This window comes from Clostridium sp. CM039, from assembly GCF_055081075.1.
Genome location: NZ_CM143649.1, coordinates 3774215 through 3831885, shown reverse-complemented (window position 1 = coordinate 3831885; position 57671 = coordinate 3774215). Strand labels below are relative to the sequence as shown.

Genomic DNA, 57671 nt, shown 5'->3' with positions numbered 1-57671 from the left:
TTTGAAACAACAAATTACAATTTAGTATTAATAGCTATCTGATTCGATTATAGAGTCCATAGAAAATAGTTTAGATTTATAATGCATATTCTCTTTTATTCCTCTATTGTAAACCTTTAACGATTTTTTTATCATGTATATCATGGTGTTAGATTTCTTAAATATTCTTAGTACTGAGTAATACTTAATAATATCTTTTCACCTATATTAATAAATATCACTGCATTTATCCCTATAATTTAATCATGTAACATGCCATGAAACCCACAGGGAGGATAAGAATTAATAATTTTTATCTAATCCAAAAACGAGGAGGTAATAAAATGTCTAAAAACAACAAATTTTCATCAAATCTTCAAAAACTTGGAAAAGCTATGATGACGCCAATTGCAGTTATGCCTGCAGCCGGATTACTATTAAGATTAGGGGCTCCAGATATATTTAATATTGCATGGATGTTCGCTGCCGGAAATGCTATTTTTGGCCATCTTCCTATGATTTTTGCAATTGGTATAGCTATAGGTCTTGCAGATGATAACAATGGAGTTGCAGGTCTTGCAGCTGCAGTTGGCTACTTTGTATTAACTGACGTTGCTGTCACTTTTAATTCTAAGATAGATATGGGTGTACTAGCAGGTATTATCGTTGGTATATTATCCGGTTACCTATACAACAAGTATAAGAGTATAAGGGTTCCAGATTTCTTAGGTTTCTTCGGTGGTAAACGTTTCGTTCCAATTATAACATCCTTTTACACTTTAATTATAGGTGTGGGCGCTGGTTATATCTGGCCTCATATTCAAGATATTATTAATAATGCAGGTAATTCTATTGCTCACTCTGGCTCTATAGGCGCCTTCTTATATGGAGTCCTAAATAGATTGCTTATTCCCTTTGGATTACACCATGTTATGAACACACTTATTTGGGTACAGTTTGGTACCTTTACGGATGCTGCTGGCAAGGTCGTTACAGGAGACCTTACTAGATTTTTTGCACAAGACCCAACTGCCGGGACATTTATGACAGGCTTTTTCCCAATTATGATGTTTGGTCTTCCTGCTGCATGTCTTGCAATGATAGCTACAGCTAAAAAAGAAAATAGAAAAGCTGTAACTGGAATGCTTCTTGGTATTGCTTTTACTGCTTTCCTAACTGGTATTACAGAACCAATTGAATTCTTATTCATGTTCATTGCACCAGCACTATATTTAATGCATGCTATATTAACGGGAGCAGCTTTTGCTTTAACTTCTGCTTTAGGCGTTAAATCTGGTTTCACTTTCTCTGCAGGTATACTTGACTATGTTCTAAGCTTTGGAATCGCGAGCAAGCCAATACTTTTAATAATAATAGGTTTAATATTCGGTGTTATTTATTTCTTTGTTTTCTACTTCTCTATTAAGAAGTTCGACTTAAAGACTCCAGGTAGAGGAGATGATGAAACCTCTCCTGCACTTGCTAAACTAAATACTTCTGAGTTAGGTCTTAGAGCTATTAGTATGTTAGAGGCTATTGGAGGCAAAGCAAATATAAAGACTATAGATGCTTGTATTACACGAGTAAGGTTATCTATTAAAGACAATGCTCTTATTGATGAACCTAGATTAAAGCAGCTTGGGGCTACTGCTGTTATGAAAATCGGAAACAATAACTACCAGATTATTGTTGGTACCATTGCTGATCCACTAGTAACTCAAATGAAAATTGCTATGACACGATAGTCCTTAATCACATAAAAAAGGTTAACAAGAACTTTTCGTTCTTGTTAACCTTTTACTATTTTTAGCTATTAACCTTCATTGCTCTCATTGAATTTAACACTGCAATTAAAGCGACTCCTACATCACCAAAAACAGCTTCCCACATAGTTGAAATTCCGAAAACTGCCAATGTTAAAATAACTGCTTTTACACTTAGTGCAAAGATAATATTTTGCATAACAATTGTTTTTGTTCTTTTAGCAATTTTTATAGCTTCAGCAATTTTTGATGGTTCATCTGTCATTATTACTATATCTGCCGCCTCTATTGCAGCATCAGAACCTACACCACCCATTGCAATCCCAATATCTGCTCTTGCGAGCACCGGCGCATCATTAATTCCATCTCCTACAAATACTATCTTCCCTTTAGGTGATTTTTCTTTTTGAAGCAATTCTAACTTTTCTACCTTCTCGTGTGGAAGAAGTTCTGAGTAAACTTCATCTACACCAAGTATTTTTCCAATACTCGTCGCTATATCTTTATTGTCACCAGTAAGCATTACTATTTTTTTAACACCCATAGATTTCAAATCGACTATTGCTTGAATAGAGTCTTCTTTTATCTCATCTGAAATTATAATACTACCTGCATATTTCTTGTCTATAGCTACATATATTATTGTGCCTACATTTCCAGCTTTATTATAGGAAATTTTCTCACTATCCATTAACTTTGAATTACCAGCTAACACATGTTTCCCTTTAACTTTAGCCCTAATACCTTTTCCAGCTATTTCTTCGACGCCTTCAATATCTTCACTACGTATATCTTTGCCATAAGCTTTTATTATAGATGTAGCAATAGGATGATTAGAATTGCTTTCTGCATGAGCTGCATACTCTAATAATTCATCCCTACTTATCTCACCTTCTGTATGCATCTGCGTAACCACAAATACTCCTTTAGTTAGTGTTCCTGTCTTATCAAAAATTACTACTTCAACGCTATTTAATGCCTCCAAGTAATTTCCACCTTTAACCAAAATACCATTTTTAGATGCACCACCTATTCCTCCAAAAAATCCAAGTGGAATAGATATTACGAGTGCACAAGGGCAAGATACTACTAAAAATACCAATGCTTTATATATCCATTGTGAGAAAGTAGCACCAGGTATTAAAAGGGGTGGAAGTATTGCTAGTGCTGTTGCACTTATAACTACAATCGGTGTGTAATATCTTGCAAATTTAGTTATAAAATTTTCAGTTGGTGCTTTTTTGCTGCTAGCATTTTGCACTAAATCCAAAATTTTTGCAAGGGTTGATTCTCCAAATTCTTTCGCAACCTCTATAGTTAATAATCCATTTTTATTTATGCACCCTGCCAAAATTTCATCGCCGCTTTTAACTTCTCTTGGAACTGATTCACCAGTTAATGCCGCTGTATCTACTAATGATTTTCCTTCTATAACAATACCATCTAATGGCACTTTTTCTCCGGGCTTTACTATTATAATATCCCCAATGTGTACTTCCTCTGGATCTACCTTTACAATTTCATCTTTAATTTTTTTATTTGCATAATCTGGCCTTATATCCATAAGCGCAGATATAGATTTTCTTGATTTATTTACAGCGATATCTTGGAAAAATTCTCCTACTTGATAAAAAAGCATAACCCCAACGCCTTCTGAAAATTGTCCAATAGAAAATGCTCCTACTGTAGCGAGTGCCATTAAGAAATTCTCATCAAATAATTGTCCTCTTAATATATTTTTCACTGCAACTATTAGGACGTCTCCACCAATTAATAAATAACTTATGAGGAATAACGCAAATTCAATTAAATAATCTAATTTAAACAAAACTGCTACGATGAAAATTACTACACCTACAGAGAACCGTATAATTTTATTTTTATTAGTTCCTTCTTCCCCGTGATCATGGTTATGATCATGGTTATGGCTATGACCCTTTTCCTCATGCTTAAATGTTTTTACTTGTTTTACTATAAATTTAACACCAGGTTCTATTCTTTTAACTATTTTTTTTGCATCATCTATAACACTTATTATTTTTTCTTCACTTTGAAATTGAATTACTAAGCTTTTAGTGACAAAATTTATATTTGCATCTAATACTCCATCTATCTTTTTACATTGAGCTTCAATTTTGTTTGCACAATTAGCACAACCTAGACCTTCTAAAATGAATTCTCTTTTTATTATAGTACTCATTTTCTCCCCCACTTTCAAAGTTTTTATTTGCTTTTATATTATAAATTTTTCTTTATGTAATAGAGTATTATCTAAGTTCCTTTATGTGTATAAGTCCTTGGTCAAAAATTTGTTTAACATGCTGATCATCTAAAGAATAGTAGACAACCTTTCCCTCACGTCTATACTTAACAAGTCTAGCATTTTTAAGCACACGAAGTTGATGAGAAATAGCTGATTGAGTCATATTAAGAAGAGCAGCTATATCACAAACACACATTTCAGTTTCAAATAACACACAAAGAATTTTAATTCTCGTACCATCTCCAAAAACTTTGAAAAGCTCTGCTAAGTCATATAACGTTTCCTCACGTGGTATTGATTTTCTTACTTTTTCTACTACATCTTCATGCATATTAGAACATGTACAAACCTCTATGTTTTTTCCCATTTATTCCACCCCTTTCATATGAACACATGAATCATTGTTCATATGTTTATTATATGTTACCAATTAATACTTGTCAACATTCCTGGGAAATAATAGTTCATTAGTTTTATAAAATTTGTAATCAAAAAATTAAAACCCTAATCATGTATTTATTCATGATTGGAGTTTTAATTTATTAATTATTAATAGTGCTTATATTCTTAATAATATCAGTAATAATATCAATTCTTTTAAACGGTGTAATAAGATAATATCCATCTACATAAGGGTAGATTTCTTCCGCTATTTCAGTAGATATTTTAATTGCAAGAACCCTAGCTTCTTCTTTTGAAATGTCCTTATATAGTTCTATAATTTCCTCAGAAACGCTTATTCCAGAAATTTCATTGTTCATAAAGCAAGCATTCTTATAGCTTACAATCGGAATAATTCCACCTAATATCTTAGCAGGTAATTCACTACGTGCCCGTTTTAAATTTTCTACTGCCTGCTTTGTTAAAATTGGCTGTGTTAAAAACATAGTTACTCCACTTTCAATTTTCTTTTTTGCGTGTAATAGTTGGCTACTAAAATTAATAGCATTTACGTTTAAAGCACCACAAATATTAAAAGGTGATGAAAATGTTATATCATTTAGATTGGTTATATAGTTAGCAAGTATTGCAGAATTAAAACTAAACATCCCCTTAACCTCGTCACGCTGGGCTGAGGGTATAGGGTCACCTGTTACCACTAAAACGTTATTTACCCCCTCAATATTTAAGCCTAGAAGTAATGCCTTTGTAGCATTAATATTTCTATCGCGACATGTCATATGTGGAATTGTTGTGATGTCGAGTTCTCTTTTCAACTTACAAGCGAGTAGACTACTATCTACCCTTACTCTTGCAATAGGACAATCTGCAATGGTTATTGCATCAACTCCATTCTCTTTAAGACTCTTAGCACTATTCATAAAAAATTCAATTCCTGTATCAAGTGGTGGGTCTAATTCTACCGCAATAATTTTTTTCCCAATTCTGATTTTTTCCAGGAGAAGGTTTTTAACAATTAATTTCTCAATTTTAACTTTTCCAGTTTTACTCGGAACAATTTCGCGTGTTGATAAACCTTTTATTTTTGCAACAGTTTCCCTTATAAATTCTGGAGTTGTACCGCAACAACCACCAATAATAGCCACACCTTGCTTTGCTATTTCTAGCATTTGCACAGCAAAATATTCTTTAGTATTATTAAAAAACGTACGATTATTTATTATTGTTGGATACCCTGAGTTTGGCATAACAGAAATAGTTTTATTTTCTATATTAAGAGTTTTAATATATTGAAGTAAGTGATATGGCCCAGAAAAGCAGTTGAATCCACAGGCATCAATAGTTGGTATTTGCGAAACTTTCTCTATAAATTTTTCACCATTTATTCCAAGTCTTGTAAACCCTTCTGGTGAAACCGCAAGTTCCATCAAAATATATGTATTTGGATTTTTCTCCTTAATATACCTTGAAATCTCAGCAAGATATTCATCACTGCTAAAAGTTTCAAATATAAAATATGTTGCACCGAGATCTAAAAACAAATCTACTATTTCTTTGTATGCCTCCCATAAATCCATCATTTCTAAAAATGGTATTGGCCCAATATCGGCAAAAACTAAAACCTCAGTACCCTTTGTGGCTTCCCTTGCTATCTCATAACCTTTTACAATAACCTCTTTAACCGTATCGAAATTACTTTCAAGGCTAATTTTATTTGCTCCAAATGTATTGGTTTTAATTGCCTTACAACCAGCATTTATATATTCCTTATGTATATTTAGTATGGTATTTTTATCATAAATATTTGCAAGTTCACATTTGGATAATGGATTTTCACAAACACTTGCGTAATATGTCCCCATTGCGCCATCAAAAATTAATGGTTTTTCTTTAATATTCATAAATTCCCCCACTGAAGTTTTCTCTTTGTTACAGTATAGAACTCTCACTTATATAAGTTGGAGACTTTCCTTCTGAAATGTCGTTAAAACCATTTGCGTGTTTCATCTAACATTTTAAAATTAGTTAAATCATAATGAAGTGGAGTTACAGTAACATACCCCTCTTTAAAATATATTGTGTCAGAATCATCCTCATGAATATCTATTACCTCACCCTTAATTTCATATTGAGTTTCATTATTTTCTCCAATAGTTTCTATATAACGGTTGTTATACAATCTACTTCCAATTTTACATACTTTAATTCCTTTTATTTCATTATCCCTTAGCATAGGAATATTCACATTTAATACAATATCATTCTTAATGTTATTCTCAATAGCCTTAAGCAATATCTTTCCAGCATATTTAGCTGCCATTTCATAATTTTCAATATTTCGCTTAATTTCCATAGAAACCGCCATAGCTGGTATTTTATAAATAGTTGCTTCTATAGCTGCAGAAACTGTACCGGAATATAAGACATCAGTACCTAAATTTAATCCTTTATTGATTCCGGATACTACCATATCTATTTTACAATCACTTTTACTATCAATGAGCTTATTAATTGCTATTTTTACACAATCTGCTGGTGTTCCATCTACGCTATAAGCTTTTGATTTTAACCCTTCAATTTTTGTTTCTCTAACAATAAGTGGCCTTGTAAGGGTTATGGAATGTCCGCAAGCGCTTTTTTCATTATATGGTGCTACAATAATTACTTCATGATTTTTTTCGAGTTCTTTAGCTAAAGCATATAACCCCTTTGCATTTATACCATCATCGTTTGTAAGCAATAATCTCATTTTCATCCCTCCCATTATTCACTATTTTAAAATTTCAAATAGTATATGTATATATATTATAGCAAAATATGGTTCAACAGGATACAAAACGTCCAAATATAATTCTAATTGCATAGCATTTAAATATTATTTGTAAGAAAGCTTTAAAATACAAAGATAGTCCAAGGGAGTAATTAAAATTACTCTCTTGAACTATCTTTATGTTTCTTCTATCTTTTTTTAGCAGGTACCATATGAATAGCTTCACCTTTTAACCCTAACACTGCTTCTTCAAAAGCTTCAGATAGTGTTGGATGAGCATGTATCATGCTAGCGATGTTTGAAACATTCATATTATTATTTATAGCCATAGCCCCTTCATGAATTAAATCCGATGCATGAGGTCCCATTATATGCACTCCAATGATTATATCCTCAAGCGTTGCTATAACCTTTACTAATCCTTCTCCTTCACCTAGTGCTAATGCCTTGCCATTAGCTCCAAATAAAAATTTACTTGTTTTATACTCCATTCCCTTTTTTTTGGCTTCGTTTTCTGTTATGCCTACGCAAGCTATCTCTGGAAATGCAAAAATACAACTTGGTATTATTTCACTAGAATAAGGAGCAATATAACCCATAATTCTCTCAACCACTTTTTTACCTTGATGCGTTGCTGCATGAGCAAGCATACTTATTCCATTCACATCACCAATAGCATAAATACCTGGAATGTTAGTTTCATAATTTTCATCTACCACAATAGCTCTTCTATTAAGCGATATACCCAAATTCTCAATATTAAGCCCTTCAGTCATAGGCGTTCTACCAACGGATACCAATACATTATCTGCCGTAAACACAATTTCTCCTTTTTTCCCATCGGCAGTTACAATTAGCTGTTCATTAGATTTTTCAATACTAATTACCTTTGTGTTGATACTCATATCTATACCTTTTCTTTTAAGTGAAACACTCAATCTCTTTGTTAAATCAGTATCCACTTGAGCAAGAATACTTGGCAAGAACTCTATAACAGTTACCTTTGATCCTAATGCATTAAATATACCTGCAAACTCCACACCTATAACACCGCCGCCTATAATTGCTAATTTATTAGGCACTTCTTTAAATTCTAATATATTTTCACTAGTAAATACTCCTGGTAGATCTATACCCGGTATATTAGGTATTAATGGAATAGACCCAGTTGCTATAATTATATTTTTCGTTATTATTTCTCTTAATTCTCCATTCTTAAGAGAGATAGAAACTGTATTTTTATCTTTCAAACAAGCTGTCCCTAAAATTACATCTATATTATTTGACTTTAATAATTGTTCTACCCCGTTCACTAGTTGATTAACTATTTTGTCTTTTCTATTTTGAATTTCTTCTACGCTAAAACTGTAACTATCTACCACGATTCCAAATTCATTAATATTCTTTAAAGTATTTAAAATTTCAGCATTTCTATATAGCGCCTTTGTAGGAATACATCCTCTATTTAAACATGTTCCACCAAGCTCACCTTTTTCTACAATACAAACCTTAGCACCCAGCTGAGCTGCACGAATAGCAGCAACATATCCCCCAGGGCCTCCCCCAATTATAACTATATCCTTCTCCATCACTGCTCCTCCTCCTATAAATCAGTATAACTTCGGAATATCTTAACGACATTTCAGAAGGAAAGTCTCCCACTTCTATAAGTGGGGTTACTTGCCCCAACAAATAGAAAACTTCAGCGGGAGTATAAATCTCCTTCTGAAGTCGTTAATACATCTTCTACGAAGATGTTACAGCTCCGCAGGAGATGATTTAACTATCCCGAAGTTATATTAATTAGTATATTTTAAAACTGGATATCTAGCAGCTCGAACTTCATCAAGCCTTCTAACAAGAGTATCATATGGAGCATCCTTTAGTAGCTGTGGATCTTCTATTGCTTCTTCTGAAATATTTATCATAGCTTCAATAAAATCATCCATAGTTTCAAGACTTTCCGTTTCCGTAGGTTCTATCATAATTGCATTTTCTACAATTGTTGGAAAATATATTGTAGGCGGATGATATCCATAATCTAGAAGTCTCTTGGCAATATCTAATGTAGTTACCTCACTTGGTCCCTGCTTTAAACCTCCTAAAACAAATTCATGCTTGCAAACTCTATCAATTGGTAAATAATAATAGTTCTTTAGTTTGCTTTTCATATAATTTGCATTAAGCACTGCCATTTCACTTGCCTTCTTTAGTCCCTCAGCGCCCATTGAAAGTATATAAGAATATGCTTTAACAAGTACTCCGAAGTTCCCATAGAAACTCTTTACCTTTCCAATAGATAGTGGTTTATCATAATTAAGAACAAATTTTTCTTCTATTTTTTCTATTATTGGGACAGGCAAATATTGTATAAGTTCTTTTTTAACTCCTACTGGTCCGCTTCCCGGTCCACCACCACCATGTGGGGTAGAAAATGTTTTATGAAGATTCATATGGACAACGTCAAATCCCATATCTCCTGGTCTTGCTATACCCATAATGGCATTTAAATTTGCTCCATCATAATATACGAGCCCACCAGCTTCATGTACTAGATTTGTTATTTCTTTAATATTCTCATCAAATAAACCTAAAGTGTTTGGATTTGTTAGCATTAATCCCGCTATTTCATCGTTTAATACAGATTTCAAACTATCTAAGTCTACACTACCTTTTTCATTAGATTTAACTTCTACAATTTCAAAGCCTGCCACACTTGCACTGGCTGGGTTAGTTCCGTGAGCTGAATCTGGAACTATAATCTTTTTTCTTTTAAAATCCCCTTTATTTTCATGGAAGGCTTTTATAATCATAAGTCCAGTAAGCTCTCCATGGGCCCCTGCTGCAGGTTGAAGTGAAACCTGATCCATTCCGGATATCTCAGCTAATTTTTCACTAAGTTCATACATTAATTGTAAGGAACCTTGTACCGTTTTTACACTTTGATATGGATGGATCTGAGTAAATGAGGTCATAGACGCCATATCTTCGTTAATTTTCGGATTATATTTCATAGTACACGAACCTAAAGGATAAAAGCCAGTATCTACCCCGTAATTCTTATTAGACAATAGAGTGAAATGTCTTATAACATCTACTTCACTTACTTCCGGAAGGGATATGTCTTTTTTGCTTAGCAAATGCTCAGGTATCATTTCGCTAATATCGATACTCTCTACATCACAACAAGGTAACGTATATCCTCGTCTTCCTTCTTTTGAGATTTCAAATATTAATTTATTATACTGTTTCATTTTATCCCCTCCATTGCAGTTATTAGCTCACAAATTTCTGGTTTTGTTCTTTTTTCTGTTACACAGAATAGTAGAGCATTTTTATGGTCAGGGTAATTTTTCTCTATATCATATCCACCAATTATATTATTTTCTAATAATTTATCGTTAATAATACTAGCCCTTTCCTGTCCCTGAATTACGAACTCCTTAAAGAAAGGTTTATTAAATACTGGCTCGTATTTTTCTAATTTAATTATTTCATTAAAAGCATAGTGCGCCTTTTGAGTGCTTTGATATGCCACTTCTTTTAATCCCTGTTTTCCCATAGTTGTAAGATAAATTGCAGCAGTTAATGCATTTAAAGCTTGATTTGAACATATATTAGAAGTCGCTTTTTCGCGTCTTATATGTTGTTCCCTAGCTTGAAGCGTTAATACAAAGGCTCTTTTTCCATCTACGTCGATGGTCTGACCTACAATCCTTCCTGGCATTTTTCTCATAAGTTTTTTCGTCGTTGCCATGAATCCCAAATAAGGTCCTCCAAAGTTCATTGCATTTCCAAGTGATTGGCCTTCCCCTACCACAATATCTGCTCCTATTTCTCCTGGAGTTTTTAATATGGCAAGAGATATAGGATCTACGCTCATTATTAGAATAGCTTTATTATCATGAGTAATTTTTTCAACCGACCTCATATCTTCAATTATTCCAAAGAAATTAGGGTTTTGAACTATAACTCCTGCCACACTGCTATCTACAAGTTCTTTTAATTTTAGAGTATCAGTAACTCCTTCCTTCTCATCTACTTCTATTAGTTCTAATCCCTTAAATTTTGCATAGGTATGAACGACTTTTCTAATTTCTGGATGTACTGTTTTAGATACAATTATAGATTTTCTTTTTGTATGCTCAGCAGCCATAAAAGCAGCTTCAGCGCAACTCGTAGCACCATCATACATAGATGCATTCGCAACATCTAGTCCGGTCAAACTGCATATTAATGTTTGATATTCAAAAATAGCCTGAAGAGTACCTTGGCTTATCTCTGGTTGATAAGGTGTATATGATGTATAAAATTCTGATCTTGAAACTATATGCTTTATTATAGAAGGTATATAATGATCGTAAACTCCAGCTCCTAAAAAACAAACTAACTCTTCAGCGCTTTTATTTTTATTACAAAGTGATTTTACGTGTTTTTGTACTTCCAGTTCTGACATGGGTGAATTTATATTTAGATCTCTATTTAATTTAAGGTCCTCTGGTATGTCTTTAAACAGTTCCTGTACAGACTCCGCACCCACACTTTTTAACATTACCTTTTCGTCTTCTAAAGTATTAGGTATATAAGGAAACATCTTATTTCTCCTTACTGCAATATTCATTATATTGCTCTTCGTTCATAAGTTCTTTTAATTCTTCCTTATTTGTAATTTCTATAAGAAACATCCAATTTTCATAGCAGTCTTCGTTTACTAATACTGGGTTATCTACTACATCATCATTTACCTCTAAAATCTTTCCACTAAATGGAATATACATGTCAGAAGCTGCTTTAACAGACTCAATGACCCCAAAAACATCCCCACTAGTAATTTCTGCATCTACCTCTGGTAGCTCAACAAAAACAATATCTCCTAAAGCATGTTGTGCATAATCAGAAATTCCAACGTATGCCTTATTACCTTTAATTTTTATCCATTCATGATCTTTACTATAAAATAATTCCTTTAATGTTTTCATTTAAAATCCCCCTAAATTTTATTTGTTATAATTTTTCTTATAAAATTTTTTACTTATTACCTCAGCTTTTAATGCTTTACCTCTAATCCCAATTTCAATTTCTGTACCTAATTCTGAGTATTTAGAATCTATTAAAGCAAGACCTATATTTTTCTTTAATGTAGGCGAGAAATATCCCGTTGTTACCACTCCGATTTTTTCTCCGAATGCAGTAACTTCATAACCATGTCTTGGAATTCCCCTATCCTTCATTTCAAACCCTACTGATTTCCTCTTAAGACCTTGTTCTTTTTGCTTTAAAAGAGCTTCTTTTCCTATAAATTCATTTTTTTTAAGCTTTACAAAAAATCCAAGTCCTGCTTCAAGCGGTGTAATATCTTGAGATAATTCGTTTCCATATAAAGGGAGGCAAGCTTCGAATCTTAAAGTGTCTCTGCAGCCGAGCCCTGTGGGCTTAAGTCCTTCTTCCTCACCTATATTAAATAGTTTATGCCATAATTTTTCTATTTCCTCTGGGGAAGTGTATATTTCAAACCCATCCTCACCTGTATACCCTGTTCTTGAAATAAGACATTTTACACCATCTACAAGAACATCTCGTTTACAATAGAAAAATTTAATTTCATCTAAATCTATATCAGCTATTTTTTGAAGTATCTTTTGTGCCTTTGGTCCTTGAATCGCAACCTCTGCTACCTCATTTGAAATATTAGTGAGTTCCATATCATAGGCGCCCTTATTGTCAATCATCCATTGAAAATCTTTCTCTATGTTCCCTGCATTTATAACAAGATAGAAATGTTCCTTACCAAATTTATATATTAAAAGATCATCAACTACTCCTCCGTTTTCATAGCACATAAAAGTATATAGTATTTGATTATCTTCAAGTACTGCTAAATCATTTGTAACTAAATTTTGTACAAATTCGAAAGCCTCGGCTCCTTTTACTTCCACTTCTCCCATGTGTGATACATCGAAAAGTCCAGCAGCGGACCTTACAGCTTCATGTTCAGAAATTATCCCTTCAAACTGTATTGGCATTTGCCACCCAGCAAAATCAACTATTTTCCCACCATATTCTTTATAAACACTATATAGCGGCGTTTTTTTTAAATTTTTCAACATAATTCCCCCCCCATTTTTGTAAAATATATGCATTGAAATATAAAAAAAAATGATTGTTTTTTTATTCTCCTTCATGTTTCATTATACTGCCTTTTGGTATATAATTCAATTAAATATATATATTGGTTTATAATTTCAAATCTAAAGTTAATGCAAGGAGGAAATATAATGATTTATATAAATAACACAAATACAAGTCCCTATTTTAACTTAGCAGCGGAAGAATATTTGCTAAAAAAATTTAAAGAAGACTGTTTTATGCTCTGGAGTGATGAGCCTTGTATCATCGTCGGAAAAAACCAAAATACCTTATCAGAAATTAACCTAGACTATATAAAAACAAATAATATTCCTGTGGTAAGGAGATTGTCTGGTGGAGGCACTGTTTTTCACGATTTAGGCAATTTGAATTTCACTTTTATCAAAAATAGTAGTGAAGAAAATTTTAATAATTTCAGAAAATTCACCTTGCCAATTTTAAATGTTTTAAACTTACTTAACATAAATGCAGAATTTAGTGGAAGAAATGATCTAACCATTGAAGGTAAAAAATTCTCAGGCAATGCACAATATAATTACAAAAACAGAGTTCTTCATCATGGCACCTTGCTTTTTTCATCAAATATTTCGGATTTATCAAAAGCATTACAAGCTAAACCTTTAAAATTTCAAGACAAAAGTATTAAATCCGTATTAAGCAGGGTAACTAATATAAGTTCGCACTTAACACGGTCTCTATCTATCATGGAATTTAAAGAGTTAATTATGAACTATATTATTACAAAAAATAATTCAGATTATTTGTATGAATTCACTCCATATGATTTAAATAGTATAAATAAGCTTGCCACTGAAAAATATTCTACTTGGGAATGGAATTTTGGCCATTCACCAAAATATAATTTCACAAATGAAAAGAAGTTTTCATTTGGAACTGTTGAATGTAATATGGAAGTACAACATGGAATAATAAAAGATATTACGATATATGGTGATTTTTTTAGCAAACTTGATATCTCGGACATAGATGCTGCCCTTATAGGCATAAATCATGTGGAATCTGATGTAAAAAAAGCGCTTTCAGCCTTTAATATATCTGATTATTTTTCAAATGCAAATATAGAAGATATTTTAAGTTGTATGTTTTAAAAAATTCTTCTTGACTATATTTGAATTTGCTAATAAAATATAAAGAAATAATAAAATTTACATTTGGGATTATAGTTATTTAAAATATTTTTATTGGAGCAACTTAGATTATTATCTAATGAAACTTTCAGATAAGAGGACATGTAGTAAAAATGCAGTGCTTTTGCCGCTTTTTTACTTCATGTCTTTATATATTTTAGCGACATTTCAGCTCCGCAGGAGATGATTTGACCCACTTAAATGAGTTTTCTATTATTTTAAGACTAACAAAAGAGAGGATGATTTATTCTGGAAGCATCAAAAGAATTAGATTCTATCAATAATTCACCAAAAACACTAAAGAAAGAAATCGGCTTACTAGAATCCATTACCCTAGTTATAGGTATGGTTATAGGTTCAGGAATTTTCTTTAAACCTTCTATTGTATTTAAAAACGCAGGATCTCCAGCCATGGGAATACTTGCTTGGGTCGCCGGTGGCATTATAACTATGGCTTCTGGTCTTACTATAGCTGAAATAGCAGCAGCTATTCCAAAAACTGGTGGTATATTTATATATCTTAAAGAACTTTATGGAGAAAAATGGGCATTTCTATTTGGTTGGGTACAGACGGTTATTTATGTACCTGGTGCCGCCGCAGCACTCGCAATAGTTTTAGCAACTCAAGCTACTAATTTTGTACCTATGAGTCCAATCCAGCAAAAACTATTTGCAATATTAATGATATTTGTTATCACCACTGCAAACGTGTTATCAACAAAACTTGCTAGTAAAATTCAGTTCATTGCAACTGTTGCAAAACTAATTCCAATTTTTATTATTATTGCTTTAGGCCTTATAAAAGGAACAGCTCACAGTTTTTCCTTGCCACTAGGGACTACTGCAGCCGGAGCTGGTTTTGGAGCTGCTATGCTTGGAACACTTTGGGCTTATGATGGCTGGGTAGGCGTAGGTAATATAGCAGGAGAACTTAAAAATCCTAAAAAAGACATACCAAAGTCCATAATTTTAGGACTAATCGTTATTATAACAGTGTATGTTTTATTTAATTTAGCAATTATAAACATAATTCCTATAACAGCTGTTATTAGTTCTAATAAAGTGGCTTCTGATGTTGCAACAGTTTTATTTGGAAAATTTGGTTCATTGTTTATAACTGCTGGCATATTAATTTCAATCTTTGGAACATTAAATGGTTACCTAATGACAGGAGTTAGAATACCCTTTGCCATGGCTCGAGATAAACTTTTACCTTTTGATAAGATCCTCGGAAAAGTTAATCAAAAATATCAAACTCCATTAAACGCTTTTATTTTCGAGGCAGTACTCGCCTCTTTATATGTATTTAGCGGTTCTTTTGATACCTTAACTGATCTTGTTATATTTGTTTTATGGATTTTCTTCACAATGGCAGTAGCTGGTATCTTTATATTAAGAACAAAACATAAAGATTTAGAGAGACCTTATAAAGTACCCTTCTACCCAATAGTTCCACTCATCGGAATTACTGGAGGTATATATATCCTAGTAAGTACACTTTTAACTGATACTTCAAAAGCACTTATAGGACTTGCAATAACCTTAATTGGATTACCTGTATATTGGTATATTACTAAAAAGAAACAAGACTAAAATAAAAAAGTATATATTACTATTAATGCATTCACTTCGCTAAGAACTACTAATTTTACTTTTAATTAATCTGCTAAAAAACATAAACTCGCTGTGTCGCTCAAACATATGTTTTTCCTAACGCATCTTAATTAAAAATAAAATAAGAAGTTCTAAAGCTCGCTTCAATGCATTATATGTAACATATACTTTTTTTTGCGCATAAATCGGTAGAATTTCTAAATCAACTTTCAATGTTTCTGCACTTCTTATTTCATGTCATTTCCGGAAAAACTTCATACTATATCATATTTACACTAAGATGTATCTACTATGGATAGCAGATAAAAAACCACCAAATCGCAATAATTTCCACATTCATTTCATCTATATTTTACTCTTTTTTAATTTTTCACGGCAAGTAAAATATACATCACTTAAAACACCTGTTAAAATATTCCACACTAAAAACGTCATAATCGTTTCCATTACAATTGTACTAATTGATTCTCCCCCATCGAAATTTATACCTAAAACTGCCCTAATGGAAAAAATAACATTAATTATTGTCATTATTAATTACATCTTGTCTGTTAAAAATCATATGACTAACCTTCGAAGTCTTCAAAAATAGAGCATCAATCGTAGATATACAATTGATGCTCTATTTTAGAATGTTGCGACGCAACTTATATATATATTATTCTTTATATTCTAATAAATCACCAGGTTGGCATTGCAATTCACGAGAAATAGCTTCAAGTGTATAAAATCCAAATTTACGATAATTGTAATATTATATTCCTTTAGACAGTCGAGTCGTTTTCTTCTTTTATTTCAATTGCTTTTTTGAATATTTCTGCTAAAGCTAAAGCCATACAAGCTAACACAATATACATAAAAAAACTGCCTTTAAGTGACCCATATCTTGTAGCAAATATTTCTATACCAGCTTGTCTTTTGTAGTTCATGATTGCATCAAAAATAGCTATAGAAAACATATAATATCCAATTATTTTAAATCTCCTGACGTTGCCAAGACAAAATGGTGTTAATTTAATACTACAGACAATTTTGCGTAGATTGTAAAGCATTAAAATGTAAATTAAATAAACTATAAAACTAATACCAATATTTATAGTAAATACAGCCTTTCCATAAAGTAGTACATGTAATACACCCATTACTAATAAAAGCCCTGATACAGTTAGTAAAACATCTAAAAATACTTCGATAAAATTTATTGATAGAGCCTTTTTCATAATCAAGCATCCCCTTATAAAATACATTTTTTACATTATATCAAAGTTTTTATTGAATAACAACATATATTATCGATATTCGATAATATATATTGTCACAAGGAGTACATTTGTTGTTAGTGTTCTGTAGACGTAAGTTTACAAATAAATTATTTCATCGTAATTTCTTACAACTATTTATTACATATTAATATATTTAATCATGCAATATCTACAATTTATAAGTAATTTAAATTTTTAATATTTATTTTTTATCATTCTTAATTACAGCTTGTGCTACAATTACATCTTGTCCGTTAAATGTACATGAAGGAGATTCATATAATGTATAACCTTCATCAAGTAATTCAGAAATTCTCTTACAAAAGTTCGCATCATCTTTTCCGGTAATCAATCTATATCTAAGCTTTTTCTCCATTTTAAATACCACCTTTAAATATCTAGTGTAACAAATGCTACACCGATTGATTTTACTTTATCTATACATAGACTACATATAAACTATGTTATTTATAATTAAACCATTATGATTATAATTAGTACGCAATATGAATAGGTTTGGATTCAGATGTTGAGCCGATAAAAACTATCACCATAAGTATATGCTTAAATGATGATAGCCACTAAAGTTGCTCAATTTCTGAAACAAGCTAAAGAACGATGCCGCGTTTCCACTACTATGGAGATTCAATCTTTTCCCTCTTTCTGAAATTTTCTTTAACACTAAGAGTATTAACTTTAATTTCCACAAATGCATCTTAAATCATTCTAAGCCTTGATTATTTTCTAAAAATAGACGTAATTTCCCCCTCCCCTAAATAAAAACTTTATGCTATTTTATTTATTCCTCCTGGTGGCGAATAATTTTGGCGATTTAATTTCTCTTTTGTAATCATTTTACCTTTACCACAGCAAGAACAGATATTTATATCTATCCCTGTAAGCTTTAAAAGAAGCTCCGCTGCACTTAACTTAACTTCTAAATTTTGATTTTTATTTTCTATTGTCCCTGTAAGTTCTTTGCATTTTTGAAGCTTAGTTGACCTATTTCTATTGCTTAATATTCCATAATGTCTAATTTTAACAAACTTTCTTGGTAAAACATGCATGAGAAATCTTCTAATAAATTCATCTACTGTAAGTGTCATAAACTTTTCTTTATTATGGTCTTTATAATCTCTCCATTTAAATGTTACATATCCATTTTCTAAATTTACAATTCGATGATTAGATATCGCTACTCTATGAGTATATCTACCAAGGTATTCAAGTACGTACTCCGCACTCCCAAAAGGAGGTCTACAATATACAATCCATTCTTTTTTATATAACTTATCTATGAAGCTCTGAAATATATGTTTCTTTGTTAATTCCTCAATTCCTGTAGTATATTTAAGTGCATTACTATAATAAGCTCTTTTAAGGTAAAATAAAAATTTACCTCTAAATTTTCTTGAAAGCACTTTCACTGGGATAAAGAAATCTTTTTTTGAATTTATCCATCGGTTACCATCTAAAGTTAATCCGCCACTAGGAACTATGCAATGTACGTGTGGATGATTCATTAAATTTTGACCCCACGTATGCAAAATTGCCATAAATCCAATTTCTGCTCCTAAATGTTTTTTATCACTTGAAAGTTCAAGTAGTGTTTCAGAAACAGATTTAAATAGAATAGAATACATTTCCTTTTGGTTTGTTAATGTTATATAGTTAAGCTCTTCAGGAATAGTGAAAACTACATGAAAATACCCTACGGATAATAAATCCTCTTTTCTTTTTTCAAGCCATCTTTCCTTGGATAAAGTTTGGCATTTAGGACAATGCCTGTTTCGGCAGGAATTATAAGAAATCCTAACGTGTCCACATTCATCACATTCGTCTACATGACCACCAAGCTCTGCTGTTCTACAAGCTTCAATAGCTATCATAGTTTTTAAAATATTCAGCGGAAGCTGATGATTCCTCCTATATTCATCACCATGTTGATTGAATATATCTTGAATCTCAATCATCGTTCTCTCCTAAGAGGATATCCAACGGACTCTTTATATTAAGTAAATCCATCCTTCTAAGATGTAAATAGATAGTGGTAGTAGTAATTCGGGTATGTCCTAAAAGTCTTTGAATGTAGCAGATATCCGTACCAGCATCCAATAAGTGAGTTGCAAAGCTATGGCGAAGCGTATGGACAGTTGCATGCTTAGTAATTTTAGTTTTTTTTATAGATTTCTCGAGCGTTTTCTGAACACTACGTGGACTTATAGAATCTGTACGACCCTTTCCAGAAAATAAATATTCCGTAGGATGATATCTGCTCCAATACTCTCTGAGGATTTCTAAATTTGCTTTAGACAACAATGAATATCTATCTTTTTTACCTTTGCCCTCTCTAATTAATATTTGCATGTTTTTACTATCAATATCTGTTATTTTTAGGTTGCAAACTTCACTAACTCTTAATCCTGCGGAGTAGACCGTCATGAGAATTGCCTTATGCTTGAGGTTTTCAGTAACATCAAAGATGGATTTAACCTCATCTGGAGATAATACAGCAGGTAATTTTGATGGTTCTTTCATCCTTGCAATTTTGTCCGAATTCCAATATCTATTTAGAGTTTTAGTATAAAAAAATTTAAGACTTGAATTAATATAATTAACTGTTCCTTCACTTAATTTTTTTTTAATGATACAATAATGTAGATAGTCACAAATTTCTTTTTCACCTAAATACTTTGGTGATTTGTTGTAAAATTTAGCAAAGTTACTAACGTGATTGATATAGCTTTTTATAGTCATTGGACTATAACCCCTTAGTTCCATATCCATTTTCATTTTTTCTTTTAATTCTGACATAAATAATAACACTTCCTTATTTTTTATTTCGACAATAAAAGTTTATAGGAAGTGTGTATTATAATAAAGAAGTATCTTAGTCAAATAAGGATACTTCTTTCTATTTTATTTAAGTAAAAATTAAATTAATATGATTAGCACTTGTCTGCCACCGTTTTTAGCGGTTTAGTTCTATAAGAACATTACGACTTAATTTCAACCACAAGTATTGCTTTTTTACTTTAATAAATATGACATGGGGGTATATCTAATACCATTCATAGTAAGCTCTTTGTCTGTATCAAAAAAACCAAGATGATGATAAATTGATATTGCATATGGAGATGAATTTAATGTAATCTGGCTAATATTATTCTGGCTTTTACAGTTCTCTTCAACTATCTGAAATAAACTTCTTGCTATACCTCGTCTATGATACTCTTTATTTACAAAGAGCATGCATATATGATTAATTCCTCTTGTTGAAAGTACACCTACTAAATCATCATTATCTATACATCCCCAAAAGTATAATTCTCCTTTATCAAACTTTTCAATGTTAGAATTATAAGATATAAATTTTCTGAATTCTTCAATGCCTTGTTTTGAGTAATCGGGTGCTTCGAATTCTTGAAAAACTGTCCACACTAAATTAAGAGCATTTTTGATATCATTTTTCTGCAACTTTATAATTTCCACACAAATCCACCTACCTAATAAAATATAGTATTACGTATTTGATTACCATTGCGACATTTACATCTTTTCATATAACTTACCTCTAAGAATCTCTAATTGCTTTTTCAACTTCTTATTCTCTTCTTCAAGTTCTTTAATCTTTTTATCCTTAGCCATTATGATAATGTCTTTAGATTTAGCTGTTTTATCATATTTAGCTCTTTGGTTCATACTTCTACTGGTTTGCTTATCTCTAAGTTCCTCAATCCTTTTCTTAGTCTCTTCATTGTTATAAAGAAAAGTCTTAGAAACACCGCCTAATTGAGAAACACTATTAAAATTAATTTTTTGTTCAGTCAAAGACAGTTCCCTAATGGCTTTATCAACCTTTTCCAAAGTAATCTTACTCTTATTTTTTGCATATTCTTTTAATCCTTTAGTATGGTCTTCCATTATGAATCCTCCCTCGATTTGCCGTTCTTATGAACCAACTTTTGTTCTCGAACGTTTCCTAATGTTTTCTCCAATATATTTAAATACTGCTTATTCTTTTCTGACCATAATTCTCTGCCAAATTTATCACTAACTTCAATCTGTGTTTTAACTTTTAGTATTTCTTCCTCGTATTCGGGGACATTTTCGGTAGTAGTACAGAAACTTGCACAAGTTAAACAATGGTTCATTTGTTGCTTACAAGGTATCTTTGATGCTTTAAAACATACTCCAAAAGGAACTCTTACAGCATCTAAATTCTTTTTAACATATTCATATCTAATAAGATTTTCTCCTGCCTCAGTTGCTACATCTACTTCTATAAGTTCATTAGTTTCAGTATTAACTTTAAATAATTCTAAATCCTCGATATTCTTCCATTTCTCATAAAGCATATTTTCACTAACTGTAGCATAATGAACTGTCATTTGAAGGCTTCTATGCCCTAATATTTGCTGTATAATACTAATTCCCATACCTTGCTCTACATATTCTTTAGCCCTTGTATGTCTTAGTGAATGGAGGTTTAAGTGATATAATTCACCATTAACACCTCTAATATCTTTTTGTTTAATTAATCTTTGAATAGTAAGTAATAAAGATGGTTTGCTTAACGGTCTTCCTTTTAACTTACCTTCATAGGTATCAAATAAATATTTCTTCGGATTATTTTCTTCGGTGCTTTGCTTCTTAGCTTTATCAATACATTTTTCAACCATTTCGGCTACTTTATCTCTTATAGGTATCTTAAGTTGTGCTATGCCTGTTTTAGTTATTTCACCACAAAGATAATAATTATAGGATTGTTCTTTACTATTCCATATTTGTTCTAAGCAATTATGATATCTAAGGTTTAATATATCAGTACCACGCCATCCTGTTTCTCTAAGAAGAATATATATAGGAATATACTGTGGTCTATCTAAATCCATGATGTTATTATCAAATTGCTTTAATATTGGCTCAGGAATAAATTTTGCTTTCTTAACTTCATCTTTATTTAATTCTCTTTTAGGAATATCATCTTGAAACATCAAAAATGATATTCCTTTTTTAGGAGCTTTATCATATTGAGCCATTTGAATATATTCTAAAAATAATCTAATCCAGCTTATATATTTAGATGTTTCTGTCTTAGCTTTATCTTTTCTGTCATTACCAACATAATATATATATTTTTCTATATCATTTCTGCTTATATTCTCTAAAAATCCATCTCCGTAATTGTTTTGATAATAATAATTAAAAAAATAATTTATTCTTAGTAAATATTCATAACAAGTACTCCAAGATTTTTTTGTTACTATAGTTCTAAAATAGCGTTTTACTATATCTTTGTAATAAATAGGTAATGTATTAAAATTTAAAGACGCACTTCCACATTTACCCCCACTTGCAGAGATTTTAGCACCTGGAATATTCTTTGAATACCATATATCTTTTTCAGTTTCTTCTCTATCATCAGAAAAATCTTTAATAAAATCTAAAACATAAGGTATATTATTCATTTCCATAGAATTAATTTTTCCTTTGTCTGACATTCTAAATCCCACAGTTACAAGATAATTTTTAAATTTAAGCTGAAATTTATTATTATCTATATCATTAAAACTTATATATTTTAAAAAATTATTATTTAGGAAGTTACTAAAATGCTTGAATGTTGAAGCTAAACTTATAATATAAGAATTTTTAAGCAAATTTTCCTTGAAGCTAAAAACAATATAGAATTTTAATTCAGTTTTTAAAAATTCATTAGAAATATTAGAAAAATTCACATTTCTAATATTTCTTGTAACTTTACCCATGAAAAAATCTTTAGTTAAATCCCATTTATCATTTTCTAACCAGTATCCTTTATCTTGTTGTAAATACTCAATTATTTCATCATACTTGCTTTGTTGATTACTACTTGTCTTTTGTAAATTCTTCACTTTATTCATCCCCTCCGTTGTATATATCTAAGTCTAGATTCGGTTGAGTTTTATTAAACTCTTCCGTTATTTCTTTATCAGAAGGGTGAATATAAGTATTCATAGTAGTATAGATATTTTTATGTCCTGCTCTTATTCTAAGTAATTCTGGTTGCCATCCTGACATTCTTAAAACTGTCAAAGAACTATGCCTGAACATATGTGGCGTAACATATATACCTGTTTTCTTTTTCAATGTTCTAAATAAATTATCAACATCAACATAATCCATAGCTTTGTATTTGTTTTCACCACTTATTTTTATGAATATATGGTTAGTCTCAACTTCCTCGGTATGATATTCAGCTATATACTCCATAAACATATCAGCTAAATTCTGCGATATATCAATCCTTCTCGGACTTGATACTGTTTTAATTTCAGCGTTATTTTCAAGTTCACCTCTATCTTGGAGGTCTATAATCATGTCGCTTATATCAAAATCTTCAATCCATAAAGATAAGGCTTCGCCTATTCTCATTCCTGTTTCATATAGTAATATTAATAGAAACTTATCTCTAAGGTTATTACAAGCTCTAACGAGCGTTCCTATTTCATTTTTAGTAAGTATTTTAGGGTTAGATTTTGGAACTTTAAGCCTTAATATATTGCTTGTAACTTTCTTCTGTTCATGAGCTATTCCATATAAGAAACCTTTAAAGTTTCTACTTGGCGTAGATACAAACTTTTTAAGTCTATCTGAAATGTTATTGCTATATTCCTCATGTCTTAAAATATAGTCATAAAACGATAAAACTGCATTTACTATAATATTTACCGTTCTTGGACTTCTTGCCTCATCAACTTGATGCGTTGGAATTACCTTTAAACTCTTATAAGGATTCTGTAACCAGTTCACGAATAAAGCTAAATCATCTATAGTTACCTTTTGAAAATCTAAATCTCTTTGCTGTAAGTATTCAAAGTATAACTTTAAATGCTGACAATACATTCTTAAAGTATTCCTTGCAAAGTTAGTATTATCCTTAAACCTAATAAACTTTAATATTGGTTCTATAGGCAATCCATTATCATCTGCAACAAAATATCTTTCCTTACCCTCTTCTGTTTTCACTTTTACTACTTCCATATTTCTATATGCACTCCTATAATTCGATTATATTCTACGTATAGTTTACTATAAATACTATAATAGTTCAAACTATATATTTAGTACTTATCGTCTTATATCTATATAAGAATGTATCATGGAATACTATAAATACGGTCTAATTACCTACACTATATTCCTTGTATTATTCTTTCTATTGTATTCTCTATACTTTGTACAATACCAAATCTGCCATTAAATATATTAAAATTATAATGCTCATATAAATCCTTTATTCAAAATCAATCATAAACATGAATTTCCCCGTGTATTTACACAAGGAAACAACATTATATTCTTCTTTTTCTTTTTTTGACATTGTATTAAATCCTGCAATCTTTGCCTCTACTATGTCATAAAAATGTTCAAAATAAGATCTAAATAATAAGTATTGGATTTCTCTGAAAGCGACTTGCAATAAGAAATGTAGAAACATTGAAATTTCATTTAGAATTTCTTAACAAAATTTTACGTTTCAAGTTCTTATTGCAAGTCCCCCAGGAGAAATCCAATACTTTTTTATATCTCTTTTTCGAGCATTTCTAATAATTCATCAAATCTTCTTATAGTATCCTCTAAAGGTTTTGGTGACGACATATCTACCCCTGCTTTTTTAAGTATATTTATTGGATAGTCACTTCCACCGCTCTTTAAGAATCCTTTATATCTTTCTACAGCGCTTTCGCCCTCTTCAACTATCATTTTACTGAAAGAATTAGCTGCTGCAAAACCTGTAGTATATTGATATACATAGAAGTCGCTGTAAAAGTGAGGAATTCTTGCCCATTCCATATCAATACCCTCATCTACCACCATTTCAGCTCCAAAATATTTTCGGTTTAAATCATGATAAATTTTACATAAGTCCTCTGGAGATAATGGGTTACCCTGCTCAAAATTTTCATGGGTTGTTTTTTCAAACTCTGCAAACATACATTGTCTAAATACTGTAGTTCTTATTCCTTCCAATTGCTGATTTATTAAGAATAGTCTTTTCTTCTTATCTGTCTCATTTTTAATTAAATAATCTATTAGTAAACATTCATTAGTTGTAGATGCTACTTCCGCACAGAATAACTCATACTCTGAATATATATACGGTTGATTCTTCCTTGAATAATAAGAATGAATAGAGTGCCCCATTTCATGAGCAAGCGTAGATACATCATTTAATTGGTGATTATAATTCAAGAGTACGTATGGCATACTGTCATAGCATCCCGAAGAATATGCCCCAGAACGTTTACCCTTATTTTCAAATACATCTACCCAGCCTTCACTAATTCCTTCTTTAAATATATTTAAATATTCTTGACCCAAAGGTTTTATACCATCTAATGCTAACTTAACAGCATCTTCATACTCAATACTATCTTGCACCGCATCAACTATTGGCACATATAAATCATACATATGAATTTCATCAAGTCCTAAAAGTTTCTTTTTAAGTCTTACATATTTATGGAGGGAGTCTAGATTGTTGTTTATAGTATCCACCACATTATGATAAACCTCTACTGGAATATTATTAGGCTTTAATGAGCTTTCTAATGCTGATGCATAATTTCTTGTTTTTGCATTAAATACAAAGTTTTTTATTGATGATGTTAAAGATGTTGTTAACGTATTTCTAAACCCCTTATATGTTCCAAATAATGTTTCAAAGGCATCTTTTCTTACCCTTCTATCCTTCGATTTTATAAAAATACTGTAGTTTCCTTCTGTTAATTCAATTTCATTACCTTTTTCATCTTTTATACTTGGAAACGTCATATCTGCATTTGTAAGCATTTCAAATATATTTCCCGGGGCATTTAAGCAGTCGCTTACAGATGCTAATAGCTTTTCTCCCTCTACACTTAATGTATGAGGCTTTTGACTTAAAATATCTAGTAAGTAGAATTCATATATTTTAAGTTTTGGAATCTTACAAATTGCCTCATCTATAAAGCCCTCTTTTAATGATAATAGTTCAGGGACAAAAAATGCAGTGGCACTCGAAACTTCTGCGGCATATGAATCAATCTTATTTTTAAGTACTTGAAACTCTGCCTTAGCTGTATCCTCATCCCCTCTTAAATGTGCATATACAAGCAATTTTTCTAGAAGTCTTTGAATCTCTACATTGCTTTCTAAAAATGATAATAACTCCTCAGCAGTGCCCAGTTTCCCTGAAAATCTTTGCATTTCTGGTGCTTTAGATCTTAGTATTTCAAAATCTTCTTCCCACGCCGCAGAACTCTTATACATCTTTTGGACGTTCCACTTGTACATGCTGTCAATTTCATCTCTTGTTTTAAGTTTTTTAACTTCACTCACTAAAATCCCCTTCTTTCATATCATTAAATTACATTTTATAAATATATTACCATACGCTTCTAAAAAAATCTATTAAAAGTAGATATTAAATTTAGATATCAATGGAACCTAAAAAAGATGACTCCTGTTTACAATACAGAAATCATCTTCTTAATTCAGCATAGACTTTTTTAAAAATCTATGCTTCTTGTAGCTCTATTAAGTAAAACTATTATTAATTATTTTTACTTACAATTTTATTCAAATTTAAAGTTTTTGAATTTATCTCCTAATATATCAGCTAAAGTTAATCCAGCTTCTTCTTCTTGCTTATATTGTGAAAAATCTTCATTTCCTCTTGCTGCTTCTCTAATACTTAGGCTTATTCTTCTATCTTTTTCGTTTATTTCACCGATTTTAACTTTTACAACTTCTCCAACTTTTAATACGTCAGAAACTTTTGCTATACGTTCTTCTGATATTTCTGATAAATGAACTAGTCCTTCTACTCCTGATTCAAGTTGTACAAAAGCACCGAAATCCATTAATTTTACAACAGTTCCTTCTACTATAGCACCAGGCTTGTAGTTGCTTACTATATTCTTCCATGGGTTTCCTGCTTCTGATTTAAGTCCTAAAGATATTCTTCCTTTTTCTTTATCAAAATCTAAAATAGTAACTTCAACTTCATCTCCAACTGACACTACCTCTGCTGGATCTTGAACTCTTTTCCATGATAATTGTGAAACGTGAATAAGACCATCAATGCCGCCTAAATCTACAAAAGCACCAAATTTAGCAAGTCTAGTTATAACACCTTTTCTCTTATCGCCCTTTTTGAGTTCATTCCAAATTATATCTTTTTTACCTTCATTCTCTTCTTTTTCTATTACTCTTCTTGATAGAACTATGTTTTTATTTTCTTTATCAAGTTCTATTATTTTAACTTCTAAAGTTTTGCCTTTAAAGTCTTCTAGGTTTTCTATATATGAATCTGAGATTTGTGACGCAGGTATAAATGCTCTAACTCCATCAATATAAGCCGTAGCTCCGCCTTTTACTATGTCACTAACTGTTACTTCTAACGTTTTATTCTCATCTACGATTTCCTGTAATTTTTCCCAAACTTTAACGCTATCTTCACTTTTTTTAGCTAAAAGCACGTCATCAGTATTATCCATCGCATCTTTCATTGTAATTTCTTCACTACTATCTACTGTCATATCTTTCATTATAACTTCTTCTTTATTATCTGTTGTCATATAAATACACTCCTCTTATTGCATAATTGTTACTAAAAATATCTTCTTTATTATATCATACTTCACCTATACATAACGTCATACCATCTAATTTCATCTTATTTTTTATAATCCTTGCACCACTAAGTTCTACACAAGGCTCACAAACAGCTCTAACTCCAATAGTTTTTTCAACGAAATCACTACCGTAAAATTTATGTTGTACTTGCTTTATATCTTCTGCCGTAAATATTTTAAGTTGGCATTTAAAATAATCTACTAGCGCATTTATTGCAACCTCATCTTTTTTTATCAAAATCGTCGTTATAGACTTTATAGACCTAATATCTATATTATATTCTTTAAGAACCCTTAATACAGTTTGTTTCATTTTCTGGGTTGAAAAATCTTTTCTACATCCTATCCCTAGTACGATATTTCTTCTTATTAATTTAAGCGTAGGCACTATATGTCCCTTTAAATGATTATCAGTACTCTCTGAGCTGCAAATGTATAGTAACCCACTAATGTCCTCTAAATTACTACTATATCCAACGGGCGTTTGTACTATCCCTCTTTCATCAAAAAATCCAATTTTTCTTCCCTCTACTAAAAGAGCCGCTATTTCTTTTGCTTTTTTCAAATCTTCAATTATAAGTCCATTATCTTTTGCTATCATATCTGGAGCATAAATACCTAAATTATCTGTAGCAGTAGTTATTATCGCTTGTGATTCGAGAAGCTTACTAACCTTTAATGTAAGCTCATTTGCGCCTCCTAAATGACCGCTTAAAAGACTTATAACATAATTACAAGAATTATCTATAACTAATACTGCAGGGTCCACATCCTTACTTTTTATGTATGGCGCTATAGCTCTAACTGCAATACCTGTAGAACTTATAAATATTACACCTCTATAGTTTTCCATTACATTTCTACTAACTTCCTTAAAATTAAAATCACTTTGCTTTTTCTTTGAATACAAATCAATGTTAAGGCTTGAAGCTAAAATATTAGCTATTTGATCTCCCTTTTCTGTAAATGTAATAACTGCATATTTCATTTTGTCACCATTCCTATTATATATCATACTATTATTATACACAAAACATAAAATAATTGGGGACAGTTAACAACTATTTGCATTTGAATAATTATTAAATGTCCCCTATTATGTATCATGTAAAAAAATTCGAGAAATTAACTATCTTTCTTCTCTAAAATAGGGGTTTCCGAGTCCAGCCGGTGGTGAGTTTTTACTAGATTTTTTCATTGATACTATTACTAAAATAATTATTGTAACTAAATATGGTAGCAAATCAATAAGATATTGAGATACTGAAAAATTAGGTAATCCTTGAAGTCTAAAACCTACTATGTCAAGCCCTCCAAAAAGGTATGCTCCTATAATCGCTCTATGAGGTCTCCAAGTTGCAAAAATTACTAAGGCCACTGCTATCCATCCTCTACCAGATGTTACATTCTCCTGCCATGCTGGAACATAAACAAGAGATAGATATGCTCCTCCAAGACCACAAAGAGCTCCGCCTACTAATGTATTCACATATTTATACAAATTAACGTTTATACTAGCTGCATCGGCAGCTGCAGGATTTTCGCCAACTGCCATGGTGTTTAAGCCCTTAGTAGTTTTATATAAATATATAAACAAAAGCAAAGTTATAATATATCCCAAATATACAAACACATCTTGATTAAAAAATATATCTCCTATAAAAGGTACATCTCCAATTAATGGAATTCTTTTAGGTACGAAAAATGATTTAACCTTATCTGGGGTAACTTGCCCAATCAATTTTTTACCTATCATACTTGAGAACCCTGTTCCAAATATAGTTAGCGTAAGACCACATACAACTTGATTTGCCCGAAGTGTTATAGTTAAAAACGCATAAATTAACGCTCCAAAGGCTCCTGAAATCGCTGCAGCTATCATTGCTATAACAGGATTTCCCGTACTTAAGCCTGCCATAAATCCAATGACAGATCCCATAAGCATCATGCCTTCTACACCTAAATTAAGGTTACCTACCTTTTCAGTTAATAATTCACCTAATGTGGCAAAAAGTAGAGGTGTACCTGCTACAACCGCAGCGGCTAAAAATGTTGTTATACTATTCATTTCTATTTTCCTCCTTTAATATGCCTTGATAGTTAAAATTTATTTTATATTTAATGAAGAATTCACTGCCTAATACAAAAAACAGTATAATTGCTTGTATTAATTGTGCAGCCGCTTCAGGTATTCCAAATGCTGTTTGAATAAATGACGCTCCTTGTAATAGAGCCGCAAATAGTATAGATACTATTACTATAATGGGTGCACTTAATCCTGAAAGCCAAGCAATAATTATAGCTGTAAATCCTGCCCCACCTGCAACTTGTGCAGACAGTGTCCTACTTACAGCTGATACTTGAATTACACCTGCAATTCCACATAGTGCTCCACTTAAAAATATAGCTATGTACATGGTTTTTCTAATTTTAATGCCTGCATACAATGCTGTTTTTTCACTTTCTCCAAGCACCGAAATTTCATAACCCTTCTTAGTATATTTCATGAAAATATACACTATAATCACAAGTATAATTGCGATTATCCATCCCATATGTATACCAAAAACATCTGGAAGCGTTGCATTTGGCGATAAGTTAGGTATTTTAGGGAAACCCATTGCTCTCTTATCCTTCCAAGGTCCATATTGTAGGTATGTAATAAACTTTAAGGCTATGTAATTTAGCATTAATGTTACAATCGTTTCATTAGTATTCCATTTCCCCTTAAGTAAGGCTGCAATTAATGCCCATAACCCTCCGCCTAAAATACCTGCACAAAACATTATTAATAACAATGGTAATTTATCCATATAGGGAAATTTCAATGCAAAAAAAGTAGCAGCAAAGGCTCCCATTACTATTTGTCCTTCTCCACCAATATTCCAAAATTGCATCTTGAAGGCTATCGATATTCCAAGAGAAGCTACAATCAGTAGTATTGCCTTAATAAGTGTTTGCTTAATACTATAACCCGAGCCAAAGCTTCCCTTTATAAGAGACGCATATACGTCTATTGGATTAAGTTTAATTACTAACAAAAACATACCTAGTACCAATAATGATAGGAGGATTGCAATGCTTCTAATTTTAAAATTATCAGTTTTGCGAGTTTCAGCTCTTTTAACAATCTTCATCATCTAATTCTCCTCCATCTGGGCAGTATTTCCCACCATCATCATACCAATTTCTTCTCTTGAAGCTTTTTTCGCATCAACAATGCCAGTAACCTCACCATCACAAAGCACCATAATCCTATCGCACAACTTAATTAACACATCCAAATCTTCTCCAATGAATAATACTGCCGTTCCTTTTTCCTTCTCTTGACTTATTAGGTCGTAAATCGTATAACATGTATTAATATCCAAGCCCCTTACCGCATATGCCATAACAAGAATCTTCGGATACATACTTAATTCTCTTCCAACTAATATTTTTTGAATATTCCCACCTGATAAATATTTTATGGGATGATGTATGTCCGGTGTCTTAATTTCAAATTTCTCAACCATTTTTTTTGCTTTAATTACGACTGGTTTTCTATCTATAAATATCCCCTTTTGCGTGTGGTAATCCTTTAGCAAAAGGTTATCCACCATTCCCATAGAAGCAACAAGTCCCATTCCTAATCTATCTTCTGGTATAAAGCTCATACTTATGCCTTTATTAATAATATCTCTAGGAGATTTCCCTACTAGATTCTCCCCCTCAAGAACTATTTCACCACTTGCTACCTTCTCAATTCCTGCAATGGCCTCACATAATTCCCTTTGGCCACTTCCAGCAATTCCAGCCACGCCAAGAATTTCAGAACTTCTTAGGCTGAAACTAATATTTTTAATTATCTCTGCCTTTTCAGCATTTAACACTTTCAAGTCCTTTACCTTAAGCATTATATCTCCTGGCTCTTTATTTACCTTATTTATAGATAAATCCGCTTTGCGACCCATCATAAGTTCTGTTAATTGCTTTGGAGTGGTATTTTCTTTTTCAACTGTTTTTATAGCTTCACCTTTTCTTAATACAGTAATTTTGTCACATATCTCCATTACTTCATCCATTTTATGACTTATAAATATAATTGCACAGCCTTGTTCTTTCATCTTTCTCATTATTTTAAATAATTTTTCAGTTTCACGTTGAGTAAACACCGTAGTAGGTTCATCTAATACCAAGACATCAGCACCTCTATAAAGTACTTTAAGTATTTCAAGATTTTGCCTCTCTCCTACTGCCATATCACAAACATATTTGTTTACATCCATCTCTAAATGAAATTTTACACATATATCATTAATCTTTTTAATTTCTAACTTGTCATTAAAAAATAAGCCTCTATTTTGACCCAGTAATATATTTTGCTTCGCAGTCATTTCCTCAACTAATTTAAAATGCTGATAAATCATTCCTATACCAGCTTTAATAGCATCCTTTGGAGAAGTAAAATTCATATTTTTCCCATGAATAAAAATAGAGCCACTATCAGGAGTATATACCCCTGATAGCATATTCATGAGAGTGCTTTTACCTGCCCCATTTTCACCTAGTAGCGCATGAATTTCCCCACCATGCACCGTTAAATTCATATTCTTATTAGCTATTACCTTTCCGAAGGTCTTACTAATATTCTCTATATATACATAAGGGATTTCATTCATATTAAATCATCTCCTCCATATTTTAAAATCATATATTATTTCTCTATTTTTCCTTCTACGCCTTTAACAAACCAATTAAATTGTAGTAATTCCTCATCTGTCATGACTTTACCTTTTTCAATTTTAGTAGTTCCCGTTTGGTCCTTTAAAGGTCCTACAAATATTTTGTTTTCACCTGAAAGAATCTCTGTTTTAGCCTTTTCTACAGCCTCTTTTGCTCCAGTTGGTGCATTTTCTGTGAGCGGCGCAAGACTCACTACTCCAGATTCTAAACCTTTCCAATAACTTCCTGATTTCCACGTACCGGCTTTAATAGCTTTTATTTGCTCAACATAATATGGTGTCCAATTCCAAACTGGCGATGTCATATATGCTTTAGGTGCTTTAGCTTTCATATCTGTATTATATCCAATAGCGGATATTCCTGCTTCTTCTGCAGCTTGTAATGGTCCTGCAGTATCTTGATGCTGGGTAATTACGTCTACACCTTCTGCAATAAGTGCCTTTCCTGCTTCTTTTTCTCTAGCTGGGTCATACCAAGTATTAGTCCATTTTACTTTTACTACAGCTTTCGGATTCACTGATTGTACCCCTAGAGCAAAAGCATTTATTCCTCTTATTACTTCTGGAATTGGGTGTGCTGCTGCATATCCTATTTTATTAGTTTTAGTCTTCATTCCAGCAACTATCCCTGAAAGATACCTTGCTTGATAGATACGTCCAAAATAGTTTGACATATTTTCTGAAGTTTTGTACCCAGATGCATGTAGATATTTAACTTCAGGATGTTTCGCAGCTGATGCTTCCATTCCATCCATAAATCCAAAACTTGTTCCTACAATAACGTTAGCTCCTTGATTAATCATTTCTTCACATACTTTTTCAACTTCTGCTAAATCCTCTTTTACTGATTCTTTATACAAAGTTTTTACAGCTAGCTGTTTTTCAATCTCTTTTCTTGCAACATCATGAGAGTAAGTCCAGCCTTCGTCACCTACAGGTCCTACATATATAAACCCTACGTTTATTTCCTTTTTTTGCGTACCTTTTGTCTCAGTTTTCTTATCAGTGCCACATCCTGCAAGCATTAAAGGCATAACTAATGTAAGTACTATTAATAAACTTCCTAATTTTTTCTTCATTGTTAATTCCTCCCCTATAATAAATAATAAGTCTTAGCTAAAAACTATCTTGTTATCTTGTAAAGATTTTATTATGGCTAATGATTCTACTTTAACACCCTCCTTTTCTATGCATATTCTTCCATTTTGAAATGCTTTTTCGATTACAATTCCCACTCCAACCACTTCGGCTTCAGCCTGACGTACAATTTTTATAAGTCCTAATGCAGCATTCCCATTAGCTAAAAAGTCATCAATTATTAAAATCTTATCTTCTTTTTTTATATATTTTTTACTAGTTCTAATTTTATAATTCTTATTTTTTGTAAAAGAAAACACATCAGCTTCATATGTATTGCTATCCAAATTAGTGGCTTCATGTTTTTTTGCAAAAACTACAGGAATGTTACCAAAGTATTGTGCCACAATACATGCTATTCCTATACCTGATGCTTCAACTGTTAATATTTTTGTGATTTCATGTTGTGCAAACCTTTTTTTAAATTCTTTTCCAATTTCATTTAATAGCACTATATCAATTTGATGATTCAAAAAACTATCAACCTTTAAAATTCCACTACCTATTACTGACCCTTGCGTTAATATTTTATCCTTTAATATTTCCATAATCTTCTCCTTTATTAACTATATTTTCAACATACGATTCATTGCAAAACAAAAAACTCCTCTATTAACGGCTTAACGCGTTAGCTAGGGAGTTTATAATAAAAAAATTCATTTTAGAATTATTTAACTATTTTTATTAAAACACCCATAGTCAAGTATTTTACGGCTACTTGGTAGAAACGCTTAGTCCATATTTCTAAGCTTATATGAGTTTGCGAATATTAAGTTTTGTTTTTTATTAATTGTTCGTATTTATAGTTGTATATCAATACTACAACATTTTTTTCGTTAAATCAATATGTATTTAAAAAAATGCTGTACTAGATAATAATCTAGTACAGCATTTTTATACAATTATAATTTAATATTAACCGCAGGAATTCCCCAAATTTCTTTTGCATATTTCTCTACAGTGTTATCACTTGAAAAGATACCCGACTTAGCAATATTTGTAATGGCCATTTGTTGCCAAATGGACTTTTGTCTATATAACCTGTCAATTTCTCTATGTGCCTTTACATAAGCATCAAAATCTTTAAGCACAAAATACTCATCATTGTGTAATAGTAAACTATCATATATGCTCATAAATTCCATTTTAGGAGTTTCTAAAAATCCATTTACCAATTGATTCACTATAGTATTTACTCTTTGATCGCTATTATATATATCATAAGAGTTATAACTTTTATTCTTGTAATATTCTATTACTTCTTCTGATGTTAGTCCAAATAATATAATATTTTCTTTTCCGACTGCTTCAAATATTTCTACGTTTGCCCCGTCTAAGGTTGCTAGTGTTATAGCCCCATTCATCATAAATTTCATGTTACCAGTTCCAGAAGCCTCCTTAGATGCAGTAGAAATCTGTTCACTAACATCAGCACAAGGAATAATTTTCTCAGCTAATGACACACCATAATTTTCAAGGAATACTATCTTTATTTTACCGCGCGCTATAGGATCATTATTTATCTTAGAGGCTATTGTATTAATAAGTTTAATAGTTTGTTTTGCTATATAATAACTTGGAGAAGCTTTCGCACCAAATATAAAAGTTCTTGGAACCATATCTAAATTAGGGTTTTCAAGAAGCTGGTTATATAAATGCATTATATGGAATACATTTAAAGTTTGTCTTTTATAGGAATGCAGTCTTTTTACCTGAACGTCAAATATGGAATTCGGATCAATTTCAGTTCCATAGTTGGTTAATATATAGTTTGAAAATTTTATTTTATTATTCGTTTTTATGCTATGTGTTTTTTCTTGAAAAGCGGTATCCTTTGAATAATCCATTAATTTATGGAGCTCATTTGGAGACTTTACCCACCCATAACCTATAGTTTCCGTTATAAGTTCTGCGAGCTTTTGATTAGAATTTAATAGCCATCTTCTATGAGTTATGCCATTAGTTTGGTTGTTAAATTTTTCTGGGAAGAACTCATAAAAATCAGCCAATTCTTGATGCTTTAATAATTCTGTATGCAATTTTGCAACTCCATTAACAGAATGGCTTCCTACAATAGCGAGATACGCCATCCTTATATATCCATCATAAATAATAGACATTTTATTGACTTTATTCCAATCTCCATTGTACCTATGATACACTTCATTACAAAAACGCCTGTTTATTTCTTCTACAATCATATAAATACGTGGAAGTAATTTTTTAAACATATCTACAGGCCATTTTTCTAGTGCCTCTGCCATAATTGTATGGTTAGTATATGCCATAGTTCGCGTTGTAATATCCATTGCAGCGTCCCAAGATAAACCCTCCTCATCAATTAATAGCCTCATTAGTTCAGCCACAGCTACAGCCGGATGGGTATCATTTATCTGCACCGCCACGTGTTTATGAAACTCACTAAATGAAAGTTTCTTCTTTTTATAATTTCTTAAAATACTTTGTAATCCAGCACTCACAAAAAAATACTCTTGCTTAAGCCTTAGTAATTTACCCTTTTCATAGCTATCATCTGGATATAAAATTTGTGAAATAGCCTCCGCTGAATATTTGTTTTCACCAGCTTTTGCATAATTTCCTTGACTAAAGGATGAAAAATCAAAATCTTCCTCCATAGTTTCTGCGCTCCAAAGCCTTAATGTATTTACAGTATTATTCTCATATCCTTTTATTGGAGTGTCGTATGGTACCGCCCTTACACACTCATAATTTTCATGGCTAACTCTTGTTAATCCATTCTCTTTATTTAAATGTACATCTCCACCAAATCTTACTTCTACAGACTTGCTTTCTTTTCTTATCTCCCACGAATTACCATTTCTTAACCAATTATCAGGAACTTCTACTTGATAACCATTTTCTATTTTCTGTTTGAATAATCCATATTTATACCTTATGCCGCAACCATGACCCGGTATCTGCGTAGATGCCATAGAATCTAAGAAACATGCTGCCAATCTTCCAAGCCCACCATTACCGAGCCCCGCATCCGATTCTATATCCTCTATCTTTTTTAAACTAATTCCTAAATCATTAAGAGCATCCTCACAAATATCCTTTATACCTAGATTAACTAGATTACTATCTAGTAATCTACCAATTAAAAATTCCATAGAAAAATAATACACTTGTTTTCCTCTATTTTTTCCATACGCTTTATTACTTTCTATCCATGGTTTAGAGCAATAGTCTTTTACTAGTGCACCTAAAGCATAATATTGATGCAGAGGCGATGCATCAATTTCATCTTCTGCAAACATTGTTTGTAGTTTCTCTACATAGTCCAATTTAAATATTTCTTTATCTATTACTATAATATTCACCACCTAGCAATTTTAAAATTTACTTTTCAGATTAGTATATAATTCCATATAGTTTTCAGCCGAATTTTCCCAACTATTGTTTGAAATCATGGCATTTTGAACTAATTTATTCCAAGACTCTTTGTCTTTGTATAAATCCAGAGCCCTCTTTATAGCATCTAACAATTCTTGACTACTATAATTTTCAAAAGAAAAACCATTACCAATACTAGTATATTTATTATAAGGGATAACGGTGTCTTTGAGCCCTCCAGTTTCCCTGACAATTGGAATACTTCCATATTTCAAGGCTATAAGCTGGCCTATGCCACAAGGTTCAAATAAAGATGGCATCAAAAACATATCTGAAGCAGCGTATATTTGCTGTGCTAGCTCCTCATCGAAAATAATATTTGTCGATATCCTACTTGGGTAAATAGACGCAAAGTATTGAAATATATCTTCATAATATCCTTCACCATTACCAAGCAGTACTATTTGTATTGGAAGAATAAGCAATTCCTGGAGTTTATCCACAATTAAATCTAAGCCTTTTTGTTTCACTAGTCTAGTGGTAATTCCTATCATTGGCATTTCTTCATCTACGGTAAACCCTAGTTTTTCTTGTAGCTTTAATTTGTTTTTCACTTTCTGTTTTATACTTTTTTCATCATAATTGCAAAATATTTTTTTATCCGCCCTAGGATCATAGAGATCATAATCTATACCATTTACTATGCCATATATATTTTCAGCCTTTGAGGCTAATAATCCATCTAGCGATTCCCCATAAAAAGGAGTTTGTATTTCTCTTGCATAAGTGTTGCTTACAGTAGTTACTGCATCTGAGAAAACAATCCCGCCCTTCATAAATGATACATTGTCATAAAATTTTAATGCTTCATCATTAAAATATTTCCAATCTAAATCTATTAAATCACCTAGTATCTCTTTGTTGAATACTCCTTGATATTTCAAATTGTGTATAGTGAATACACTTTTTATTTCATTATATCGCTCGTCTTCACTATAATTTTCTTTAAGTAAAGCTGGTACTATTCCAGAGTGCCAATCATTACAATGAATTATATCTGGCACGAAATCCCCCATGTATTTTATAGATTCTAAGATTGCTTTTGAAAAGTAAGAGAATCTCTCTCCATCATCATAATATCCATATATCTCAGGCCTTTTAAAATAATCTTCATTATCTACAAAATAATAAGGCACCTCATCATAAGTCAAATGTTGTAGTCCACAATACTTATCTCTCCAACCAACTTTAACCTTAAAACTAGCTATAGTTTCCATGCAATTTTTAAATGACAAAGGAATTTTACTATATTTAGGTATAATTACTCTTGCGTCAATGCCGAGCTTTCTTAAAGCTTTAGGCAGTGCATATGCAACATCCCCAAGGCCTCCAGTTTTTATAAAAGGATATGCTTCAGAAGCCACAAATAATACTTTCATACTAAACCCCCCATTAAATATATGAAAATAAATAACAAGTAAGTATACTTGTTATTTTGTAAACAAGCTGAACAAGTAAGTATACTTGTTATTTATTTTCATATACCTTATTTTTTAAAATTGTTATGGCCGAAATTTTTTTTCAATAACCACCGGAAAATCTTCATCCCCATTTAGTACTGTATTTTCACTTATAATTGTATTTTTATCAATTATAACATTAGTCAGTTTACAACCTTTTTTAATTTCGCAATTCTGAAATATTATACAATTTTTGATTTCTGCCCCTTCGTGTACCGTCACCCTTCTTGAAATTATACTTTTCTCTATACTTCCTTTTAAAATACATCCATTGGAAATCAAAGCATTACTAACCTTTGATCCATTAAAGTATTTAGTAGGAGCTTCATCTTTACTCTTTGTATAGATTAACCCTTTGTTAAAGAATAATTCCTTGGTTACTTTACCATTTAGCATATCCATACTAGTTTTATAATAATTTTTTACAGAATTTACACATTGGAGGTATCCTTTAAACTCATATGCATTTACATTAAGTTCAGTAATTTCACTACAAATAACTTCTTTCATCGAATTATGATATCCAGTCTGAATGCACTTGTTTACAATAGCTATAAGAGTGCTTTTTTTCATTATATACATTTCCATTGATATATTTAGTTCGTCCTCTGCTCCTATGTTTTTTCCAATGTTCAAAACTTTATTTTCTTCATCAATATATAAAGTGCTACAACTTACATAATGCGTCTTCCCATTATTTGTTTTTTTGTATACTACCGTTATATCGCTACCGGATTCTTCGTGATACTTAGCAGCCTCATTGTAATCCATGTTACATAACATATAAGAAGAAGATATTATTACATACTCTTGCTTAGTTCTATAAATATATTCCATGTTTTCACTTATTGCATCTATATCTTTTAATTGTGATGTTTCTGAGGTAAGATTAAACAAAAATAGTCCATTTATTTTTCTATCTAAATCCCATGGTTTCCCTGAACCTAAATGATCCACTAAGGACCTCGATTTTGTGTTAGTAAACATACCTATATTATGAATACCCGAATTAATCATATTCGAAAGCACAAAATCAATAATTCTATATCTCCCACCTATAGGAATCGACGCTATAGGTCTCGATTTTGTAAGACTTTTAATATTATCTTCTTGCTCATTTAACATTAATATTCCTATATAATTTTTAAGCATGCTCTCACCTCGCAAGTTTTATAATTTAGTTACTTTCTTTGAATCAACCTTAATTTCTCTTCCTTGTTCTATAACAATAATGTCTTCTCCATTGCCAATATGCACATTACGTCTTACGGTAACATTACTTCCTATAATAGCTTTATCTATTACCACATTATTGCCTATTTTAGTATTAGGTAGAATTACGGAATTAGTTATTTTAGTGTTTTTTCCTACATGTACTCCATGAAAAAGCACACAATTGCTTATTTCTCCAAAAACAGTACATCCCTCATTGAGCATTGCATTGTCAATGCTTGCGCTAGGTCCGATATATTGTGGTGGCATCATAGGGTTCACTGTATATATTTTCCATTGATTGTCATGTATATCGAGTTCGTTATCGTCAGATAGCAAATCCATATTAGCTTCCCATAAACTTTCAATAGTACCAACATCTCTCCAATACCCTTTGAATGGATATGCATATAATTTTTGATTATTTATCAACATTTTTGGTATTATATTCTTACCAAAATCGTTACTGGAATTTTTATCAAGGTTATCATCTTTTAAAAGCTGTTTAAGAACAGACCATTTAAAAATATAAACTCCCATAGATGCTAAATTGCTTTTAGGCTCTTCTGGTTTTTCATCAAATTCAAAGATGCTGTGATCCTCTCGTGTGTTCATTATTCCAAATCTACTTGCCTCGGCCTTCGTTACTTCTAATACTGCAATGGTAACATCTGCGCCTTTTTCTTTGTGATAATCTAACATTTTGGAATAATCCATTTTATAAATATGGTCTCCTGATAAAATAAGAACATACTCTGGTTCGAAGCTATCGATGTAATTTGTGTTTTGATATATAGCATCTGCTGTGCCATTATACCAATTTCCACCATCTTGACTTTGGTAAGGTGGAAGTAGACTCACCCCTCCGTTTTTCCTATCTAAATCCCAAGGTGCGCCTATACCTATATGAGAGTTTAAAGCCAAAGGTTGGTATTGAGTAAGAACTCCTACAGTGTCTATATCCGAATTAGAACAATTACTTAAAGAAAAATCTATAATTCTATACTTTCCTCCAAATGGAACCGCAGGCTTTGCTGTGATTTTAGTTAATTGTTTTAGTCTTGACCCTTGGCCTCCTGCCAATATCATAGCTATCATTTCTTTTTTTATCATGCTAGTTCTCTCCTTTCTAAACCTTTACTAATTAAATCATCTCCTGCGGAGCTACAATACTAACTTTTACTAAAGCTAACATCTTACTTAATAAAGATTTTTACACATTTTTACACCTAATTACCTCATCATGTAAAAACACAAAAAAAAATCTTTAGAAAATGCATACATTAATGAGAACAAATACGTTTCATAAAATTTATCTACAAGGTACATAGAATCTTTAGGGATTTTCAAAACAACTAATCAAAGAAAAATATTTGATGGCTTGCCATCCCCAAGAGGCTCATCCACAATTTCGCTTTAAAAATTAGGAATATACCCTCCACTTTAAACATATAAAAATTATAATTTAGTAATTGTATATAATAAATTTTGAATTCTAAAATTTATTAAAACGAAAGCAAAGCCTTATTTAACTGCATTTATTTGAATATTTATAATAATATTTTTATAATGTTTTTATAATTGTATCATAATAATAGGGAAAATATTGGTGGATTTTGCTCCTTATAATAATTATTTATCTACAAGTTTACTAAAGTTTCTTTTAGGATTAGAATATTATTACACTGTTTTAAGTTTCATAATAAAAATATATAAATATTTAAAGATAATTACATTTTTTTTATATCAATAAAATTTTTTTGGGAATAAGTGTTACATTTATAACTATATTACCCGCCAATATTCTGTTAAATATTTACAATTATTTTCTGTATCAGTTTTTATTACAGATAGCTAAAAATCTATAACTCTATAATCATGCTTTATGATAAAGCTCATAATTATTAAGGCACATTAAAATGAATAATTATTCATTTTAATGTGCCTTAGATAAAATTTCATAGAAATTTACTCATTAGAAATATCCATACCATAAAATATTTCGCCCATTTCCTTTTTTAATTTTTGTATAATATCACATTTTTCATCTTCATTTAAATCTTCTTGTTTAATCTCAAATAAATAATTATCAAGCTCAAAATCGTTTAATATCATTTTAGTATGAAATATATTAGATTGATATATATTCATATCAATTAAGTTGTATTTATTTATAGTTTCTTTTGAAATATAATCTTGTATAGAATTAATTTCATGATCTATAAAATGTTTTTGACCATCCATATCTCTAGTGAAGCCGCGAACTCTATAATCAATAGTAATAATATCCGAATCAAAACTATCTATTAAGTAATTTAGAGCTTTTAATGGCGAAATAGTACCACAAGTGGCTACATCTATATCTACTCTAAAAGTGCTTATATCATTTTGAGGATGGCTTTCAGGATAAGTATGTACTGTTACATGACTTTTATCTAAATGTCCCACGATATTCTCACGAATCGGAGTTAAAATTCCTCTATTACAGGTAGGATCCACCACATATAATGGAATTTCTTCCTCTGAAATAAGTAATGTTACGCTTGCTCCTTGGGGATCATAGTTCTGCTTTGCAATATTTAGCACACTTGCGCCTATCGTCTCAGTAACGTCGGTAAGAATTTTTGTTAACCTCTCAGCGTTGTATTGTTCATCAATATACTCTATATATCTTTTGCGATCCTCTTCTGTTTTTGTATAGCAAATATCATAAATGTTAAAACTTAATGATTTTGTTAAGTTGTTAAACCCATAGAGCTTTATTTTATTTTTCTCATTTTTAGCCAACTTTATTCCCCATTTCTATTAGACTTCTTCTAAAGAAAATTATATAACTTATGACTTCATTGTCAAGATATAAATTTATCGTTTCTTTCCATTCTATATAATAAATTGCTTGAAGTATATACTTTTTAACATTATAATTATTTATAATAGCAATATATATAATAGTAGTATATATGATTTTATGTTTATCATACTATTCCCTGTATAACATGGATATTAATATATTTAAGTGTAATATTTATATTTTTCTACAAATGTATATCATTAGAATCGGAGGTATTAATACAATGTATAAAAAATTAAAAGTTGGATTATTAGGTGGAACTGGATTTGTTGGTCAACGTCTTGTTACACTACTTGAAAATCACCCTTATTTTGAAATAGCTGTTATTGCTGCTAGTGAGAACTCTGTGGGTAAAACTTATTATGACGCAGTAAATAACAGATGGAAACTAGACGTACCTATGCCTGAAAGCGTTAAAAATATTGTAATTAAAAATATAAATGAAGTAGATGTAATAAGCAGCGAGGTAGATTTTGTCTTCTGTGCTGTTAATATGAACGCTAATGAAATAAGAGAAATTGAAGAGAAATATGCAAAGGCTGAAACTCCTGTAGTTTCAAATAACTCTGCACACCGAGGTACACCTGATGTTCCAATGGTTATTCCAGAAATAAATGCTGACCATTTTGAACTAATTAACGCACAACGTAAGCGTTTAGGCACTAAAAGAGGCTTTATTGTTGCGAAACCCAACTGCTCAATTCAAAGTTATGTTCCTGCTATAAGCGCCCTTATGGAATATAAACCCACAAAAATATTAGTTTGCACCTATCAGGCTATATCAGGTTCTGGAAAAATATTTTCAGACTGGCCGGAAATCATTGACAACGTTATACCCTATATAGGTGGAGAAGAAGAAAAGAGCGAGCAGGAACCCCTAAAAATTTGGGGCCATATGGAGAATAATAAGATAGTTAATGCTGCGGAACCTATAATTTCAACTCAATGCATTCGTGTTCCTGTGGCAGATGGTCACTTAGCTGCAGTTTTTGTTTCTTTTGAAAATAAACCATCAAAAGAAACTATTTTAAAGCATTGGGCAAGTTACGAAGGCAAACCACAACTTTTAGAACTACCAAATGCCCCAGAGCAATTCCTAACTTATTTTGAGGAAAATGATAGACCTCAAGCTAGACTAGATAGAGATATTGAAAAAGGAATGGGCATATCACTTGGAAGACTTAGGGAAGATAAATTGTTTGACTATAAATTTGTTTGCCTATCTCATAACACTTTACGTGGTGCAGCCGGTGGCGCAGTGCTTTCTGCTGAACTTTTAATGAAAGAAGGTTATTTAACTTCAAAATAAAGAGAAAAAAAGTATATATTACGCGTATTGCAATACGATTAATGCATTCACTTGACTAAGAACTACTAATTTTATTTTTAATTAATCTGCTAGAAAACATAAACTCGCTGTCGCTCAAACATATGTTTTTCGAAACGCATCTTAATTAAAAATAAAATAAGAAGTTCTAAAGCTTGCTTCAATGCATTATACGTAATATATACTTTTTTTGCGCCTAAAAATCAGTGTTTTGCGAATATAAAATTCTCTGCCTCTGGGTAGTTCTCTTAGATACATAACAATTATTAATTATTATGTGACCACACTCGACATCCTGCCTCAGGTTCGCTAGCACATCCTTCTGCTTATCTTTTATGTTTTACAACCTTTAAGAGAATCCCCAAATTTTGAGTTTACCTTAATTCAGATTATAAGAATGATATGTCTTAACTTTATAGGTAATTTACCTAAGATAATACTCATTAGCTTTATATCTTATTAATGATCTTAATGAATTCATTATCTAAATGTTCTCTTAGAATATATAAAATTGAATTAAGACTTTTCTTTTCAAAAGCTAAGTCGTTGGGGCCAGCATTATTGTAATACATAATTTTCACTTCATGTGTTTTATTGTAAATTTCCACTCTTTTTACTTGACTCCATGCCGTACTAGAATTGGTACATGCCAAAAAACCGTTCTCATAAATACCTTGTCTTAATTTTGAGATAAGGTAAAATTCAATAAATAAACCTAATCCAAGTAACACCTCAAAAGATTTTTGTCTTTTATAAATCATTAAACTTCCTAAGATTGCACCGATAAGAAGCATTACAATACTAAAAATTTTACTGTGCTTGGATTGTATGATTAATTTTCTTTGTTTAACAAGTGATAATATAGTAATGAATAGCATATAAGCCATTTGAATCAATATTGGGATATCTGTTCTATCCATATTTTCTCCTTTCTTATCTAATATAACTTAGTATTATTTCGACGTATCACCATTCTTCTTTTTCCCAACACTCATCAATTAAATGTTCATTTTCCAGCTTCACATTATAGACATAACCTGTCCAGTTTATCTGACTTTTTTAATAAATCTCCTTCTGCTTATCTTTTATATTTTACAACCTTTAAGAGAATCCCAAAATTTTGAGTTTCCCTTAATTTGAATTATAAGAATGTTCCCAAGCAACATCTTTAATCAGCGCCTAAATTTAATACGTAAATCAACCTTTATTAAAGCCCAAGCAATGATTGATATTAAGCAACAACCAAGCCAGACAAAGGATGATATACCTATTTTTCTTAGATACCTAAGGGGAACGTCTTCATTACTGCTACCTATAATTATATTTTTGCTACCCTTCTCTGTGGTAATCTGCTTGCTCGTAGCTCCAATACCCTCCTCAACAGCTTCACCTTGAAAATCACTTGGATATATGTATTCTATATTTTCCAACTTAAAATTAACATTAAATGGACTAGCCAGTGCTACATATATAAGCTTTTTTTTAGATTTATTAAATACTGTACTAATATCTTTATTTATAGAATCTATGTTATCTTTTCTATATGAATTCATTATAGTAAAAATTTCATTATTTCTTGTCTCAATTTGTTTCCAATAAATGTCGGTGCCTATTATAGAAACAGAACCAGATATTATGGTTATTAAGAGAAAGGCTACTGCTATTATTAATGTTTTTTTTGCCTTCTTGTTCACAAACTTAAATATACCAATTAATTCATTTTTAATTTGATTTTCTTCACCAAATCTATTAATTGCAATGGAAATGCTTTCTTCTTCAGATTTTCCTTCAGACTTTAACTCTTCTATCAGTTGCAATAAATGATTTTTCATTTCATATTTTAATGATTCGATTTCTTCTTTATTGCCACCTACATGTTTGTAAACTGAATTAACATACTTATCAATCTGTTCCATAAAATTATACCCCCCTGTAAAATGTATCAATAATTTTTTTAAAAAATATCCACTCAGTTTTTTTATTGTTTAAATAATTCATTCCTTCGGCTGTAATTTTGTAATACCTACGCCTTCCTCCACCACTTTCAGTATCATCCCAATATGGGGAAATTAGCTCGTTATTTTCAAGTCTTTTTAAGACAACATACATTGTTCCCTCTTTAATCTCAAATGTTTCTTGACTTATATTTCTTATTTTTTTGGCAATGTCATATCCGTATAAATCTTCACCTACTAAAAGGCTCAATATTATACTTTCGATATATCCTTTTATCATCTCTTTATTTATTTCCAATTTTTCTCACCTCATAATTACATAATAGCACAAACTACTATATAGTGTACAGTAGTTTATGCTATATAATTTCACAATAAAAAACACAGAATTAATTAAATCTATGTTTAAGTGACAACTCTTTGCTGCGTCATATTTTACAATGATGTATGTATCGTTCTTTTATGATATAGGAAACAGCTTGCGGAAAACAATGTGGATAACCTTTTTTACAATTAATAGTCAAGATTGATTCTTCATTTGCCAATATTAAATTCAAAGCCTCTGAATAGTTCTCTGGGGACATAACAGTTGTTAATTGTTATGTGCTCACATCCAATAGTATGTATTTTAACAATAAAAGATAAGCAGAAGGTTTAACGACATTTTAGGAGCAAAGTCTAACACTTCTATAAGTGGGGGTTACATACTCTAACAAATAGAAAACTTCAGTGGGAGTATAAATCTCCTTCTAAAGTCGTTAATATTGCAGCGACCCAGGAGATGATTTAACACATCTTTCTTATCTTTTATATTTTACACCCTTTAAGAGAATCCCCAAATTTTGAGTTTCCCTTAATCCGGATTAAACCTCTATAAATTCCAATATTTGTTTAGGTTTTTGAAAAATATAATTTGCATTAATCCCACTTGAGGATTTAGCACCCCATAACGCTAATGCAAAATCTATACCAGCACTGAATGCACAGTCCATATCATATTTAGTGTCACCAATGTAAATTGTCTTTGATTTATCTGCTCCTGATAATTCAATAAATTTTAAAATAGGTTCTGGATTAGGCTTATGTTTTTCTGTATCGTCTGCGCAAACTACTAATTTAAAGTAATTGGTTAACCCAAAAGGTACAAAGTCATTTATGTACTCTTTTTTAGTCTTTGAAGTAACTATACCTACTGAAATTCCCATTTCATTTAATTTAACTAATGTATCCTTAATGTCATCGAAAACTTTCACATGAGAAAGATATTCTTTTAAATATCTATTCCATTTCTCATTAGACTCATGAAGATTAGTTATTCCAAGTTTATTTAATGTTACCTCTCCTGGAATACCTAAAGCGAATCTTAATTCTTCAAAGCTAAAATTTTTATTAAGTTCTTCAAACATTAATTTTTGGAGTGATGAAAGAACTGCAAATTCGGTATCTAAAATCGTACCATCAATATCAAATATAACATAATTATACATTGTAACCTCCATTGTTAAAATTAAGTAATTTTACATAGTTTACATACCTATAATGATTGTTTTTGCCTAATGAATCTCATATCACATACCCACTTTATCGCCATAACAAATAGAATAATAACAAACTTCTGGATATCCAAGAACTTTATGAATGCTTATGTATTAAATACCCATAATAGTATTTTTGTTTTTTCTTTAATTTAAGACCCTGCCTCTGGGCAGTTCTCTGGGGGGACATAACAATTAGTATTGGAAAAGCCTCAGGCTTAGAGTAACTTTTCTTAATATATGCTATTTAGCACAATTTATTTTTAGCCAAAGAGTTATTTTCTTAATATCCCATCAATTCTTTAACCTTGTCCTTATTTTCTTTATTTGTCAATTTCTCTAACAATATGAAAGCCACTTCCATTGCAGTCGATGGATTCCAAGATGTAATTATATTCTGGTCAATTACTATTGGTTGATTGATAACTTCAACACCAAAATCTTTCAACTGTTTTTGCCTTATTCCATCTCTTTTATTGTAGGTAGTTCCTTTTCTTCCTTTTAAAACTCCACTTTTTCCTAGGGGTAATGCAGCAACACATATTGAGGCTATAGTTTTACCTTTTTTATCAAATCCCCTTAGAATTTCTAAAAACTGTTCGTTATAAGCATCACTATAGAAATCATATTCTATAAATCCTCCTGGAATTGCTAATGCGTCATAATCATCAATATTTACCTCATCAAAAGTGTAGTCTACTACAATCCTTTGATTAAATGTACTGTTTACTTCCTTGGTCCTTCCACATGTAAATAATTGTGTGGATTTATCACCATCAATGTAATTCCATCCAATTACATCAATAAAAACACTTGCTTCAAATGTTTCAAATCCATTTGCCAATAATAATAACACTTTTTTCATATTTATTCTCCTCTTAATTATAGATAGTGTAAATACTATCAAAAATAAAATCAACTAACAATACTTAATATTCATAATATCAGCATGCACTTGTAACTTTTTTATAAAAACTTTTAATTAATAAATATATGTACACTAAATACTCATGTATACAAAATAAAGTGCAATTTTTATACTTTTAGGAACCCATACATAAACAGATTTCCATGATACTCCTTTATTTTTTTAATTACATATTTTTGCCGTTCCTTTTTGTTTTTTAAGCTTGTAATATAATATATAAATATACAAAGCCAAATTACTGGATTCAATTGATGTCACTTCCCATTATATAATCAGTATTTTATTTAACATGATTTCACAATAATGTATGTATCGTTCTTTTATGATATATATGACCTATAATAATATCATAACATATTTTTAATATTATATGTGGAGACGAAGAAAAGAGCGAGCACGAACCCCTAAAAATTGGGGTCCATATGGATATATACTTTTTTTGCACCCAAAATATTTGCTTTGCGAATATAAACTTCCCTGTCTCGGGTTCGATATCACATCCTTATTTGTCAATTTCTCTAACAATATGAAAGTAACTCAATTGGTATTGCGTTCCATTCGGAATAATTATATATACTTAATATATTAAAACTCTCAAATAAAATAAAACTAGAGTGTTTTTTACTCTAGTTAGTTAACAATATAAGAATAATATTCAGTATGTCCGAAATCGCTTAATATAACATATATTATATTTTAGGCTCAACAGTTTTAATTATAAGTCTTAATGTCATTATTACTGATGCAAGCTTATGTTTTATCTCAATTGGCACTGTGCTCCTATCAATCATGCAATCTAAAACATACTGTGTTGGGATTTTTGCAAATTTGGCAATAGTATCAGCACTAGTCTTATGTACTTCAACCTTGTGTCCATCACTTTTTACGCCTAACAAATGTGATACTAGAATGGTTAATATTCTCTATTAATTAAATAATTTGTGTGGTTAGGTAACCATATTAGCTTTTCTATTAAAAAACTTGGTTTTATGTTTAATTCATTTAGTTCATCAAAATTAAACCATTTATATATTAGTCTTTTACCTTCTATCCCACTAAATGAATCTTGTTGATTTTTTATCCATGATTCCTTTTGAAGACTAACAAGATAAATCATTGTAATTTCATAGTAATCTTTTTCTCTAAATTTAAAGAAATTTTCTACAGTCCAGAGCAACCTATTAATCTCTATATCTTCTCCTAATTCTTCTATTATTTCTCGTTTTATAGCACATTCTGACGACTCTAACATTTGTACTCTACCACCAACAAGTACCCAAAAATCATCATCTTCCATCCTATGTAATAATATCTTTTTATCGTCAGTAATAACTTCACATGTTCTATAATTAAAAACAGTTTCATTATTGTTATAAAAAGTAATATCCATATGTTATTCCTCCCCACGTAATATTAGTTAATTCGCATTATTTTACAATGATCTCTGTATCGTTCTTTAACTATATATATATCCTATAATAAAATCCTAACATATTTTTAATATTATATTGAAAGAATTACTTAATAAAAAGCATTGTCAATAAAAATAACATGCTAATTATAAAATTAATTAGCATGTTATTTTTTATTATATAGGAAACAAGCTTGCAGAAAATAATGCGGATAACTTTTTTTGCAGTTGAAAGTTAAGGTTTATTTTTCATTTGAAAATTCTTCTTTTCAAATATTAAATTCAAAGCATATTTACCATATCTGCCTCTGAATACTTCTCTGGGTGGGGACATAACAATTATTAATTGCTATGTGCTCACATCCAATGGCATGTATTTTAACAATAAAAGATAAGCAGAAGGTTTAACTAAACACATCCTTCTGCTTACCTTTTATATTTTACTACCTTTAAAAGAATCTCCAAATTTTGAATTTCCCTTAATTCCTATTAAATGAATAGAACTAAATTTAATATTGATCATTGATCACTACTATTGATGTGATTCACTTTAAATAATCCTAATCTTTGTTGTAATTATAATAATAATTACATTTTTTCTTTATTTTCTATTTGAACATTAAATTAAATTTATATCATATTGTTCAAGGAGAGTAATAATAGTTTTGCTTGGTAAATCTTCTGTAATAATGCTATTAAAATCTGTTATATTTGAAAATTTAAAAATTCCATCTATATTAAACCTTTCATTTAGTGCCATTAAGTATGTCTCTTTGGATATACTCATAATAGTCTTTTTAGTATTTGCATCCTCAGAAACACTAGTACTTATGTTTCCATCTCTGAGATCTACTCCACTACATCCCACAAAAGCTTTATTACAACGATAAAGTTTAATTTGTTCAATAGAATGAGAACCTATACTGCCACCTACAATTGTATTATAATCTCCACCTATAAAAATAAAATGTATATTGCAGTCTACTGCAATCATTGATGATATCTCAAACATATTTGTAATTAAAATTATATTTTTATTGCTTTTTATAAGTAGTTTTGCAAGAATATATGAAATAGTTGATGCATCTAAAAAGATTGTATCGTTCTCTTTTATTTGACTATAAGCTTTTTGAGCAATTATTTCTTTTAACTCAGTATTCTTTTCTACTCTGCTAAAGAAATTTTCACCATTTACAATTATACGTTTTATGTTAATAGCACCACCATAAGTGCGTTGAATTAAATTTTTTTTCTCTAATACTTGAAGATCCTTTCTAATCATGCTCTCACTAACTTTAAATTTTATACTTAAATCTTTAACTAATACTTTTCCGTCTTTTTCTACTAAATCTAAAATATATTTATACCTTTCTTGAATAAACATAATCTTCTCCCATTCATTCTTCATTGTTCTTATTGTAACAACAATAAGAAAATAATGCAATAAAATCTATTGACAAGTAGTAATAAGCGCTCTACAATAGTATTAACGGCAATAATTGTCATCAAATGATATCAAATAGGAATCATGCTGTGCTTTTCACTCCTAACACACATTATTGCCTTCTTAAACTATTATAATATATTCACGTAACTTAACATATTATAATTTTATAAAGGTGGAGAAAAACTATGCCAATATTAGATTCTACAGAAATTAAACATATAAAAATTTCAACTATTAATTTACAAAAAACCATGAAATTTTATATAGATTTAGGATTTAAAACTATTTTAAGAACTTTTAATAAAGAAGCAAATGAGCAGGTGGCATTTCTTCGATTTAAAGATATAGTAATTGAAACTAATGATACTTTAAATACTAAAGGAAAAGTAGGCGCAATAGCTAATATATCAATAAACTTTCTGATATTGAAAAAGCATTTAAAATTAAATTTGTAAATGTAGAGGATATAATATTATAGAAGATGAAGTGCAATATATTTTTTTTGGAGAGAATAAAGTTAGTTTTTTTATATTAAAAGGGCCATCGGAAGAAAAAATAGAGTTTTATGAGAAATTGTAATTATCCTATTCTTTTAGGCAAAGACTCAATAAATTATTAAAATGACAGTGAGGAGGTAGTATATATTTATGAAAAAAGCAGTGTTTTTTGACATAGATGGAACATTAATAGATTGTTTAAATGGGTTAACAGATATTACTCATAAAGTGAAACAAGCAATTCGTATTTTGCAAACCAATGGATATTATGCATTCATTGCAACAGGTAGACCTTATGCATTTTTAAGTGAATCTTTGTTGAATTTTGGATTTGATGGTTTTATTCTTACAAATGGAGCACAAGTAAAAATCAAAGATAATCTTATTTATAACGACCCACTTGATAAAGATTTTATAAAGAAAATAACTAATAATTTTGAAAGACTTAACATTCAATACATGTTACAAGGAGAGGTATATTCATATATGAAAGAAAATTACAAAGAATTTTATTCAATTTATGATAGTTTTAGTATTTCTAGAAAGTACTTAAAAATTAATTATGATATTGAAAATGTAGATACCTATAAAATTGAAATGCTCTGCAAAGATAAGAAAGGTGCAGATTATTGTTTATCCTTAGGAAATGATAATTATGATTATATTCATAATGTAAAAGAAAACTCTTTTGAGCTTTATTCAAAAAGAAATACAAAAGCTACAGGAATCTTAAAAGCATTAGCTTATTTAAATATTTCAATAGAAAATAGCTATGCTTTTGGTGATGGAAAAAATGATATAGAAATGTTATCTACAGTTGGATGCGGAATAGCTATGGGAAATGCTAGTGATGAAGTTAAAAACTATGCAAAAAAAGTGACTGATACCGTAAATAATGATGGCATAGCTTTAGGAATCAAAAATTACATACTATAAGTATATAAAAATTCATTTACAAAACCATGACTAACACCCTAAAATTCACAATACGTTCAGTAACAATTTCTTTTTCAAGAAATAAATCATAACCTGCGAAGCTGCAATATTTCCTATTTATGCGCAAAAAAAAGTATATATTACCTATAATGCATTGAAGCGAGCTTTAGAACTTCTTAGCGAAGTGAATGCATTAATAGTAATATATACTTTTTATATTTTTTTTCCACTAACAATAAATATAGGATTATTTGCCATTAACATATAGCTCTTTCCTTTTGTCTTACTTACTTGAATTTGTACACATTCTACTTCATAATTTAATGTTTTTAAAGCTTCCATAGCCTTGTACACATTATTTATTGTTATAAAATTTAAAACGATATTTCTGTTTTTCTTAAGCTTACTTCCATACTTCTCGATAATATCAGCTATATTTCCACCACTTCCACCTACAAATATAGCATCAAATTCTCCTGTTATATTAGTCTGTATCTCCATGGCTTCTGAACTTAGTATTTCCAGGTTACTCGTTTTAAATTTTTCTTTATTTTGTTTTATAACCTCTAATGCATCAAGATCTTTTTCTATAGCGATTACTTCACCACTACTGCATATCTGAGCAATCTGAATACTTACTGATCCTGTTCCCGCACCGATGTCTATTACCCTATAGTCCTCTTCAAGCTCAAGCTTTACTACACTTAATATTCTTACTTCTTCCTTAGTCATTGGGCAATTGCCCCTTATAAATTCATTATCTTTAATAAATCTCATGTTTTACACTTCCTTCAATTTTAGAAATTAAGTATTTATTCTTAATGAATGCTAACAAAAGTATATATCGCGTAAAATGCGTTTGAGCAAGCCTTAGTTATTCTTAATTTGTTTTAGTTTCAGATGCGTTAAGAAAACACATGTTTGAGCGCTAGCGAGTTTGTGTTTTAAGCAACTGTAAATAAAATAAATTTTAGAATTACTTGACAAAGCGAACGCATCTGTAGCGATATATACTTTTCGTTATAGCATACAGCAAGAAAAAATTGATACTTCACATATTGCGCCTGTTATTCACTGAACTCTTATATTTTAAAACTCCTAAATGATTCTAAGAATTTTTCAATATCATTATCAGTATGCTTAACGCATAAGAATATTGCCTCAAATTGAGAAGGTGCAATATTTATTCCACTTTTTATCATATGTTCAAAGTATTTTGCAAATAGCGATGGATCACAAGTTTTAGCATCTTCAAAAGTTTTAACTTCACTCTTCTTTGTAAAGAATGCTGTGAGCATTGAACCACATCTATTAACTACCATAGGTATACCTTTTTCTTTTGCAATTTCTAGTAATCCCTCTTGAAGTTTTTCTGAAAGCTTCTCCATGTGCGCGTATTGACTAGGATTATTATAAAGCTTAGTTAATGTTTCATATCCTGCTGCCATTACCACTGGATTCCCAGACATAGTTCCCGCTTGATAAACTGGTCCCATAGGAGATAATAACTCCATTATTTCTTTTTTCCCACCATATGCACCACAAGGAAGTCCCCCTCCCATGATTTTTGCATAAGTTACTAAATCAGGAACTATTCCATAAATACTTTGTGCTCCTTTATACGCTACTCTAAACCCACTCATTACTTCATCAAAAATAAGTAGACTCTTGTATTCATCACATAAATTTCTAAGCTCTAATAAAAATTCTTTTTCAGCTGGTATAACTCCCATATTTCCTGCTACTGGCTCAATTATTATACAGGCAATATCATCACTATATTTATCAAACAATGCTTTAACGCTGCTAATGTCATTGTAATTTGCAATTAATGTATGTATAATACTTTCCTCAGGAACACCTGCTGAACCTGGTATTCCCGCGGTCATTACTCCTGAACCGGCTTCAACTAGAAAGCCTTCAAAATGTCCATGGTAGCAACCTGCAAATTTTATTATTTTATTCTTTCTTGTATATCCCCTTGCAAGCTTAACTGCACTCATTGTGGCTTCTGTACCTGAGTTAACCATTCTAATCATGTCTACACTATCTACAGTGCTACAAATGTGCCTTGCGAGTTTTAGTTCTAATTCTGTAGGTGCACCAAATGCAATAGCACTGGTGCAAGTATTTTGTATAGCTTTTACTACATCATCATCACTATGCCCAAGTATCATAGGTCCCCAAGCGCATACAAAATCTATATATTTATTTCCATCTTCATCATAAATATATGCCCCCTTACCTTTTTTAATAATTGGGGGAGTTACACTTACATCTTTAAACGCTCTAACTGGACTATTAACTCCACCAGGCATATATTGCTTTGATTCATTAAATATATCTAAATTTCTCATCGTAATTTCCTCTTTTCTAAATATTTAATTTCTAATTATCCCTTAATCCATCTACATAAATCAAGTGCATAATAAGTGATTATCATATCCGCTCCTGCTCTTTTCATAGACATATGCATTTCCATAGCTACAGCTTTCTCATCAATTAATCCCATTTTTGCAGCTGATTTTACCATAGCAAATTCTCCACTAACACTATAAGCTGCTATTGGCACATCATGTCTATCACGAGCCCATCTTATTACATCTAAATATGATAATGCTGGTTTTACCATTACAATATCTGCGCCCTCTTCAATATCGCATTCTATTTCTCTCATAGCTTCTCTGATATTTGCTGGATCCATTTGATAAGTTTTTCTATCCCCAGACTGTGGCGTTGAGTTAGCCGCTTCTCTAAAAGGGCCATAAAACGCTGACGAGTATTTTGCACTATAAGCCATTATTGATACATCTTTAAATCCATTTCCGTCTAAAATTTCTCTTATTGCAGCTACGTGACCATCCATCATGTCAGATGGTGCTATCATGTCCGCTCCAGCTGCAGCATGAGATAATGCTATTTCTGCCATATATTTTAAACTCTTATCGTTATCTACTTTCTCGTTTTCTAATATTCCACAGTGTCCATGACTAGTATATTGACACATACATACATCCGTTATTATAACTAATTTTTTTGATATCTCTCGTACCTTTTTAACTGCTCTTTGAACAATACCATTTTTATCAAAGGCCCCACAACCTACTTCATCTTTATGATCTGGTAATCCGAATAAAATTACTCCACGTACGCCCACTTCTTCAACTTCTTCAATAATTTCATGAAGTCTATCTAATGAAAAATGATAATTCCCTGGCATTGAAGATATTTCTTCTTTAATATTTTCACCTTCTACTACAAAAATAGGAAATATAAAATCTGATGGTGTTAATATCGTTTCTCTTACTAAATCTCTTATATTACTTGTTTCTCTTAATCTTCTATTCCTTTTGAACACAGTTATCCACTCCTAATTAAATAAATTATCATTTTATCCACAAATTGTTATTAATTCATCACCTGCGGTGCTGTAAATCATCTCTAAATTAACATTACATTTTTACAAGCTTGCTTATAACCCCTTCTGCACTATATTCATCACATATAATAGATTCTATACCATTATCTGAAAGTTCCTTTGCAGTTATAGGTCCTATAGCCAGTGCCGTTTTCGATTTTATAACTTCAATACCTACCATTGTAATCATATTTTTAACAGTCGACGGCGAAGTAAATACTATCAAATCTACATCTTTTATTTCATTTTCATATCTTAATTTACCACAAACCGTTTCATATGTGAAAACTTCATCCACGCTGCAGCCAATACTTCTTAATTCTTCTACCAAATAAGGTCTTGCATCTTTAGATCGAGGAACTAATATTTTATCTTTCGTTTTTACGTATGTATTCATTTTCTCAAACAAACTTTCAGCAACAAAATGATCTGCAACTATTTCTGGCATAATCCCTCTATTTTTAAGAGCGCTTGCAGTGGCTGGCCCTATGGCTGCAATTTTAGCTTTGAGCTTCCTAATATCAAATTCAATATCCTTTAAGTAATCGAAAAAGATATTCACTCCATTTACACTGGTTAAAGTTAAAAAATCATAGCCCGCAAGCTTTGTTTTATAATCATCTAAATTATATGAAGTGTTTTTAAATTCAATGGAATTTATCTCAAGTACTTCTGCACCTAAATCTATTAATTTTTCTCTTAATTCCTTTGATTGCTCTTTTGAACGAGTTATACAGATGTTCTTCCCGAATAAAGGTTTCTTCTCGTACCAATTGAATTCATCATTAAATTTAATTACTTCCCCCACTACGATAATGCAAGGAGATGATATTTCTGATTTTTGCACCTTACATAAAATATCTTCTAGCGTTCCCACTACCTTCTTCTGCTTTGATGTAGTTCCTCTCATTATTACCGCGCAAAGAGTATCTTTACTTTTTCCATTGGATATAAGATTTCCTGCAATCTTTTCTAGATTTTTAAAACCCATCATAAAAACCAAAGTTCCGCCAAGCCTTGCTACCGCATTCCAATCAATATTAAGTTTTTCTGCGGTCATTGCAGTGAATATATGGAAACTTTGAGCTATCCCTCTATGAGTGATAGGTATCCCAGCATAATTGAGCACTGCTATTGGTGAAGTTATTCCTGGTATAACTTCAAATTCAATGTTCTCTTCAAGAAGTGCTAAAGCTTCCTCTCCGCCACGTCCAAATACAAATGGATCTCCGCCCTTAATTCTTCCAACTACATGTCCTTTTTTAGCGAGCATTACTAGCATTTCATTTATCTCTTCCTGAGTTTTATAATGACAGCCCGGCTCTTTTCCACAATAGTATATTTCACATTCCGCTTTTAAATATTTAAGTATACTAGTACTTGCTAACCTATCATACATAACTG

Annotated in this window: 51 protein-coding genes and 1 riboswitch (1 of these 52 cut by a window edge); of the genes, 6 read left to right on the top strand and 45 right to left on the bottom strand. The window is 30.9% G+C overall.

What is annotated here, in order from left to right; genetic code table 11:
- Window positions 1-323 precede the first annotated feature (323 nt).
- Window positions 324-1724 (top strand): N-acetylglucosamine-specific PTS transporter subunit IIBC, encoded by a 1401-nt coding sequence (gene nagE, locus ACWJJ2_RS17990; protein WP_462953638.1) that lies wholly within the window; start codon window positions 324-326, stop codon window positions 1722-1724.
- 61 nt (window positions 1725-1785) lie between these two features.
- Here nagE and ACWJJ2_RS17985 read toward each other — a convergent pair whose 3' ends face one another.
- From ACWJJ2_RS17985 to gcvT, 9 genes are all read right to left on the bottom strand, one after another.
- On the bottom strand, window positions 1786-3942 hold the full coding sequence (locus tag ACWJJ2_RS17985; protein WP_220286054.1) for a heavy metal translocating P-type ATPase: 2157 nt from the start codon (window positions 3940-3942) through the stop codon (window positions 1786-1788).
- A 67-nt stretch (window positions 3943-4009) separates the two neighbouring features.
- The gene (locus ACWJJ2_RS17980) at window positions 4010-4372 is read right to left on the bottom strand and encodes an ArsR/SmtB family transcription factor (RefSeq protein ID WP_220319618.1); all 363 of its coding nucleotides are present in this window, start codon (window positions 4370-4372) and stop codon (window positions 4010-4012) included.
- Between the two features lie 175 nt (window positions 4373-4547).
- Window positions 4548-6308: a bifunctional homocysteine S-methyltransferase/methylenetetrahydrofolate reductase gene (locus tag ACWJJ2_RS17975; protein WP_216301964.1), complete on the bottom strand. Its 1761-nt coding sequence runs from the start codon at window positions 6306-6308 to the stop codon at window positions 4548-4550.
- An 83-nt stretch (window positions 6309-6391) separates the two neighbouring features.
- Window positions 6392-7156 carry a 5'/3'-nucleotidase SurE gene (gene surE / locus ACWJJ2_RS17970; protein ID WP_216301963.1) on the bottom strand — a complete coding sequence of 255 codons (765 nt, stop codon included), beginning with the start codon at window positions 7154-7156 and terminating at the stop codon, window positions 6392-6394.
- Between the two features lie 209 nt (window positions 7157-7365).
- Window positions 7366-8766: a dihydrolipoyl dehydrogenase gene (gene lpdA, locus ACWJJ2_RS17965; RefSeq protein ID WP_216301962.1), complete on the bottom strand. Its 1401-nt coding sequence runs from the start codon at window positions 8764-8766 to the stop codon at window positions 7366-7368.
- A gap of 210 nt (window positions 8767-8976) precedes the next feature.
- Window positions 8977-10431 carry an aminomethyl-transferring glycine dehydrogenase subunit GcvPB gene (gene gcvPB, locus ACWJJ2_RS17960; protein WP_216301961.1) on the bottom strand — a complete coding sequence of 485 codons (1455 nt, stop codon included), beginning with the start codon at window positions 10429-10431 and terminating at the stop codon, window positions 8977-8979.
- Window positions 10428-11771, bottom strand: a complete 1344-nt coding sequence (gcvPA, locus tag ACWJJ2_RS17955) for an aminomethyl-transferring glycine dehydrogenase subunit GcvPA (RefSeq protein ID WP_216301960.1) — start codon at window positions 11769-11771, stop codon at window positions 10428-10430. The genes gcvPB and gcvPA overlap by 4 nt, the downstream gene beginning before the upstream one ends.
- A gap of 1 nt (window position 11772) precedes the next feature.
- Window positions 11773-12156: a glycine cleavage system protein GcvH gene (gene gcvH / locus ACWJJ2_RS17950; RefSeq protein WP_216301959.1), complete on the bottom strand. Its 384-nt coding sequence runs from the start codon at window positions 12154-12156 to the stop codon at window positions 11773-11775.
- Window positions 12157-12174: 18 nt separating this feature from the next.
- The gene (gcvT, locus tag ACWJJ2_RS17945; protein WP_216301958.1) at window positions 12175-13281 is read right to left on the bottom strand and encodes a glycine cleavage system aminomethyltransferase GcvT; all 1107 of its coding nucleotides are present in this window, start codon (window positions 13279-13281) and stop codon (window positions 12175-12177) included.
- 171 nt (window positions 13282-13452) lie between these two features.
- On the opposite strand from gcvT, the gene ACWJJ2_RS17940 reads away from it, so the two are divergent.
- Both ACWJJ2_RS17940 and ACWJJ2_RS17935 read left to right on the top strand, forming a co-directional pair.
- Window positions 13453-14433, top strand: a complete 981-nt coding sequence (locus ACWJJ2_RS17940; protein ID WP_220286055.1) for a lipoate--protein ligase — start codon at window positions 13453-13455, stop codon at window positions 14431-14433.
- A gap of 384 nt (window positions 14434-14817) precedes the next feature.
- The gene (locus ACWJJ2_RS17935) at window positions 14818-16065 is read left to right on the top strand and encodes an APC family permease (protein WP_462953637.1); all 1248 of its coding nucleotides are present in this window, start codon (window positions 14818-14820) and stop codon (window positions 16063-16065) included.
- A gap of 366 nt (window positions 16066-16431) precedes the next feature.
- On the opposite strand, the gene ACWJJ2_RS17930 is transcribed toward ACWJJ2_RS17935, so the two are convergent.
- From ACWJJ2_RS17930 to speD, 24 genes are all read right to left on the bottom strand, one after another.
- Window positions 16432-16617: a hypothetical protein gene (locus ACWJJ2_RS17930; protein ID WP_462953636.1), complete on the bottom strand. Its 186-nt coding sequence runs from the start codon at window positions 16615-16617 to the stop codon at window positions 16432-16434.
- Between the two features lie 127 nt (window positions 16618-16744).
- The gene (locus tag ACWJJ2_RS17925; protein WP_216302039.1) at window positions 16745-16798 is read right to left on the bottom strand and encodes a hypothetical protein; all 54 of its coding nucleotides are present in this window, start codon (window positions 16796-16798) and stop codon (window positions 16745-16747) included.
- Window positions 16799-16850: 52 nt separating this feature from the next.
- The gene (locus ACWJJ2_RS17920; protein ID WP_216301955.1) at window positions 16851-17306 is read right to left on the bottom strand and encodes a DUF2975 domain-containing protein; all 456 of its coding nucleotides are present in this window, start codon (window positions 17304-17306) and stop codon (window positions 16851-16853) included.
- A gap of 244 nt (window positions 17307-17550) precedes the next feature.
- A complete protein-coding gene (locus ACWJJ2_RS17915) occupies window positions 17551-17724 on the bottom strand; it encodes a DUF1737 domain-containing protein (RefSeq protein WP_165411659.1) in 174 nt (57 codons plus the stop codon).
- 409 nt (window positions 17725-18133) lie between these two features.
- A complete protein-coding gene (locus ACWJJ2_RS17910) occupies window positions 18134-19321 on the bottom strand; it encodes an IS91 family transposase (RefSeq protein ID WP_216304460.1) in 1188 nt (395 codons plus the stop codon).
- Window positions 19314-20162 (bottom strand): site-specific integrase, encoded by an 849-nt coding sequence (locus ACWJJ2_RS17905; RefSeq protein WP_216304459.1) that lies wholly within the window; start codon window positions 20160-20162, stop codon window positions 19314-19316. The genes ACWJJ2_RS17910 and ACWJJ2_RS17905 overlap by 8 nt, the downstream gene beginning before the upstream one ends.
- A gap of 216 nt (window positions 20163-20378) precedes the next feature.
- Complete coding sequence (locus tag ACWJJ2_RS17900; protein WP_462953277.1) at window positions 20379-20840, bottom strand: GNAT family N-acetyltransferase; 462 nt, start codon at window positions 20838-20840, stop codon at window positions 20379-20381.
- Between the two features lie 57 nt (window positions 20841-20897).
- A complete protein-coding gene (locus ACWJJ2_RS17895; RefSeq protein WP_462953278.1) occupies window positions 20898-21272 on the bottom strand; it encodes a DUF6262 family protein in 375 nt (124 codons plus the stop codon).
- Window positions 21272-23254 (bottom strand): tyrosine-type recombinase/integrase, encoded by a 1983-nt coding sequence (locus ACWJJ2_RS17890; RefSeq protein WP_462953279.1) that lies wholly within the window; start codon window positions 23252-23254, stop codon window positions 21272-21274. The genes ACWJJ2_RS17895 and ACWJJ2_RS17890 overlap by 1 nt, the downstream gene beginning before the upstream one ends.
- Window positions 23247-24374, bottom strand: a complete 1128-nt coding sequence (locus ACWJJ2_RS17885; protein WP_462953280.1) for a tyrosine-type recombinase/integrase — start codon at window positions 24372-24374, stop codon at window positions 23247-23249. Before ACWJJ2_RS17885 ends, ACWJJ2_RS17890 begins: the two co-directional genes overlap by 8 nt.
- A 253-nt stretch (window positions 24375-24627) precedes the next feature.
- Entirely contained in the window at window positions 24628-24831 is a 204-nt protein-coding gene (locus ACWJJ2_RS17880) for a DUF3784 domain-containing protein (RefSeq protein WP_216301954.1), read from the bottom strand.
- Between the two features lie 83 nt (window positions 24832-24914).
- A complete protein-coding gene (gene pepF / locus ACWJJ2_RS17875; protein ID WP_462953635.1) occupies window positions 24915-26714 on the bottom strand; it encodes an oligoendopeptidase F in 1800 nt (599 codons plus the stop codon).
- 236 nt (window positions 26715-26950) lie between these two features.
- Window positions 26951-27955, bottom strand: a complete 1005-nt coding sequence (rpsA, locus tag ACWJJ2_RS17870) for a 30S ribosomal protein S1 (protein ID WP_216301952.1) — start codon at window positions 27953-27955, stop codon at window positions 26951-26953.
- 55 nt (window positions 27956-28010) lie between these two features.
- On the bottom strand, window positions 28011-29042 hold the full coding sequence (gene cbiG, locus ACWJJ2_RS17865) for a cobalt-precorrin 5A hydrolase (protein ID WP_309550651.1): 1032 nt from the start codon (window positions 29040-29042) through the stop codon (window positions 28011-28013).
- A 99-nt stretch (window positions 29043-29141) separates the two neighbouring features.
- The gene (locus tag ACWJJ2_RS17860; RefSeq protein WP_462953634.1) at window positions 29142-30080 is read right to left on the bottom strand and encodes an ABC transporter permease; all 939 of its coding nucleotides are present in this window, start codon (window positions 30078-30080) and stop codon (window positions 29142-29144) included.
- Window positions 30073-31152: an ABC transporter permease gene (locus tag ACWJJ2_RS17855; protein WP_165411649.1), complete on the bottom strand. Its 1080-nt coding sequence runs from the start codon at window positions 31150-31152 to the stop codon at window positions 30073-30075. Before ACWJJ2_RS17855 ends, ACWJJ2_RS17860 begins: the two co-directional genes overlap by 8 nt.
- Window positions 31153-32673, bottom strand: coding sequence for an ABC transporter ATP-binding protein (locus tag ACWJJ2_RS17850; protein WP_462953633.1), 1521 nt, complete (start codon window positions 32671-32673; stop codon window positions 31153-31155).
- Between the two features lie 35 nt (window positions 32674-32708).
- Window positions 32709-33815: a BMP family ABC transporter substrate-binding protein gene (locus tag ACWJJ2_RS17845; RefSeq protein WP_165411647.1), complete on the bottom strand. Its 1107-nt coding sequence runs from the start codon at window positions 33813-33815 to the stop codon at window positions 32709-32711.
- 33 nt (window positions 33816-33848) lie between these two features.
- On the bottom strand, window positions 33849-34421 hold the full coding sequence (locus ACWJJ2_RS17840; protein ID WP_165411646.1) for a xanthine phosphoribosyltransferase: 573 nt from the start codon (window positions 34419-34421) through the stop codon (window positions 33849-33851).
- A 128-nt stretch (window positions 34422-34549) separates the two neighbouring features.
- A riboswitch (purine riboswitch) is annotated at window positions 34550-34651 on the bottom strand.
- A 124-nt stretch (window positions 34652-34775) separates the two neighbouring features.
- Window positions 34776-37208, bottom strand: a complete 2433-nt coding sequence (locus ACWJJ2_RS17835) for a glycogen/starch/alpha-glucan phosphorylase (RefSeq protein ID WP_216302037.1) — start codon at window positions 37206-37208, stop codon at window positions 34776-34778.
- A gap of 21 nt (window positions 37209-37229) precedes the next feature.
- Window positions 37230-38669, bottom strand: coding sequence for a glycogen synthase GlgA (gene glgA, locus ACWJJ2_RS17830; RefSeq protein ID WP_216301949.1), 1440 nt, complete (start codon window positions 38667-38669; stop codon window positions 37230-37232).
- Between the two features lie 123 nt (window positions 38670-38792).
- Window positions 38793-39902 (bottom strand): glucose-1-phosphate adenylyltransferase subunit GlgD, encoded by a 1110-nt coding sequence (gene glgD / locus ACWJJ2_RS17825; protein WP_216301948.1) that lies wholly within the window; start codon window positions 39900-39902, stop codon window positions 38793-38795.
- An 18-nt stretch (window positions 39903-39920) separates the two neighbouring features.
- Window positions 39921-41075, bottom strand: coding sequence for a glucose-1-phosphate adenylyltransferase (locus ACWJJ2_RS17820; protein ID WP_216301947.1), 1155 nt, complete (start codon window positions 41073-41075; stop codon window positions 39921-39923).
- An 855-nt stretch (window positions 41076-41930) separates the two neighbouring features.
- Window positions 41931-42749 (bottom strand): adenosylmethionine decarboxylase, encoded by an 819-nt coding sequence (gene speD / locus ACWJJ2_RS17815; RefSeq protein WP_216301946.1) that lies wholly within the window; start codon window positions 42747-42749, stop codon window positions 41931-41933.
- 287 nt (window positions 42750-43036) lie between these two features.
- Between speD and asd the strand changes: the two genes are divergently transcribed.
- Window positions 43037-44122, top strand: a complete 1086-nt coding sequence (asd, locus tag ACWJJ2_RS17810; protein WP_216301945.1) for an aspartate-semialdehyde dehydrogenase — start codon at window positions 43037-43039, stop codon at window positions 44120-44122.
- Window positions 44123-44589: 467 nt separating this feature from the next.
- On the opposite strand, the gene ACWJJ2_RS17805 is transcribed toward asd, so the two are convergent.
- The 8 genes from ACWJJ2_RS17805 to ACWJJ2_RS17770 all read right to left on the bottom strand — a co-directional run bounded on the left by ACWJJ2_RS17805 (window position 44590) and on the right by ACWJJ2_RS17770 (window position 51353).
- The gene (locus tag ACWJJ2_RS17805) at window positions 44590-45060 is read right to left on the bottom strand and encodes a hypothetical protein (RefSeq protein ID WP_462953632.1); all 471 of its coding nucleotides are present in this window, start codon (window positions 45058-45060) and stop codon (window positions 44590-44592) included.
- A 252-nt stretch (window positions 45061-45312) separates the two neighbouring features.
- Window positions 45313-46056, bottom strand: a complete 744-nt coding sequence (locus tag ACWJJ2_RS17800) for a permease prefix domain 1-containing protein (RefSeq protein WP_462952806.1) — start codon at window positions 46054-46056, stop codon at window positions 45313-45315.
- Window positions 46057-46060: 4 nt separating this feature from the next.
- A complete protein-coding gene (locus ACWJJ2_RS17795; RefSeq protein ID WP_216301942.1) occupies window positions 46061-46393 on the bottom strand; it encodes a PadR family transcriptional regulator in 333 nt (110 codons plus the stop codon).
- Between the two features lie 565 nt (window positions 46394-46958).
- The gene (locus ACWJJ2_RS17790; RefSeq protein ID WP_462953631.1) at window positions 46959-47582 is read right to left on the bottom strand and encodes an HAD family hydrolase; all 624 of its coding nucleotides are present in this window, start codon (window positions 47580-47582) and stop codon (window positions 46959-46961) included.
- A 331-nt stretch (window positions 47583-47913) separates the two neighbouring features.
- Window positions 47914-48495, bottom strand: a complete 582-nt coding sequence (locus tag ACWJJ2_RS17785; protein ID WP_216301940.1) for a DJ-1/PfpI family protein — start codon at window positions 48493-48495, stop codon at window positions 47914-47916.
- Window positions 48496-49247: 752 nt separating this feature from the next.
- Entirely contained in the window at window positions 49248-49454 is a 207-nt protein-coding gene (locus tag ACWJJ2_RS17780) for an HTH domain-containing protein (protein WP_462953630.1), read from the bottom strand.
- 17 nt (window positions 49455-49471) lie between these two features.
- Window positions 49472-49948, bottom strand: a complete 477-nt coding sequence (locus tag ACWJJ2_RS17775; RefSeq protein ID WP_462953629.1) for an NUDIX hydrolase — start codon at window positions 49946-49948, stop codon at window positions 49472-49474.
- Between the two features lie 640 nt (window positions 49949-50588).
- Window positions 50589-51353 carry a DeoR/GlpR family DNA-binding transcription regulator gene (locus ACWJJ2_RS17770; protein ID WP_462953628.1) on the bottom strand — a complete coding sequence of 255 codons (765 nt, stop codon included), beginning with the start codon at window positions 51351-51353 and terminating at the stop codon, window positions 50589-50591.
- Window positions 51354-51601: 248 nt separating this feature from the next.
- On the opposite strand from ACWJJ2_RS17770, the gene ACWJJ2_RS17765 reads away from it, so the two are divergent.
- Window positions 51602-51871, top strand: coding sequence for a VOC family protein (locus ACWJJ2_RS17765; RefSeq protein WP_462953627.1), 270 nt, complete (start codon window positions 51602-51604; stop codon window positions 51869-51871).
- A 192-nt stretch (window positions 51872-52063) separates the two neighbouring features.
- Window positions 52064-52849 carry an HAD family hydrolase gene (locus tag ACWJJ2_RS17760; protein ID WP_462953626.1) on the top strand — a complete coding sequence of 262 codons (786 nt, stop codon included), beginning with the start codon at window positions 52064-52066 and terminating at the stop codon, window positions 52847-52849.
- Between the two features lie 213 nt (window positions 52850-53062).
- On the opposite strand, the gene cbiT is transcribed toward ACWJJ2_RS17760, so the two are convergent.
- From cbiT to cobA, 4 genes are all read right to left on the bottom strand, one after another.
- Window positions 53063-53626, bottom strand: a complete 564-nt coding sequence (gene cbiT, locus ACWJJ2_RS17755) for a precorrin-6Y C5,15-methyltransferase (decarboxylating) subunit CbiT (RefSeq protein WP_462953625.1) — start codon at window positions 53624-53626, stop codon at window positions 53063-53065.
- Window positions 53627-53931: 305 nt separating this feature from the next.
- Complete coding sequence (gene hemL, locus ACWJJ2_RS17750) at window positions 53932-55206, bottom strand: glutamate-1-semialdehyde 2,1-aminomutase (protein WP_220286075.1); 1275 nt, start codon at window positions 55204-55206, stop codon at window positions 53932-53934.
- Window positions 55207-55241: 35 nt separating this feature from the next.
- Complete coding sequence (gene hemB, locus ACWJJ2_RS17745) at window positions 55242-56207, bottom strand: porphobilinogen synthase (RefSeq protein ID WP_216301932.1); 966 nt, start codon at window positions 56205-56207, stop codon at window positions 55242-55244.
- 94 nt (window positions 56208-56301) lie between these two features.
- Window positions 56302-57671 carry the 3' portion of a uroporphyrinogen-III C-methyltransferase gene (gene cobA / locus ACWJJ2_RS17740; RefSeq protein ID WP_216301931.1) on the bottom strand. 88 nt of this gene lie beyond the right edge of the window, so the window shows 1370 of its 1458 coding nt (coding positions 89-1458); its start codon lies beyond the right edge, outside the window; it ends in the stop codon at window positions 56302-56304.

What these genes read in the sequence shown, in the direction of transcription:
- ACWJJ2_RS17910 (WP_216304460.1), bottom strand. Translation starts at nt 19,321, where the DNA reads ATGATTGAGATTCAAGATATATTCAATCAACATGGTGATGAATATAGG.
- ACWJJ2_RS17895 (WP_462953278.1), bottom strand. Translation starts at nt 21,272, where the DNA reads ATGGAAGACCATACTAAAGGATTAAAAGAATATGCAAAAAATAAGAGT.
- gcvPA (WP_216301960.1), bottom strand. Translation starts at nt 11,771, where the DNA reads ATGTTTCCTTATATACCTAATACTTTAGAAGACGAAAAGGTAATGTTA.
- ACWJJ2_RS17920 (WP_216301955.1), bottom strand. Translation starts at nt 17,306, where the DNA reads ATGAAAAAGGCTCTATCAATAAATTTTATCGAAGTATTTTTAGATGTT.
- ACWJJ2_RS17820 (WP_216301947.1), bottom strand. Translation starts at nt 41,075, where the DNA reads ATGATAAAAAAAGAAATGATAGCTATGATATTGGCAGGAGGCCAAGGG.
- nagE (WP_462953638.1), top strand. Translation starts at nt 324, where the DNA reads ATGTCTAAAAACAACAAATTTTCATCAAATCTTCAAAAACTTGGAAAA.
- ACWJJ2_RS17975 (WP_216301964.1), bottom strand. Translation starts at nt 6,308, where the DNA reads ATGAATATTAAAGAAAAACCATTAATTTTTGATGGCGCAATGGGGACA.
- surE (WP_216301963.1), bottom strand. Translation starts at nt 7,156, where the DNA reads ATGAGATTATTGCTTACAAACGATGATGGTATAAATGCAAAGGGGTTA.
- asd (WP_216301945.1), top strand. Translation starts at nt 43,037, where the DNA reads ATGTATAAAAAATTAAAAGTTGGATTATTAGGTGGAACTGGATTTGTT.
- ACWJJ2_RS17845 (WP_165411647.1), bottom strand. Translation starts at nt 33,815, where the DNA reads ATGAAGAAAAAATTAGGAAGTTTATTAATAGTACTTACATTAGTTATG.
- ACWJJ2_RS17860 (WP_462953634.1), bottom strand. Translation starts at nt 30,080, where the DNA reads ATGAATAGTATAACAACATTTTTAGCCGCTGCGGTTGTAGCAGGTACA.
- ACWJJ2_RS17775 (WP_462953629.1), bottom strand. Translation starts at nt 49,948, where the DNA reads ATGGATATTACTTTTTATAACAATAATGAAACTGTTTTTAATTATAGA.
- hemL (WP_220286075.1), bottom strand. Translation starts at nt 55,206, where the DNA reads ATGAGAAATTTAGATATATTTAATGAATCAAAGCAATATATGCCTGGT.
- ACWJJ2_RS17790 (WP_462953631.1), bottom strand. Translation starts at nt 47,582, where the DNA reads ATGTATAATTATGTTATATTTGATATTGATGGTACGATTTTAGATACC.
- lpdA (WP_216301962.1), bottom strand. Translation starts at nt 8,766, where the DNA reads ATGGAGAAGGATATAGTTATAATTGGGGGAGGCCCTGGGGGATATGTT.
- ACWJJ2_RS17905 (WP_216304459.1), bottom strand. Translation starts at nt 20,162, where the DNA reads ATGTCAGAATTAAAAGAAAAAATGAAAATGGATATGGAACTAAGGGGT.
- ACWJJ2_RS17785 (WP_216301940.1), bottom strand. Translation starts at nt 48,495, where the DNA reads ATGAAAAAAGTGTTATTATTATTGGCAAATGGATTTGAAACATTTGAA.
- ACWJJ2_RS17770 (WP_462953628.1), bottom strand. Translation starts at nt 51,353, where the DNA reads ATGTTTATTCAAGAAAGGTATAAATATATTTTAGATTTAGTAGAAAAA.
- ACWJJ2_RS17850 (WP_462953633.1), bottom strand. Translation starts at nt 32,673, where the DNA reads ATGAATGAAATCCCTTATGTATATATAGAGAATATTAGTAAGACCTTC.
- rpsA (WP_216301952.1), bottom strand. Translation starts at nt 27,955, where the DNA reads ATGACAACAGATAATAAAGAAGAAGTTATAATGAAAGATATGACAGTA.
- ACWJJ2_RS17840 (WP_165411646.1), bottom strand. Translation starts at nt 34,421, where the DNA reads ATGGAAATATTAAAGGATAAAATATTAACGCAAGGGTCAGTAATAGGT.
- ACWJJ2_RS17765 (WP_462953627.1), top strand. Translation starts at nt 51,602, where the DNA reads ATGCCAATATTAGATTCTACAGAAATTAAACATATAAAAATTTCAACT.
- ACWJJ2_RS17760 (WP_462953626.1), top strand. Translation starts at nt 52,064, where the DNA reads ATGAAAAAAGCAGTGTTTTTTGACATAGATGGAACATTAATAGATTGT.
- ACWJJ2_RS17880 (WP_216301954.1), bottom strand. Translation starts at nt 24,831, where the DNA reads ATGTTTCTACATTTCTTATTGCAAGTCGCTTTCAGAGAAATCCAATAC.
- ACWJJ2_RS17915 (WP_165411659.1), bottom strand. Translation starts at nt 17,724, where the DNA reads ATGGAGAAAAAGCTTAGATATAGATTGATTACCGGAAAAGATGATGCG.
- ACWJJ2_RS17980 (WP_220319618.1), bottom strand. Translation starts at nt 4,372, where the DNA reads ATGGGAAAAAACATAGAGGTTTGTACATGTTCTAATATGCATGAAGAT.
- glgD (WP_216301948.1), bottom strand. Translation starts at nt 39,902, where the DNA reads ATGCTTAAAAATTATATAGGAATATTAATGTTAAATGAGCAAGAAGAT.
- cbiT (WP_462953625.1), bottom strand. Translation starts at nt 53,626, where the DNA reads ATGAGATTTATTAAAGATAATGAATTTATAAGGGGCAATTGCCCAATG.
- ACWJJ2_RS17930 (WP_462953636.1), bottom strand. Translation starts at nt 16,617, where the DNA reads ATGACAATAATTAATGTTATTTTTTCCATTAGGGCAGTTTTAGGTATA.
- ACWJJ2_RS17855 (WP_165411649.1), bottom strand. Translation starts at nt 31,152, where the DNA reads ATGATGAAGATTGTTAAAAGAGCTGAAACTCGCAAAACTGATAATTTT.
- ACWJJ2_RS17935 (WP_462953637.1), top strand. Translation starts at nt 14,818, where the DNA reads ATGGTTATAGGTTCAGGAATTTTCTTTAAACCTTCTATTGTATTTAAA.
- ACWJJ2_RS17800 (WP_462952806.1), bottom strand. Translation starts at nt 46,056, where the DNA reads ATGGAACAGATTGATAAGTATGTTAATTCAGTTTACAAACATGTAGGT.
- glgA (WP_216301949.1), bottom strand. Translation starts at nt 38,669, where the DNA reads ATGAAAGTATTATTTGTGGCTTCTGAAGCATATCCTTTTATAAAAACT.
- ACWJJ2_RS17940 (WP_220286055.1), top strand. Translation starts at nt 13,453, where the DNA reads ATGATTTATATAAATAACACAAATACAAGTCCCTATTTTAACTTAGCA.
- ACWJJ2_RS17890 (WP_462953279.1), bottom strand. Translation starts at nt 23,254, where the DNA reads ATGAATAAAGTGAAGAATTTACAAAAGACAAGTAGTAATCAACAAAGC.
- ACWJJ2_RS17985 (WP_220286054.1), bottom strand. Translation starts at nt 3,942, where the DNA reads ATGAGTACTATAATAAAAAGAGAATTCATTTTAGAAGGTCTAGGTTGT.
- ACWJJ2_RS17885 (WP_462953280.1), bottom strand. Translation starts at nt 24,374, where the DNA reads ATGGAAGTAGTAAAAGTGAAAACAGAAGAGGGTAAGGAAAGATATTTT.
- gcvPB (WP_216301961.1), bottom strand. Translation starts at nt 10,431, where the DNA reads ATGAAACAGTATAATAAATTAATATTTGAAATCTCAAAAGAAGGAAGA.
- gcvH (WP_216301959.1), bottom strand. Translation starts at nt 12,156, where the DNA reads ATGAAAACATTAAAGGAATTATTTTATAGTAAAGATCATGAATGGATA.
- ACWJJ2_RS17805 (WP_462953632.1), bottom strand. Translation starts at nt 45,060, where the DNA reads ATGGATAGAACAGATATCCCAATATTGATTCAAATGGCTTATATGCTA.